Source organism: Streptomyces sp. NPDC001339 (assembly GCF_042895955.1).
Taxonomy (GTDB): Bacteria; Actinomycetota; Actinomycetes; order Streptomycetales; family Streptomycetaceae; genus Streptomyces.
Window position 1 is genome coordinate 676,092 of record NZ_JBIAWT010000003.1, and the last position, 46,867, is coordinate 722,958.

At 71.4% G+C, this 46,867-nt stretch carries 31 protein-coding genes and 1 pseudogene (1 of these 32 running past the window's edge); 22 read left to right on the forward strand and 10 right to left on the reverse strand.

Annotation, left to right across the window (positions count from 1 at the left end; genetic code table 11):
- The 4 genes in view from ACFY12_RS12055 to ACFY12_RS12070 are tightly spaced (at most 53 nt apart) and all read right to left on the reverse strand, a layout consistent with a single transcriptional unit that may run on beyond the window.
- Positions 1–444 carry the 5' portion of an esterase/lipase family protein gene (locus ACFY12_RS12055; protein WP_390715656.1) on the reverse strand. It extends 453 nt beyond the left edge of the window, so 444 of the gene's 897 nt are visible here — the first part of the coding sequence; it begins with the start codon at positions 442–444; its stop codon lies beyond the left edge, outside the window.
- Positions 445–497: 53 nt separating this feature from the next.
- The gene (locus ACFY12_RS12060) at positions 498–1,409 is read right to left on the reverse strand and encodes an esterase/lipase family protein (protein ID WP_390715657.1); all 912 of its coding nucleotides are present in this window, start codon (positions 1,407–1,409) and stop codon (positions 498–500) included.
- 45 nt (positions 1,410–1,454) lie between these two features.
- Positions 1,455–2,729 carry a hypothetical protein gene (locus ACFY12_RS12065; protein ID WP_390715714.1) on the reverse strand — a complete coding sequence of 425 codons (1,275 nt, stop codon included), beginning with the start codon at positions 2,727–2,729 and terminating at the stop codon, positions 1,455–1,457.
- Positions 2,729–3,868, reverse strand: a complete 1,140-nt coding sequence (locus ACFY12_RS12070) for an amidase domain-containing protein (RefSeq protein WP_390715658.1) — start codon at positions 3,866–3,868, stop codon at positions 2,729–2,731. Before ACFY12_RS12070 ends, ACFY12_RS12065 begins: the two co-directional genes overlap by 1 nt.
- Before the next feature lie 588 nt (positions 3,869–4,456).
- On the opposite strand from ACFY12_RS12070, the gene ACFY12_RS12075 reads away from it, so the two are divergent.
- The 10 genes from ACFY12_RS12075 (at position 4,457) to ACFY12_RS12120 (ending at position 22,898) form a co-directional block, all read left to right on the forward strand.
- The gene (locus tag ACFY12_RS12075) at positions 4,457–11,470 is read left to right on the forward strand and encodes an SDR family NAD(P)-dependent oxidoreductase (RefSeq protein WP_390715659.1); all 7,014 of its coding nucleotides are present in this window, start codon (positions 4,457–4,459) and stop codon (positions 11,468–11,470) included.
- A 1-nt stretch (position 11,471) separates the two neighbouring features.
- A complete protein-coding gene (locus ACFY12_RS12080) occupies positions 11,472–15,917 on the forward strand; it encodes a type I polyketide synthase (RefSeq protein WP_390715660.1) in 4,446 nt (1,481 codons plus the stop codon).
- A gap of 80 nt (positions 15,918–15,997) precedes the next feature.
- Positions 15,998–16,255 (forward strand): acyl carrier protein, encoded by a 258-nt coding sequence (locus ACFY12_RS12085; RefSeq protein WP_390715715.1) that lies wholly within the window; start codon positions 15,998–16,000, stop codon positions 16,253–16,255.
- 3 nt (positions 16,256–16,258) lie between these two features.
- On the forward strand, positions 16,259–17,080 hold the full coding sequence (locus tag ACFY12_RS12090) for an alpha/beta fold hydrolase (protein WP_390715661.1): 822 nt from the start codon (positions 16,259–16,261) through the stop codon (positions 17,078–17,080).
- Positions 17,077–18,246, forward strand: a complete 1,170-nt coding sequence (locus ACFY12_RS12095) for a glycosyltransferase (RefSeq protein ID WP_390715662.1) — start codon at positions 17,077–17,079, stop codon at positions 18,244–18,246. The genes ACFY12_RS12090 and ACFY12_RS12095 overlap by 4 nt, the downstream gene beginning before the upstream one ends.
- A gap of 126 nt (positions 18,247–18,372) precedes the next feature.
- Positions 18,373–19,899, forward strand: coding sequence for a hypothetical protein (locus tag ACFY12_RS12100; protein ID WP_390715663.1), 1,527 nt, complete (start codon positions 18,373–18,375; stop codon positions 19,897–19,899).
- 250 nt (positions 19,900–20,149) lie between these two features.
- Positions 20,150–20,278 carry a hypothetical protein gene (locus ACFY12_RS12105; RefSeq protein ID WP_390715664.1) on the forward strand — a complete coding sequence of 43 codons (129 nt, stop codon included), beginning with the start codon at positions 20,150–20,152 and terminating at the stop codon, positions 20,276–20,278.
- Between the two features lie 167 nt (positions 20,279–20,445).
- Positions 20,446–21,396 carry a hypothetical protein gene (locus ACFY12_RS12110; protein ID WP_390715665.1) on the forward strand — a complete coding sequence of 317 codons (951 nt, stop codon included), beginning with the start codon at positions 20,446–20,448 and terminating at the stop codon, positions 21,394–21,396.
- 19 nt (positions 21,397–21,415) lie between these two features.
- Positions 21,416–22,075, forward strand: a complete 660-nt coding sequence (locus ACFY12_RS12115) for a hypothetical protein (RefSeq protein ID WP_390715666.1) — start codon at positions 21,416–21,418, stop codon at positions 22,073–22,075.
- Complete coding sequence (locus tag ACFY12_RS12120; RefSeq protein WP_390715667.1) at positions 22,056–22,898, forward strand: inositol monophosphatase family protein; 843 nt, start codon at positions 22,056–22,058, stop codon at positions 22,896–22,898. Before ACFY12_RS12115 ends, ACFY12_RS12120 begins: the two co-directional genes overlap by 20 nt.
- A gap of 38 nt (positions 22,899–22,936) precedes the next feature.
- On the opposite strand, the gene ACFY12_RS12125 is transcribed toward ACFY12_RS12120, so the two are convergent.
- Positions 22,937–24,058, reverse strand: a complete 1,122-nt coding sequence (locus ACFY12_RS12125; protein ID WP_390715716.1) for an SLC13 family permease — start codon at positions 24,056–24,058, stop codon at positions 22,937–22,939.
- A gap of 306 nt (positions 24,059–24,364) precedes the next feature.
- Here ACFY12_RS12125 and ACFY12_RS12130 point away from each other — a divergent pair, with 306 nt between their 5' ends.
- Positions 24,365–30,184, forward strand: a complete 5,820-nt coding sequence (locus tag ACFY12_RS12130) for a TIR domain-containing protein (RefSeq protein WP_390715668.1) — start codon at positions 24,365–24,367, stop codon at positions 30,182–30,184.
- A gap of 153 nt (positions 30,185–30,337) precedes the next feature.
- On the opposite strand, the gene ACFY12_RS12135 is transcribed toward ACFY12_RS12130, so the two are convergent.
- Together ACFY12_RS12135 and ACFY12_RS12140 are read right to left on the reverse strand one after the other, a co-directional pair.
- On the reverse strand, positions 30,338–33,325 hold the full coding sequence (locus tag ACFY12_RS12135; RefSeq protein WP_390715669.1) for a M48 family metalloprotease: 2,988 nt from the start codon (positions 33,323–33,325) through the stop codon (positions 30,338–30,340).
- Positions 33,326–33,814, reverse strand: coding sequence for a hypothetical protein (locus ACFY12_RS12140; RefSeq protein WP_390715670.1), 489 nt, complete (start codon positions 33,812–33,814; stop codon positions 33,326–33,328). It abuts the gene before it with no gap.
- Between the two features lie 155 nt (positions 33,815–33,969).
- Between ACFY12_RS12140 and ACFY12_RS12145 the strand changes: the two genes are divergently transcribed.
- Entirely contained in the window at positions 33,970–34,200 is a 231-nt protein-coding gene (locus ACFY12_RS12145; RefSeq protein ID WP_390715671.1) for a hypothetical protein, read from the forward strand.
- Between the two features lie 23 nt (positions 34,201–34,223).
- Positions 34,224–34,851 (forward strand): annotated as a pseudogene (locus ACFY12_RS12150) (IS5 family transposase); the annotation flags it as partial.
- Positions 34,852–34,870: 19 nt separating this feature from the next.
- Here the strand turns inward: ACFY12_RS12150 and ACFY12_RS12155 are convergent.
- Both ACFY12_RS12155 and ACFY12_RS12160 read right to left on the reverse strand, forming a co-directional pair.
- Positions 34,871–35,611, reverse strand: coding sequence for a class I SAM-dependent DNA methyltransferase (locus ACFY12_RS12155; RefSeq protein WP_390715672.1), 741 nt, complete (start codon positions 35,609–35,611; stop codon positions 34,871–34,873).
- A 43-nt stretch (positions 35,612–35,654) separates the two neighbouring features.
- A complete protein-coding gene (locus ACFY12_RS12160) occupies positions 35,655–36,257 on the reverse strand; it encodes a DUF6545 domain-containing protein (protein ID WP_390715673.1) in 603 nt (200 codons plus the stop codon).
- A 633-nt stretch (positions 36,258–36,890) separates the two neighbouring features.
- On the opposite strand from ACFY12_RS12160, the gene ACFY12_RS12165 reads away from it, so the two are divergent.
- The 5 genes from ACFY12_RS12165 (at position 36,891) to ACFY12_RS12185 (ending at position 41,004) form a co-directional block, all read left to right on the forward strand.
- On the forward strand, positions 36,891–37,169 hold the full coding sequence (locus ACFY12_RS12165) for an Ada metal-binding domain-containing protein (RefSeq protein WP_390715717.1): 279 nt from the start codon (positions 36,891–36,893) through the stop codon (positions 37,167–37,169).
- Positions 37,154–37,927 carry an AlkA N-terminal domain-containing protein gene (locus tag ACFY12_RS12170; protein WP_390715674.1) on the forward strand — a complete coding sequence of 258 codons (774 nt, stop codon included), beginning with the start codon at positions 37,154–37,156 and terminating at the stop codon, positions 37,925–37,927. Before ACFY12_RS12165 ends, ACFY12_RS12170 begins: the two co-directional genes overlap by 16 nt.
- A gap of 595 nt (positions 37,928–38,522) precedes the next feature.
- Entirely contained in the window at positions 38,523–38,855 is a 333-nt protein-coding gene (locus tag ACFY12_RS12175) for a hypothetical protein (RefSeq protein ID WP_390715675.1), read from the forward strand.
- Between the two features lie 13 nt (positions 38,856–38,868).
- Positions 38,869–40,428: a multiprotein-bridging factor 1 family protein gene (locus ACFY12_RS12180; protein WP_390715676.1), complete on the forward strand. Its 1,560-nt coding sequence runs from the start codon at positions 38,869–38,871 to the stop codon at positions 40,426–40,428.
- Complete coding sequence (locus ACFY12_RS12185) at positions 40,429–41,004, forward strand: transcriptional regulator (protein WP_390715677.1); 576 nt, start codon at positions 40,429–40,431, stop codon at positions 41,002–41,004.
- Positions 41,005–41,435: 431 nt separating this feature from the next.
- Here the strand turns inward: ACFY12_RS12185 and ACFY12_RS12190 are convergent, their stop codons facing one another.
- Positions 41,436–41,705, reverse strand: a complete 270-nt coding sequence (locus ACFY12_RS12190) for a hypothetical protein (protein WP_390715678.1) — start codon at positions 41,703–41,705, stop codon at positions 41,436–41,438.
- Between ACFY12_RS12190 and ACFY12_RS12195 the strand changes: the two genes are divergently transcribed.
- From ACFY12_RS12195 to ACFY12_RS12210, 4 genes are all read left to right on the forward strand, one after another.
- Positions 41,691–42,089, forward strand: a complete 399-nt coding sequence (locus ACFY12_RS12195; protein WP_390715679.1) for a 3'-5' exonuclease — start codon at positions 41,691–41,693, stop codon at positions 42,087–42,089. The two genes, ACFY12_RS12190 and ACFY12_RS12195, sit on opposite strands and share 15 nt — an antisense overlap.
- Positions 42,090–42,550: 461 nt before the next feature.
- Positions 42,551–43,366, forward strand: coding sequence for an SDR family NAD(P)-dependent oxidoreductase (locus ACFY12_RS12200; RefSeq protein ID WP_390715680.1), 816 nt, complete (start codon positions 42,551–42,553; stop codon positions 43,364–43,366).
- A 179-nt stretch (positions 43,367–43,545) separates the two neighbouring features.
- The gene (locus tag ACFY12_RS12205) at positions 43,546–43,746 is read left to right on the forward strand and encodes a hypothetical protein (protein ID WP_390715681.1); all 201 of its coding nucleotides are present in this window, start codon (positions 43,546–43,548) and stop codon (positions 43,744–43,746) included.
- A gap of 293 nt (positions 43,747–44,039) precedes the next feature.
- A complete protein-coding gene (locus tag ACFY12_RS12210) occupies positions 44,040–46,511 on the forward strand; it encodes a Helicase associated domain protein (protein ID WP_390715682.1) in 2,472 nt (823 codons plus the stop codon).
- Positions 46,512–46,867: the final 356 nt, after the last annotated feature.

The following is a 46,867-nucleotide window of genomic DNA, read 5'->3' on the forward strand; positions in this document are numbered from 1 at the left end:
CGGTAGGGGGCCGCCGCCCTGGGAGTGGCCGACCAGGTCCACCTTCTCGGCACCGGTCGACTTCCGGACCTTGTCCACGAACGCGGACAACTGCTGGGCCGACTTCTCGATCGGTCCGATGCCGTTGAAGAGCGGCACCCCGGCCTTCTGCCCGTAGTCCAGCGAATAGACGCAGTAGCCTCGCTTGACCAGGTACGGCGCCAGCACGAGCCAGTTGTCCCAGGAGTTGCCGAAGGTGCCGTGCATCAGGACGACGGGCTGGGGATGGGCGGCGGACGGCTTGCAGGACCAGTTGTTCCAGCCGCTGGTGACGGTCTTCTCGGCCTTGCCCGTCTTCGCATCGGCCGGAGCCGCGGACGCGGAGGATGAGCCGAAGGACAGGGTCAGCGCCAGCGCCGAGACGGCACCGGCGAGGACTCGGAGCGTTCTTGTGTGTACAGACATGGAGCTTCCTTGCATGAGGGGGGAGGGAACCGACTTGGTGTCGGCCGACGAGGTCAGCTGACGGCGGAGGCGCAGGTGGTGGGGGTCGCGTGCGCCGGGTCGAGAGCGTTCTTCACCTCGTGGAAGGCGATGCGGTCGACCAGGCCCAGCGCGATGTGCTCGGAGACGTCGAGCTTGCACAGGTCCTGGACGACGACGTTGCGGACGTTCGGGCCCGAGAGCTGCTGCGATGTGTAGGGCGTGGCGATCTCGTCGTACTTGGTAGAGATGACGGTGTACGTCACTCCGGGCACGGTGTCCGGCTTGGAGTTCAGCTTCTTCAGGAACTCGGAGCCGACGATCTGGTCCTCCACGCCGGGGACGGCAAGGGACAGCACCTTGCTCACGCCGGGAACCTTGCGCGCGAGGGTGCCCAGCCCGGAGGCTGTCGAGCCGTGGTTGCTCGGGGCCAGGCCGATGAGCTTGTCGACCTTGGCGGCGCCGTTCATGAACTCCAAGTAGTAGCGGGGCAGGGGGCCGCCGCCCTGGGAGTGACCGACGATGTCCACCTTCTTCGTGTCAGTGGACTTGAGGACCTTGTCCACGAAGGCGGACACCTCTCCGGCCGACTTGACTATCGGCCCCTGGCCGTTGAACCCCGGCATGTAGGGCAACTTGCCGTAGTCGAGGGAGTAGACGCAGTAACCCTTGGCGGCCAGTTCGGGAGCCAGGAGGAACCAGGTGTCCAGCTGGTTGGCCCAGGTGCCGTGGAGGAGGACCACAGGGTTGGGATGGGCGGCGGACGGCTTGCAGGACCAGTTGTTCCAGCCGCTGGTGACGGTTTTGCCGGTCTTTCCGGTCTTTTCGGTCTTCGTGTCGGCCGGGGCCGCGGCTGCGGAGGCGGTGCCTGCCGTCACGGCCAGTGCCAGGGCCAGGGCCGAGGCGGTGCAGGCGAGGGTGCGGAACGATCTCTTGTGCGGGGGCATGGGGGTACCTCACAGGGTGGTGGGGGTTGGGCAGAGGGAGGGGAGTTACTTGACCAGGGACTTCCAGTCCGGGGATTGCGCCGGGTCCAACTGGCGCATCTTCTGGAGGACTTGGGGATCCTGGACGTCCAGCCAATCGGCGAGCTGCTTGAAGGTCACGCAGCGCACACCGTCGCGTTTGCACACCGACTTCACGACGTCCTCGACGGCCTTCATATAGATGCCGCCGTTCCAGTCCTCGAAGTGGTTGCCGATGAACAGTGGCGCGCGACTGCCGTGGTAGACGCGCTCGAAGCCGTTGAGATAGCTGTCCCTGGCCAGCTTGCGCCACTGCTCGTACTTGGCCGGATCGCCCTGGGTGCTGTCACCGGACTGGTTGTAGAGGAAGTTGAAGTCCATGGAGAGGACCTGTTGCTCGGTCCCGGGGTAAGGCACGAGCTGCAGTGGGAAGTTCCAGATGCCATCGACTTTGGACGGCCACATCTGGAAGTCGCCCGGCGAACTGGCGTCGTAGCGCCAGCCGAATGACGTGGCGGCCTTCAGCAGGTTCTTCTGGCCCTCCAGGCAGGGAGCCCGGCCGCCGGCCAGCTCCTTCCGGTAGTCGAAGGGCAGTGGGGGAAGGCCCTGGTATCCGGTATTGGTCTTCCAGTTCTCGACGAAGGAGTAGGACTGCTCGATCTCGCTCTTCCACTCGGCGACGCTCCAGTCGCCGCCGCCCTTGGCACCGCAGAAGTGCCCGTTGAAGTGCGTGCCTATCTCATTGCCCTCCAGCCAGGCGCCGCGCAGTTGTTCCAGGGTGTCCCTGATGTGCTGGTCGGTGGCGTACGAGATCGCCATGTCGCCGCGTTTGTGCTGAGGCGGCTGGTATTTCGGCGCTTTCGACTTGGGCAGCAGATAGGTCCCGGTGAGGAAGAACGTCATCTGCGCGTTGTTCTCCTTGGCGACCTCACGGAAGTGCGAGAACTGCTTGTCGTCGCCCTGGAGGGCACCGTCCCAGGAGAACACCACGAACTGCGGCGGTTCCTCGCCCGGTTCGAGCTTCACCGGCTTGGGCTGGTGCGGCTGCGGGCCGGTGTAGGACGTCGAACCGTCGCCCAGGATCCGTACCTTTCCGTCCCACTTCTCCTTCGGGTTCACCGTCTTCGACCCGGACGGGGTGGGGGTCGGTGAAACGGACGGAGGAGCGGACGGGGGAGGGGCGGAGGGAGAGGTTGCGGCCCTCTTCGCGGCCCCGTCCCCACCGGAACCGCAGCCCGACAGCAGCCCGAGCATGAGGGCGGTCCCGGTCACCAGCACCACCGCGCCGCGCGCCGTACGCATCAGGTGCGGTACGCGTACCACTTGGTGAACGGCAGCATCACCGAGAGGCTCAGCATCGACCGCCGATAGGTGTCGAAGGAGTGGTACGTCAGATACGGGGTGCCGAGACGGTCGCGGTAGGTCACCAGCATGGTGTGGTCCTTGGAACCGTCACGGTTGAAGTCCGCCTGGAGGACGTCCCCGACCTCCATCTGGTAGGCGTACTTCAGCGGCTTCACCCGATGCGAGTTCAGCGCGAACCAAGACCACTCGTTGACACCGGTCCAGGAGTCCGACTGGGTGTCGGACCCGTACCACCACTTGGTGTAGTCACCGGCTCTGCCGGGAGCGTGCTTCCAGCCGCCCGCCTTCAACGCCTGGCTGACGAAGTTCGTGCAGTCGCCGCCGGTCCCCAGCGGGTACGCCCGGTAGGCCGGGTTGTAGTTCTTCCAGTGCTTCTCGGCGTAGTCGGCCATCGCCTGGTAGTCGAGGCCGGTTTTCGTGTCCTTCGGCAGCCGCTTGGGGAACGGCCAGACACTCGCCTCGGGGGCGTTCGGCATGTCGCCCGTGCCCGCTGCCGCCTCCACCTTGGGCGCCGTCGGTGCGGGTGCGTTGATCTGTGGTACCTCGTCCAGATTCCTGATGCCGGTCAGCTCCCACGCCCCGTTGCCGGCGGCGGCGAAGCTCAGCTCGTGGTGGGCCTGGAAGCCGGTGGTGCCCGGCTCGTCACCGCGGATCTTCTGGTAGGTCAGCTGCGTGCTCTCGGTCACCCGCACCGTGGCCTTCGTGCCGTCGACGCTGGTCCGGTCCACCGCGACCCGGGTGTCGCCGGCGGAGTACGCCTCGCCCAGGGCCTTGAGCTGCGTCTTGCGCCGGCTCAGCGAGGCCACGACGGACTTCTCCGAACGCGCCATCGCGGACGAGAGGTGTGCCTTCTTCGTGGACGGTGCAGTGGCGTGCCCCTTCACCTTGCCGTCGACGATCGCCGCCGTCCGGTCGGTGATCACGACACCCGCGATACGGCCGAAGGATTCGGCCGTCGTCTTGTCCACGCCCCCGGGCCGGGCCTCCGCCCCCGCGGTGGACGCCGGCACCAGCGCGGCCGACACCGCCAGGGAGGCAACCGCCCCGGCAGCAGATCTGAGCGTCAATGATTTCACAGGGCTCCTTTCTCCACCCGGCCCTTTTCGAGCCGGACAGCAGGAATCCTCACACAAAGATCCGGAATGACAACCCCGGAGCGGGAAAAATTTCCGGACGGAATTCAACCAAGACCTAACGGTCTGTCAATTACTTAATACTTCCTGCCGTGTTGAGTCTGTCGTCGCAGCTGGTACGGACTAATTGTGCGGTAGTTCCGCACCCGCTGCGGGCTTACCGCAATTCCCTTGCGGGTTTCCCGCAACCGGTATTGATCACATTGCGAATGTGATGCAAGCCATTCGCGGAACAATGCTGAACGGGGTATTCCATTCGCACCCCGCCGTGTAATGATCCAGCCAGGTCCACCGGGGAAGTGGGCCGCGTTCTCTCCGTGTTCTCTCCGTGTTCTTTCCGTGTTCTTTCCGTGACGACTTCGACGGATCGGTCCCCTGCTCCAACGGGCACCTCCGCTGGGCTGTTGACCGCCGTGCACCTCTCGACTCATCTCACCGGCACCGATTGCGGCGTCCCTCCGGCGTGGGGCGTCCGACGCTCCCGCGCGTTCCCGGTGCTCCCGAACGACCCTCTTGCCTCCCGGAGTGCCCATGTCCACAGAAACAATCCTGGGCGTCAGCCCGTTCGGCGAACCCGATCCGCGCCTGGTGGCGGCGGTCTGCCGCGCCGGCGGTCTGGGCGTTCTCGACCTCGGAAGGGGCCGGCGCCGCGCGGCCCGCGAGGCCCTCCAGCTGGTGCGGCAATGGGTGCCGGGCCCCTTCGGGGTGCGTGTCGGGGCGGGATGCGCGCTCGGGCCGGACGATCTGGCGGCCGACGGGGGAGTGCACACCGTACTGCTCGGCGTGGACGCCGGGTTGACCCCGGGCGACCTCGCTGCCGGCCGGCACCGCGTCCTGGTCGAGGTCACCGACTATGAGGCGGCCCTGGCGGCCGCGCGCGCCGGGGCGCACGGTCTCGTAGCCCGGGGGAACGAGGCCGGCGGACGGGTCGGCGAGCTGAGCACCTTCGTCCTCCTCCAGCAGCTGGTGGCGGACCCGGAACTCGGCCTGCCGGTCTGGGCCTGCGGGGGCATCGGGCCGCACACCGCCGCGGCTGTCGTCGTCGGCGGTGCGGCAGGGGTCGTCCTGGACACCCAGCTGGCGCTGCTCGACGAATCCGGCGTCCCGGAGGAAGCGGCGGCTGCCGTCCGGACCATGGACGGCTCGGAGACCGTGGTGGCCGCCGGCCAGCGGGTGCTGCGCCGCCGGGGACCGGACGCACCGCCCCTGCCGGACGAACCGGACGAAGTCGCCCTGCTGCTGGGCGCGGACGATCCCCGGACCCGTCTGCTCCCCGTGGGCCAGGACGGCTTCCTGGCCTCCTCGTTCGCGCGGCGCTGGGGCGATGTGGGCACGGCCGTCCGCGGTGTCACCGCCGCCATCCGGGAGGCCGTGCGCGACGACGCCGCCGCGGACGCGCTGCTCCGCGGCTCCCCGATGAGCCGGGCGCTGGGCACTGTGCTGCCCGTCGCCCAGGGGCCCATGACCAGGGTCAGCGACCAGGCGGGGTTCGCGGCCACCGTCGCCGGCCACGGCGGGATGCCCTTCCTCGCGCTGGCCCTCGCCGGGCCGCTGGAGGCGCGGATCCTGCTTGAGCAGACCCGCGACGAACTGGGCGAACGCCCTTGGGGCGTGGGCATCCTCGGCTTCGCGCCCGCGCACATCAAGGCCGTGCAGCTGGACATCGTCAGGGAGATCCGGCCCTCCTGCGCCATCATCGCCGGCGGCCGGCCCTCGCAGGCGGCCGAGCTGGAGGCGGCAGGCATCGATGCCTTCCTGCACGTGCCCTCGCCCGGGCTGCTCCGGCAGTTCCTGGACATGGGCGCGCGCAAGTTCGTCTTCGAGGGCTCGGAGTGCGGCGGCCACGTCGGACCGCGGAGCAGCTTCGCACTGTGGGAGGCGCAGGCCGAGGTGCTGGAGGAGTTCCTGGACACGGTCGAGGGCGCGGACCCCGCGGAGCTGAGGGTGTTCTTCGCCGGCGGCGTGCACGACAAACGGTCGGCCGCGATGGTGGCCGCGCTCGCCGCGCCGCTGACCGCCCGCGGAGTGGCCGTCGGACTGCTCATGGGCACCGCGTATCTGTTCACCGAGGAGGCGGTGGACCGGGGTGCCGTGCGGCCGTCGTTCCAGCGGCAGGTCCTGGCGGCCCAGCGGACCGAGCTGCTGGAGACCGCGCCCGGGCACGCCACGCGCTGCGTGAGCAGCCCGTTCACGGACGAATTCCGCGGCACCAAGGAGGAGTTGCGGGAGCGGGGCGTCCCGGAGCGGCAGGCGTGGGAGCGGCTGGAACAGCTCAACGTCGGGCGGCTGAGGATCGCCAGCAAGGGCGTGGAGCGGACCGGTGAGTCGCTCACGGAGGTGGACGAGTCCCGGCAGCTGGCCGAGGGCATGTTCATGGCCGGCCAGGTGGCCGTGCTGCGGTCCGCGGTCACCACCGTCCCCGAACTGCACACCGCCGTCAGCGCGGAGGCCGCCGGTTTCTTCGCCGCGCGCGCCCGGCGGCTGCGCGAGGGGTTCCGGCCGGAAGCCCCGGAGCCCATCCCGGCACCGTTCGACATCGCCGTGGTCGGCATGGCCTGCATGTTCCCCGGCGCGCCGGACCTGGCTGCCTACTGGGCGAACGTGGTCGCGGGCACCGACGCGGTCGGCGAGGTACCACCGGAGCGCTGGGACCCGGAGCTGCACTACGCGCCCGATGCGGACGGCGCCCGCACGGAGTCGAAGTGGGGCGGCTTCCTGCCGGACATCCCCTTCGACCCGCTGCGCTACGGCATCCCGCCGTCCTCGCTCGGCAGCATCGAGCCGGTGCAGCTGCTCGCGCTGGAGGCCGCGCGGCGGGCGCTGTACGACGCCGGCTACGAGGAGCGCCCCTTCGACCGCTCCAGGGCCTCGGTCGTGTTCGGGGCCGAGGCGGGCAGCGACCTGTCGAACGCCACCACCGTGCGCACGGTGCTCCCCGCCTACGTAGGGGAACTGCCGCCCGGGCTCGACGAACAACTCCCGAACCTGACCGAGGACTCGTTCCCCGGCATGCTGGCCAACGTCATCGCCGGGCGGATCGCCAACCGGCTCGACCTCGGCGGCGCGAACTTCACCGTGGACGCGGCCTGCGCCTCCTCGCTGGCCGCGGTGGACGTGGCGTGCAAGGAACTGTCGGCCGGCACCAGCGACCTCGTCCTGTGCGGAGGCGCGGACCTGCACAACGGGATCAACGACTTTCTGCTGTTCTCCTCCGTGCACGCGCTGTCCCCGACCGGCCGCTCCCGCACCTTCGACAGCGCGGCGGACGGTATCGCGCTCGGCGAGGGCGTCGCCTGCGTCGTCCTCAAGCGGCTGGCGGACGCCGAGCGGGACGGCGACCGCGTCTACGCGGTCGTCAAGGGCGTCGGCAGTTCGAGCGACGGCAGGTCCCTGGGGCTGACGGCACCCCGCCCGGAGGGGCAGCGGGCGGCGCTGGAACGGGCCTACCGCCATGCCGGGATCTCGCCGGCCGAGGTGGGTCTGCTGGAGGCACACGGCACCGGGACGGTGGTCGGTGACCGCACCGAACTCACCACGCTCACCGAGGTGTTCACCGAGGCGGGGGCGGCGCCGGGCGGATGCGCGCTCGGCTCGGTGAAGTCCCAGATCGGGCACACCAAGTGCGCGGCCGGACTGGCCGGCCTGATCAAGACGGCCCTGGCGTTGCACACCGGGGTCAGGCCGCCCACGGCGCAGCTGACCCGGCCCAACCCGGCTTGGGAGGCGGAGAGCAGCCCGTTCGCCTTCCACACCGTCGCACGCCCATGGGCGGCCGCGCCCGCTGAACGGGTCGCCGGGGTCTCCGCGTTCGGCTTCGGCGGCACCAATTTCCACGTGGTGCTGCGCGGGCACGAGGCAGGGGCTCCGCCCCGGCACGGGCTCGACGCCTGGCCGGCGGAGCTGTTCGTCTTCCGCGGCGCCGACCGGGCGGAGGCCGCCCGGGAGATCGGCCGGCTGCTGGAGCTGGTCGCGGAGAACGACCGGCAGGGCCGTTCCTGGCGGCTGCGCGACCTGGCGCTGAGCGCCGCCCGGCGCGCCGACGCGTCCGGGAAACCGGCCTGGGCGGCGGTCGTGGCCCGTGACCTGGACGAGCTGCCCGGGTTGCTGGGACGGGCCCGGGAGGGCGAGCACGATCCCCGGACGGGGGTCTTCGGTGCGGGGCCGGATGGATCGGACTCACCGGATGGATCGGACTCACCGGACGGGGCGGACAGGACGGACGGGTCGTACGAGTCGGAAAGGTCGGACGGGCCGGACGGCGAGGTCGCGTTCCTCTTCCCCGGCCAGGGCAGCCAACGGCCGGACATGCTCGCCGAGTTGTTCATCGCCTTCCCCGAGGTCCAGCGGTATCTGCGGACCGGCGACGAGTGGGCGGACATCATCTTCCCGCCGACCGCCTTCGACCCCGCCGCCGAGGAGGCACGGCGCGCCCGGGTCACCGACACCAGGACCGCCCAGCCCGCGCTGGGCATCATGGGGCTGACCGTGTCCGAGCTGCTGGGCCGGGCCGGCGTCCGGCCCGCGGCGGTGGCCGGGCACAGTTACGGCGAACTGGTCGCGCTGTGCGCGGCCGGGGCGTTCGGCCCGGAGGCGCTGCTGGAGCTGAGCACGGCGCGCGCGGAGGCGATCCTGGCCGCCGCCGGCGAGGAGCCGGGGACCATGGCCGCCGTGGCGGCCGGGCACCAGGACGTGGCCGAGGAACTGCGGGCGGCCGGGCTGGCCGGCCGGGTGGTGGTCGCGAACCACAACGCACCGCGGCAGACCGTGATTTCCGGTCCCGTCGAGGAGGTGGGGGCGGCGGTGCGCCGGCTGCGCGAGCGGGGCCTGGGCGCCAAGACCGTGCCGGTGGCGTGCGCCTTCCACAGTCCCCTGGTGGCCCCGGCCGGCGAGCGGTTCGCCGAGGTTCTCGCCGCCCGGCACGTGGCCGCACCGGAGATACCGGTGTGGGCGAACCGGACGGCTGCCGTCCATTCCGGCCGACCAGACGCCATACGGGCCGAGTTGGCGGCCCAGATCGGTTCCCCCGTGCGCTTCGCGCAGCAGATCGAGCGGATGTACGAGGCCGGCGTCCGGGTTTTCGTGGAGGCCGGGCCGGGTTCGGTGCTGACGGGTTTGGTGGGCCGGATCCTCGGCGACCGTCCGCACACCGCGGTGGCGTGCGAGGGTCCCGAAGGCCCCGGACTGCGCGGATTCCTGGGCCTGCTCGCGCGGCTCGCCGTCGCCGGTGTCCCCGTCCGTACCGGCTGGACGCACCAGGGGCGCGGCAGCGTCGAAGCCGTCCCCGGGACCTGCCCCGCGGCACCGGGCTGGATCGTCAACGGGCAGCTGACACGCACCCGCGACGGTGCGCTGCTGCCCGGCTCGCTCGCACCCGCCCGACGCATTCCGATGGAGGAGATGACAGTGATCCGAGACCAGGATGGTGGCGCGGCGGACGACCGTGACCGGATGGTCCATGAATTCCTGCGCACCAGCAGGGAGCTGGTCGCGGCACAGCGCGACGTGCTGCTGACGTACCTCGGCGGGGCGGCGGACGTGCCGCCGGCCGCGCCGGCGCCGGTGCCGGCCGCGCTCCGGCCGGCCGCGCCCCGGCCGGGCGTGCTCCCACCGGCCGTGCCGGAGCCCGCTCCCGTCGCCGTCCCCGGTACCGCTCCCGGTGCCGTTTCCGCGGAGTCCCCGGCGGCGCCACCCGCGGCACCGGCGGACGTGCTGGCGACGGTCCTGGACATCATCAGCGAACGCACCGGCTATCCCCTCGACATGATCGAGCCCGGTCTCGACCTGGAGGCCGACCTGAGCATCGACTCGATCAAGCGGGTCGAGATCGTCGGCGAGCTGGCCGCACGGCTGGGCTTCGGCGCCGGCGGGACGGAGCTGCCCCGGCTCGACGACGCGGAGCTGGAGGCGGTCTCCAAGGCCCGCACCGCGTCCGGCATCGCCGAACTGCTCCAGGAGCGGCTGCCCGGCGGGGAAACGGCCTCCGCGCGGCCGGTTCCCGCCACGGCGGAGGACCCCGGTCCGGCCGTCACCGGCGAGGCGCCCGTCAGGCTCGTCCTGCGCAGCGTCCCTCTCCCGTCCCCCGACGGGGATGTCGCGGTACTGGAGGGGACCCGGTTCGCCCTGCTGGCCGGTGCCGGACCGGTGCCGGACGCGCTGGCCGCCCGGCTGGGCACCCACGGCGCGGAGGCGGTCATCCTGCCGCCGGACCATGTGCTCACGGACGAGGACGGCCCGCTGGACGGGGTGTTCCACCTGGAGGCGCTGTCGCAGGACGGCGGCGGGCCGCTCCTGCCCGCGTCCTTCCCGGTGTTCCGGGCCGCGCTGCGGCGCGGGCCGCGCTGGCTGCTCTCGGCCGCGCCCGCCGCGGGCGCGGACGTCCCCGCTGCGCTCGACGGACGGGCGGACGGGCTGCGGGGCATGTTCCGGACCATCGCGCGGGAGTATCCGGACACTCTCGCCCGGTTCGTCGAGCTGGCTCCGCGGCTGACCGCCGACGAGGTGGCGGACGCGCTGGTGGGCGAGTTGACGGCCCGGGATCCGGCCCCGGTGGTGCTGCGGTCGCCGGACGGCGTCCGGTCCGGCCTCGAAACCGCGGCCGCCGGCCTGGGCGCCCTGGGCGACCGCGGCGCGGGCCCGGCCGGGGACGGTACGGCCGAGGCGGCCGCCATCGGCCTGGACCGGGACGCGGTGGTGCTGCTGATCGGCGGGGCCCGGGGCATCTCCGCGCGGATCGCCGCGACGCTCGCGGCGGCCTCCCGCTGCCGGATCGAGCTGGCCGGCCGGACCACGCTGCCGGACGAGCCCGAGGACCTCGAAGACGCAGCCGTCCGGCAGGCGCCGGACCGGGCCGCGCTGCGAGCCGCCCTGGCCGACGGCGTCCGCTCGGAACAGGGAGAACGCTCCCCGGCCGGGATCGAACGGGCGGTCTCGGAGATCCTGGCCCGGCGGGAGGTCCGCCGCACCCTCGGCACGCTGAGGGACCTGGGCAGCCCGGTGCGCTACCACACGGTGGACGTCCGGGACCCCGAGGCGGTGCGACGCCTGGTGGCGGAGGTCCACGCCGAACACGGCCGGCTGGACGGCGTGCTGTACGCGGCCGGGATCATCGAGGACCGGGTCCTGGCCGAGAAGGACCCCGACTCCTTCCGCCGGGTCTACACCACCAAGGTCGACGGCGCGCACGCCCTGCTGGCGGCGCTGGACGGTCTGCCGCGGGCCCCCCGGTTCGCCGTGTTCTTCGGCAGCATCGCGGCCGTCCTCGGCAACCGCGGCCAGGCGGACTACGCGGCCGCCAACGACGCCCTGCAGTCCCTCGGCGGCCGGTGGGCGGAGACATCCAAGTGCCGCACGCTGACGGTGCATTGGGGGCCCTGGGCGCCGGACGGGGAGCATGCGGGCATGGTGACCCCCGAGCTCGCCCGGGAGTACGCGCGGCGCGGCATCGGACTCATCGACCCCGAGGAGGGGGCGCTGTGCCTGCTGCGCGAGCTCGCCTGGGGCGAGGAATCGGCCGACGCCGTGGTCTACACCGCATCGGGCTGGTGAGATGAGCACGAATCACACACCGGCCGGCCGGCCCCCCGTCGCCATCGTCGGCATGGCGGTCCTCTTCCCCGGCGCGCCGGACCTCGCGACGTACTGGCGCAACCTGACGGCGGGCCTCGACGCGATCACCGAGGTCCCGTCCGGGCGCTGGGACCCCTCCTTCTACGATCCGGCGGCCGCCGGCGGCCGCGCGGACCGGGTGTACTGCCGCCGCGGCGGATTCGTCGACGAACTGGCCGAGGTGGAGGCGACCCGGTTCGGGATCATGCCCCACTCGGTGCCGGGCACCGAACCGGAGCAGCTCATCGCGCTGCACGTGGCCGCCGAGGCGATCGCGGACGCGGGCGGCGAGGCACGGCTGCCGGACCGGGACCGGATCGGGGTGGTCCTGGGCCGGGGCGGCTATCTGTCCCCCGGGATGGCGCGGGGCACCCAGTCCGTCCAGACGTCCAACCAACTCGTGCGGACCCTCGCGCAGGTGCTGCCCGAGCTGGACGCCGGACTGCTGGAGCGGGTCCGGCGGGCGTACACGGAACAGCTGGGACCGGACGAGCCCGAGCAGGCGATCAACCTGGTGCCCAACCTGACCGCTTCCCGGGTGGCCAACCGGCTCGACCTGCGCGGCCCGGCGTACACGGTGGACGCCGCCTGCGCGTCCTCGCTGGTCGCGGTCGACCAGGCGGTCGGCGCACTGGCCGCGGGCCGCTGCGATCTGGTGCTGGCGGGTGGGGTCCACCACTGTCACGACATCACGCTGTGGTCCCTGTTCTCCCGGCTGCGCGCGATGTCGCCGAGCCAGCGGATCCGCCCGTTTCACCGGGACGCGGACGGGCTGCTGATCGGCGAGGGCACCGGTGTGGTGGCGCTCAAGCGCCTCGCCGACGCACAGCGCGACGGCGACCGGGTCTACGCCGTCGTCCGCGGCACCGGGGTGGCCAGTGACGGCCGCAGCGGCAGCCTGGTCAACCCCGACCCCTCGGGCCAGGTGAAGGCGGTACGGGCGGCCTGGCGCGAGGCGGGGCTGGACCCGGCCGCACCGGGATCGGTCGGGCTGCTGGAGGCGCACGGAACCGCCACCCCCTCGGGGGACGCGGCCGAACTGGCCACCCTGGCCGAGGTGTTCGGCCCGGGCGGCGAAGGGGAGCAGCCGGTGCTCGGATCCGTGAAATCGATGATCGGGCACACCATGCCGGCCGCAGGCGTGGCCGGTCTGGTCAAGGCGGCGCTCGCGGTGCACCACGGCGTACTGCCACCGACCCTGCACTGCGAGGAGCCCCACCCGGCCCTGGCCGGCACTCGCTTCCGGACGATCGCCGCGGCACGGGACTGGGAGACCGGCGACGGGCGGCCCCGGCGGGCGGGCGTCAACGCGTTCGGCTTCGGCGGCATCAACGCCCATGTGGTGCTGGAAGCCGCCCCCGGTCCGCAATGCCGCCCGGACCGGTCACCGGCAATGGTCCGGGAGCCGGAACAGGTGCTGCGGCTGGCCGCCGACACCCCCAAGGAGCTCGCCGCGCTCCTGGACGCCGAGGACGCCGTCGTCCGCGCACGACGGCCCGCGCACGACGGACGCACCCGGCTGGGCGTCGTCGCCCCGACCGCCGGGCGCCTCGCCCTGGCCCGCAAGGCGGTGGCCAAGGGCTCCCCCTGGCGCGGACGCGGCGACGTGTGGTTCTCCCCGGAGCCACTGCTCGGCGGACCCGCCGGCGGGCGGCTGGCCTTCGTCTTCCCCGGCCTGGAGGCCGAGTTCAGACCCCGGATCGGCGACGTCGTCGAACGGTTCGGCCTCCGGGCGCTGCTGCCCACCGGGTTCGGCGGGGCCGGGGCCGATGTGGCGGACGTCGGACGGCACGGGGCCGGAGTCATCGCCGTGGGGCGGGTGCTGGACGCCGCGCTGCGCCGGATGGGCATCGTGCCCGACGCCGTCGCGGGCCACAGCATCGGCGAGTGGACGGCCATGGCCACCGCCGGGCTGTACGCCGGGGACGCGGTCGACGAGTTCACCCGCTCCTTCGAGCCGGACCAGGTGCAGGTGGCCGGGCTGTCCTTCGCCGCGCTGGGCGCACCGGCCGAGAAGGTCACCGCCGGGCTCGCCGCCCATCCCGGGGTGGTGCTGTCGCACGACAACGCTCCGGAGCAGTCGATGGTCTGCGGCCCACCCGACCAAGTAGAGGGCCTGGTACGTCATTTCCGGGAACGCGGCGTCATCGGGCAGGTCCTGCCGTTCCGTTCGGGATTCCACACACCCATGCTGGCCCCCTACCTCGACCAGATCCGGCACTACGCGGGCCTGTTCGAGCTGCACCGGCCGACCGTGCCCGTCTGGTCGGCGACCACCGCCGCGGAGTACCCCGGCAGCGAGGCCGAGGTGCGGGAGCTCTTCGTACGCCACCTGCTGGAGCCCGTGCGCTTCCGCCCGCTGATCGAGGCCATGTACGCGGCCGGTTTCCGGGTCTTCGTCCAGGCCGGTACGGGCCAGGTGGGCTCGCTCGTCGAGAGCACCCTGCGCGGCCTCCCGCACCTGGTGGTGGCGGCCAACTCCCCGCACCGGGACGGGATGGCGCAGCTGCTCCGGGTCGCCACGGCGCTGTGGACGGCCGGCGGCGATCCGGACCTGGAGGGCCCGGCCGCTGCCGGTGCCCGCCGGATGCCGCCGGTGCGGCTGGACCTGGGCGGCAGACTGGTGTCCCTGGACCGGGAGACGGTGGCCGCGGTGCGCTCGGAGCTCGCCGTCCGGCAGGGAGCGGGCCCCGGTGCGGCGCTGCCCGCCCCGGACGGCTCCCCGCTGGACGCCGAGCTGCGGGCCCTGTTGAAGGACACCGCCGACACGGCCGTCGCGGTGGCCCGCGCCGCGGCGGCGCCCACGGTCCGCACCGTGCTGCGGGTGTCCACGGATGCTATGCCGTACCTGCGCGACCACTGCTTCTTCGCGCAGCGCCCCGGCTGGCCGGACGAGGCCGACCGGTGGCCGGTGGTCCCGGCCACGACGGTGGTGCACCACATGATGGAGCATGCCGGACGGGCCCGGCCCGGGACGACCGCGGTGGCGGTGCACGAGGTGCGGCTGAACCGCTGGGTGGCCGCGGCCCCCGCCGTCGACGTGCCCGTGACCGTCGAGGCGCGCGGGAGAGGCCGGGCCGGTGTGACGTTCGGCGGGTACGCGCACGGCGAGGTGGAACTCGCGGAACGGTACCCCGGCGGCGCGCCCCGGCCCTGGCGGTGGGCGCCCGAGGAGGAACGGGCCCCCGGGATCACGGCCGGGCAACTGTACCGGGATCGCTGGATGTTCCACGGCCCGGCGTTCCAGGGCGTCACCGAGCTGACGGCGGTCGGGGACGGGCATGTGCGCGGCGTACTCACCGCCCCGTCCGCGCCGGGTGCCCTGCTCGACAACGTGGGGCAGCTGCTCGGCTACTGGATCCTCACCACCCTGACCGAGCGGACCCTGGTGTTCCCCGTCCGCGTGCGGCACATCCGGTTCTTCGGCCCGCACCCGCCGCCCGGCACCCGGGTCGAGTGCCTCATCAGGATCGTCTCGGTCACCGACGCCGCGGTGGAGGCGGACGTGCAGCTGCTCGTGGACGGCCGCGTCTGGGCGGAGATCCGGGGCTGGCAGGACCACCGGTTCGACAGCCGCACGGACACCAAGGCGCAGGAACGGTTCCCCGGGCAGCACACTCTCTCCGCGGTCCAACCGGGCGGCTGGGTGCTCCTGTTCGACGGGTGCCACGACCTCGCGTCCCGCGACCTCGTGATGCGGCGGCACCTCGGCACCGCCGAGCGCGAGGAGTACGAGCGGCGTTCGCCGTCCGGCCGCCGGCAGTGGCTGCTCGGCCGCATCGCGGCCAAGGACGCGGTCCGCCGGTGGCTGTGGGAGCACGGCGAAGGGCCGGTCTTCCCCGCCGAGATCCGGGTGGACAACGGAGCGTCCGGCCGGCCGCGGGTGACCGGTGCGCACGGCCGGGTCCTGCCCGCCCTCGACGTCTCGCTGGCGCACCGGGCCGAGGCCGCGGTCGCCCTGGTCCGGCCGCGCGGCACGGACGGGCGCCCGGCGCCGGTCGGCATCGACGTCGAGGAGGTCACCCACCGGCCGCCGGGGTCCTTGGACGCCGCCCTCGGTCCCGCCGAGCGCGAACTCCTCGTCGCGCTGTGCTTCCGGACCGGTGAACCACAGCCGCTGTGGTTCACCCGGTTCTGGGCGGCGAAGGAGGCGGTGGCCAAGGCCGAGGGCACCGGGCTGCGGGGACGTCCGAAGGACTTCGCCGTCCTCGAGGCCCGGACGGACGAGGTGGTGGTGGCCGTGGACGGCCGCCGGTACCCGGTGCGCTGCCGCACCGTCACCAACCCGCGGGGCCTGCCCGGGCGGGAGTACGTGGTCGCCTGGACCACCGGGCCGGCCACCGGGGGAGCCCACCCGCACGACGAACGACAGGAGAAGCAGCAGTGAAGCGCAGTCAGGCCGCAGCACCGGATGCCCGGGCTCAGCAGACCGTGTTCGAGGAGGCTGTGTTCGAGGAGGTGGGCGGCATGCTCCACGCCGTCCTCGGCGAGTACGGGGGAGTGGACGACGCCGGGATCACCATGGACACCCGCTTCCACGACGACCTGGACCTGGAGAGCATCGACCTGGTCACCCTCGGCGGCCACCTCCAGGGGCGGTACGGGGAGCGGGTGAACTTCGCCGAGTACCTGGCCGGGCTCGGGCTGGAGGAGATCATCGGCCTGACGGTCGGACAGCTCGTCGAGCACATCGCCGACTGCCTGCGGGCCGAAGGGGAGCGGTGACCCATGGCCATGATCGACGCAGGCGGCCTTACGGTGCACGTGGAACGGATGCCCGCGCGGACGACGACCGGCACGGCCCCGCCGCCCACCGTGGTGCTCATCCACGGGATGCTCATCGACAGCCTCATCAGCTACTACTTCACCCTGGCGCCCAGGTTTGCCGCCGCCGGGCTCGACGTGATCATGTACGACCTGCGGGGGCAGGGCCTCAGTGAGCAGCCGCCGGCCGGCTACCGGCTGGAGGACCACCTCGACGACCTTCAGGCCCTGCTCGACCGGCTGGACCCGGCGGGCCCCGTGCACCTGGTGGGCAACTCCTACGGCGGCACCATCGCGTTCGGCCACGCGGCGCGGCACCCCGGCCGGGTGGCCAGCGTCTCGATGATCGAGTCGGAGCCGGCCACCGGCGCCTGGTCCCGCAAGATGGCGGCCAACCTCGCGCGCGGGGCGGAGGAACTCGCCCGTGACGGCCTCTTCGAGGAACTCACCGAGAAGCACGGCAAGCACGTGACCAAACGCATCCGGTCGGCCGCCCGGCTCCTGCACTCCACCACCACGGCGCGGGACGTCCCCGCCAGCCGGGTCCTCGACGAGGACGCCGTCCGCGCGGTGCACTGCCCGGTGCTGGCCCTGTACGGGGCCGAGTCCGAACTCGCCGCACAGGCGGACTGGTTGCGGTCACTGCTGCCGCAGTGCCGCACCGTAGTGGTGCCGGACCAGGAGCACTGGCTCCTGGTCGGAGCCACGGAGCTGACCGGCGACCTGATCCTGGAGTGGATCCGCGCGCACACGCCCGTACCGGCGGCCGGGGACGTGACACGGTGAGCCGCTTCCTCTTCGTGGTGCCACCCCTGGCCGGGCACGTGAACCCCACGGTCGGTGTCGCCGCCGAACTGGCCCGGCGCGGACATCAGGTGGCCTGGGCGGGTCTGCCGGAGGTCGTGGGACCGCTGGTGGGCGACGGCGCGACCGTGTTCCGGTGCTCCTCCCCGGACCTGGCCGACCCCGCCCTGCTGCGGCCGCCCTCGCTCCGCGGTCCGGCGGCGCTGAAGTTCCTGTGGGAGCGGTTCCTGGGGCCGCTCGCCGAGCACATGGCGCCCGGAGTACGGGCGGCCGTAGGCGAGTTCCGGCCGGACGTCCTGGTGGCCGACCAGCAGGCCGTCGCCGGCGGCCTCGTGGCCGAGCGGCTGGGGCTGGTGTGGGCCACCTCGGCCACCACCACGGCGGGCTTCACCTCGCTGTCCGGCCTGCCGAAGGTCGACTCCTGGATCGCCGGGCTGATCGGGGAGCTACGGCGCCGGATCGGCGACCCCTGGAGCACTGTGGACCCTCGGCTGTCCGATCGCCTGGTGCTGGCCTTCAGCACCGAGGCCCTGGCCGGGCCGGTCCCGTCCGCCGGCGAACAGGTCCGGTTCGTCGGACCGTCGCTCGCCGCCCGGCCGGCCGCGGACGACTTCCCCTGGCACCGGCTCGACCCCCGGACACCCACCGTGCTGATCACCCTCGGCACGGCCAACGCCGAGGTGGCGCCCCGCTTCCTCGCCGCGTGCGCCGAGGCGGTGCGCGAACGGCCGGACCGGGCGCAGGCGGTGATCGTCGACCCGACGGGCACGGTGCCGGAGTTCGCCGACCGGGTGCTGGTCCGGCCGCGCGCTCCCCAACTGGCCTTGCTGGAACGGTGCGACGCGGTGATCTGCCACGGCGGGCACAACACCGTGTGCGAGGCGCTGTGGAACGGCCTCCCGCTGGTTGTCGCGCCCATCCGGGACGACCAGCCTGCCGTTGCCGCCCAGGTGACGGACGCCGGGGCGGGCGTACGGGTCCGGTTCAACCGGGCGACCGCCGAGGTGCTGGGCGCGGCGCTGGACACCGTCCTCCACGAGCCCGACTGCCGCGAGGCGGCCGGGAGGGTGCGCGCGTCGTTCCGTGCCGCGGGGGGCGCCGCGGCCGCGGCCGTGCATCTCGAAGCCCTGGCGGCGGGGGCGAAGTGACCCGCCGGCCCACAGGTCCTGCCGAACGAGAGGTTCCGCCCATGCCCTGACATGCCCGCGCCATTCCCCTCGCAGGCATCAGACCCCTCACACCCATCCACCATCCACCATCCACGAGGATCCCCCATGCGCAACCTCCGCAGAAGAGCGGCACTGGCGCCAGTGCTGCTCACCTCCCTCTCCCTCGCCCTGGCCAGCTGCTCGTCATCGGGAAGCGGCCCCACCAACGCCTCGGACGAGGCGGCGAACACCAGAGAAACCTTCACTCCCCCCAACGTCGGCTTCAACCTCGACGAACCCTCTCCCGGGGGAGCCGAGCCCAGCGCGGTGGCCATCCCGGCGGGCGGCGGCATCAAGACGCAGAAGTCGGCGGTGAAGGTCGACTCCATCGACCGCAACAGCGGGCGCGCCGTCATCTCCCACACCGTCGCGCAGGCCACCCCGAGCGCGTCCGGTACGCCGGGGCCGTCGGCGACGCCTGCGGCGAAGAAGCCCGTCGCCGTGGGCGACATCGTCGCCAGCAAGCCCGTGCCCGGCGCGCCCCAGGGCGTCCTGGCCAAGGTGACGAAGGTGGAGAAGAAGACCTCCAAGGGAACCGAGGTCCGTACCGCCCCGGTCGATCTCTCCACGGTGCTGGGCGGCGCCGAGGTCAAGAACAAGCTGCCCGTCGACCCGTCCGGCTTCAAGGTCGATTCGCTCGTCCCGGGGGTGAAGTTCTCCTGGGCCAAGCGCGGCAACGTCCACGCCGGACCCGAGGGCCTCAAACTTCCCTTCGGCAGCCTGCGCGTCGATGTCGACACCTCGATCGACACGGAGAAGGACGCGAAGGGGGAAGGGGTGGAAAGCCCCACCAAGACGTCGCTCAAGGGCTTCGTCCAGCTCGCGCCCGAGGTCGACTTCACCTACTACGGCCGCGGTTCCGGCGACGGCCCGTCGGGGGCCGGCCTGCGGCTGAGCGGTGACTGGTCCTCGGGGTTCCACTTCAAGGGGCGGACGGCCCCCACGACCAACGGCAAGCCGGTGCGGGTGCCGTTCGCCGTCCTGCACGCCAACCCGACCTTCTACATCGGTGAACTTCCGGTCACCGTCAACATCGACCTCACCTGCTACGTCCTGATCGATGCCGACGGCAAGGCGAGCCTGGACGTCCAACAGGACCCGGTGAAGGGGGACTTCGCCCTCGGCTCCGCGTTCGGTCTGCGCGAGGGCTGGCAGCCGGAGGCCAAGGTGGGATTCACCCCCGCGACGCTGAAGGCGAGCGCCTCGGCCGCGGTCAACGCGAAGGTCCGGTTCGGCGCCGAGGCGAACCTCGGTCTCTACGGCAGCGTGGGCGTGAAGGGCGACGTCGCCGCGCCGTACGTGCGCACCGAGGTCAAGGGCGGGGCCGGCGGTTCGACCCAGGGCAAGGCCGCGGCCGACGCCGACTGGAAGCTGTTCGCGGGAGTCGACCTGGAGGGATGGGCCATGCCCTATCTGAAGATCGGCGGAGTACAGGCGCTCGCGGTGCGCCTGCCGATGCCCAAGGTGCAGCGCGAGGTGCAACTCGCACACGGCAAGGGGGCGATACAGATCCCCCGGCCGCGCACTCCGCAGGACGACACACCGCCGAATGGCAGGGACCAGTCCGGCGGCAGCAAGCCCCAGCGCCGCTGAAAAAAGCCGGTCTGGCCGCCGTCCCGGTACTCCACGTCGCTGCCGGTCGGTCGCCCGGAGGCGCGACCCTCCGGGCGACCCGGTCATCACCCGTCCGGCCCAACGTACCGCGCCAGGCACTGCGCACGGGTGACACGGTGGTGGTGTTCGCGCAGACGACCGAGCCGAGGAGGAGTGATGGGCCGCAGAGACCGGTCCTAAGACCTCTCTGCCCGACAAGGGCAGGAAGCTCATACGGATCGACGTCCAGGTGTCCGACCACATCGACCTCACCTTCACGGTCGCCCTGCGTCTCTCCCGCAGGGCCACCATCTGGCTCGGCACTCTTGTCGCGAGTGTCGGCGGCAGCGGGGTGGGGTGGCTGATCCTGCACCGCTGAGGCTGAGCCCCGCCGGCAGCCCCTGGCATGCGCCAGGGGCTGCTTCGCGGCCGGCGTGCTCCACCGGCCAACTTCCCTTCCACGATAGAGCCTTGTGATCGTCGGCAGCTCTGGCCAGAGCCGTCCCGTTGCTCCTACGATGCCAGGGAACGGGGAGGGGACTCGACGTGGTGCAGCGTGTGGGGCGGGTGGAGTTCGTCGTCGCCTGGGCGATCAGGAACCTGGACGGGCTCGTCGCCGTGGGGCTCGGCCTGACCATCGGCCTGATGGACGTCTTCGGCGATGTCGTCAGCGACAAGGTGTCGTCCGGCGCGACGCTGCTGGTGCTCGGCGCGGTCGCGGTCGGGACGATGACGGAGCGGCTGCGCCGCAAGTCCGACATCCAGGAGGCGTCCGCGAAAACCCGCCGCGCCCTGGAGGACCTCGCCATGGTCCGTTCCCTCTCGGGGGATCAGGTCGGCGACGCGTTGGAACAGGCCCGCGCACAGACCAACCGCTGGTACTTCAAGGGCGGCACCGGCACCTACCTGCGCGCCGTCACGCTGCCCCGGTGCGTCGAGACCGCCACCCGCCAGCGATCCCAGCTCAGCATCAAGATCGACATCATCAACCCGGCGGAGGAGCAGACCTGCGCCGCCTACGCCCGCTTCCGCCAGACCTTCGCCCGCCGCCGCAACGACGACGCGGCGCACGCCTGGACCGCCGACCGTACCCGCAAGGAGGCGTACGCCACGGTCCTGGCCGCCTGCTGGTTCCGCCAGCGGCTCGACACCCTGGAGATCAGCGTCCACCTCTCCTCGGGTGTCCCCACTCTCCGCTTCGACCTCTCCGAGTCCTGCCTGATCATCACCCAGGACGACCCGAACCGCGTCAACCTCCTGGTCGCCCGCGACCAGCCGCTCTACGACTACTACGTCACCGAGCTGCACCAGAGTCGCGAACAAGCCGTCCGCCTCGACCTGCGGGGCATCGCCCCCCTGGGTGACGAGCCGACCGTCGACGAGGTCCGCGCGGTCTTCGACGACGTCAGCCTCCCCCTTCCCTCGGTGTTCAGCGACGCCGACGTCGCGGAGATCATCGAGAAAGCCCTGCACGCTGAGGACCCCTACCGGAGGTGAGACGCCTCGGGCGCGGCTCATGGACTACGACACGCTCGACCGGCTGCTCCGGCCCGGCACCCCGCGGGAGGCACCCCGCGCCGGCGTCACCGACGTTCTGGAGGAGATCGCCCGCGGCAAAAGGGAGTTACGCGTGGTCCGCCACCCGCTCGGCTTCCTGTGCCTGCCGCTCGTCCGCGACGGCGCCCGCGGCGTCTGCGTCCACCTCTTCGGCACCGGCACCCCCGCAGACCCCACCGCCGCCCCCATGCACGCCCACAGCTGGGAGCTGCGCAGCTACGTCCTGTACGGCCGGGTCGGCAACCTCCCGGTCACCGTCAGGGACGAGGCGCGCACCCCCACGCATCGGATCTTCGAGGTCTTCAGCGCCCCCTCGGGCGTCGACGAACTGCGGCCCACCTCCCGCCTGGTGCACTGCGAACCGGGCCCCACCGTCTCCAGCGGCAGCGGCGAGACGTACAGCCTGCCGGCCGGCGAGTTCCACGCCACCGTCGTCACGCGCGGACAGCCCGCCGCCACCTTGGTGCTCGGCCGGTCGCTGCCCGGCCACACCGACCTCTCCCTGGGCCCCCTGCACGGCCGCGGCCACCGTACGGTGCGCCGGCTGTGCGGCGCGGAGCAGACCGAACGGACCGTCCGCACAGCACTCAGGAGGATCCATGCCGAGCAGCACGAGTGACCGGGACGTCGCACCGTACGCGAGCGAGGCGCGGGTGGCCGTCGCCGCGGCCGAGGAGGCGGGGGTCCTGCTGCGCGGCCGCTTCGGCGTGGCGCGCGCGGTGGGTGTCAAGGACGCCGGGGGCGATGTCGTCACCGACCTCGACCTGGCCGCGGAGAAACTCATCCTCGCCCGCCTCCAGAAGCACTTCCCGCACGACCGGATCCTGTCCGAGGAGGCGGGCCTCCTCGACGCCGTCGGCCGTCGCACCTGGCTGGTGGATCCGCTCGACGGCAGCAACAACGTCGCGATCGGCCTGACCGCCTACGCCGTCGGCATCGGGCTGTGCGTGGACGGCGCGCCGGTCGTCGGCGTGGTGCACGAACCGGTCACCGGCTCCACCTGGCGGGCCGTCCGTGGTCAGGGCGCGTCCTGCGGCCTCGGCCGGCTGCCGGGGCCGTCCGGCGCGGTGCCGCGCAGCGGGCCGGTGGTGGCCTGGACCCAGGGCCACGCCGTGGACCGGGCCGACCCGGTGGCCGCGGGGCTGCGGGGCCAACTGGAGCGCCGCACCCGGCGGATGCTCCAGCTGTGGGCGCCGCTGCTGGGCTGGAGCATGCTGGCACGCGGCGCGATCGACGGCTTCGTCGGCTACCGCGCGGAGGGCATCGACTTCCCCGCGGGTGCCCTGCTGGCCGCCGAGGCGGGCGTGGAGTTCCGCACCCTGACCGGTGGCCCCTTCACGGTGGGCTCCGCCGGCCCGGACACCGACCGCAGCTTCGTCGCCGCCCGCGACGACACCCTGACGTACCTCCTGGACGTGGTCGCAGGCGCGCGGGCGGCCTGAGCGGGGCCCGGGGCCTTCCGGCGCCCGGTCCCCGGCCTTCAGCCCGCCACCAGTGCCACCGTCGCCGCCAGGGTCGCCGTCACCGCCAGGACGAACCCCGTCCCCATGAAGCGCCGCAACGGGATGACCGTGCCCTGTCCGCGGCACCGTTCGAACCACAGCAGCGACGCCAGCGACGCCCACGGCGTGATCAGCGGGCCGACGTTGGTGCCGATGAGCAGCGCCAGCAACTGGTGGTGGTTGCCGACCGGCACCGCCGCCTCGCCCGCCATGTAGACCGGCAGGTTGTTGAGGACATTGGACAGGCCCGCGCCCACGCCCGCCGCACGGAGCATGCCGCCGAGGCCACCGTCCGGCCCGACCGCCGCCGTCAGCAGCGTGTCCAGCCCGTGCGCGTTCACCGTCTCGACGACCAGGAACATCCCCGGCACCAGCACCAGCAGCCGCCACGGCACCAGCGACAACCGCAGCTCGGCGGGGCGCCGCACCGCGAACGCGACGACCACGATCAGCATCGTGGTCAGCGACGCCGACCACAGCGGCACGTCCGCGACGAGGATCGCCAGCAGGAATCCGGCACAGGCCAGCGCACACACCCGGAACAGCACCGGATCGGCCGGCGCCCGCCGCTCGGGCGGTACGTACCCTTCGGAGCCCCGCCGTCCGCGCCGCCAGTAGAAGCCCCACAGGCACGCCATCGTCACGGCGACGGCGGCCAGTTGGGGCAGGCCCATCGTGGCGGCCATCTCGGTGGGGGAGAGCCCGACCCGGTTCGCCGCCAGCAGGTTCGTCAGGTTCGACACCGGCAGCAGCAGGCTCGCGGTGTTGGCGAGCCAGACCGTCGTCATCGCCAGCGGCACCGGCGCGATGCCCACCCGCCCGGCCAGCGCCAGCATCACCGGCGTCAGCAGCACCGCCGTGGTGTCCAGATTCAGCACGATGGTGGTGACCGACGCGAAGAGCACACACAGCCCGAACAACCGCGGGTAGCTGCCCTGCCCGGTCCGCGCCACCCAGGACGCCACCGCGTCGAACACCTCCGCCCGGCCGGTCAGTTCGGCCATCACGATGACCGTCGCCAGGAAGGCCAGCAGCGGCCCGATACGCGTCATCGCGTCCTCGGCGGGCGCGGGTGGCAGGAGTCCCGTGGCCACACACATCAGGCCGCAGGCGAACAGCCCGGCGGCGAGCCAGTCCAGGGGATGCAGACGCTTGAGGAATCGCACGCCCGACAGCGTCGCACACGCGGCCGGACGCGGCGGGGGAGAAGGGGAGACCGGGACCGGCGGCGGACGGTTCCGGCGGCCGACGCCCGCCGTCCGTGAAGACCGAACCCGTCCATGTGGTCCCCCAATCCGTCCATGTGGTCCCCAAACCGCATGGCTCCCACACCGGTTGACCGAAACCCCTCGAGTGATCCCTTCAACCGCCTGCCCCGCCACCTCCCGACCTCCTACGATGGGGACATGGTGACTGACGGGGAACTGCTCGGCCGGACACGTGACGTGGACTTCTTCATCAGCTACTCGCCCGCCGACGAACAATGGGCGTCCTGGATCGCGTGGACCCTGGAGGAGGCCGGGTACCGCACCGTCATCCAGGCGTGGGACTTCGTCGCCGGCACCAACTTCATCGACTTCATGGACCGCGGTGTCAGCGAATCCGTCGCCGTCATAGCCGTCCTCTCCGGCCACTACGGCCGCTCCACCTACGGCCGCATGGAATGGCAGGCCGCGCTCCGCGCCGAACCGGAGGAGCCCGAGCGCAAGCTGCTCACCGTCCGCGTCGAGGACATCCCCATCGAGGGGCTCCTCGCCACCATCACCTACGTCGACCTCGTCGGCGTCGCAGACGCCGCGACCGCCCGCAGCATGCTGCTCACCCGTGTCGGCCAGGCCGTCGAGGGCCACGCCCGCCCCGGCCGCCGTCCCGGCTACCCCGGCTCCGTCACCGCCGACGGCTCCGTCCAACTGCCCGGCCCCGCCACCGCCGCCGACGACCGGCAGCGTCCGCTCGGCCGCACCGGATGGTCCGGCCGCCGCCGCCCCGCCCGCGCGCCGCAGTATCCGCAGGCCCCCGGCGCGGCCCGTGATCAGAGTGCCCTGACGGTCCTGCACCTCGCCGGCCCGGACTTCGGCCGCGGCCGCGAACCGGACGCGCTGCGCCGGGAGATCCGCGGCGACCTCGTCGAGCTGAAGGACGCCGGCGCCCCCGCGCCCGACCTCCTCGTCGTCACCGGAGACCTCACCGCCTCCGGCAGCCCCCGCGAATGCGACCAGGCCCTCAGCTTCCTCACCGGGCTGCGCTCCCAACTCGACCTGCCGCCGCAGCGCGTCATCGTCGTCCCCGGCAACCAGGACGTCAGCCAGGCCGCCTGCCGCGGCTACTTCCACACCTGCGAGGCCGACGAGATCCCGCCGCAGCCCCCGTACTGGCCCAAGTGGCGCCACTACACCCGCCTCTTCCGCGGCCTCTACGAGGGCCTCGACACCGTCTTCGACAGCGGCCAGCCCTGGACCCTCTTCCCGGTGCCCGAACTCCACACCGTCGTCGCCGGGTTCAACTCCTCCATCGCCGCCAGCCACCGCCCCGACGACCAGTACGGCTTCCTCGGCCGTGACCAGGCCGCCTGGTTCGCCGAGGCACTGCGCGGCTACGAGGAGGAGGGCTGGCTGCGCATCGGCGCGCTCCGCCACCCGCTCACCGGCCGCCGCCGCCCCCAGGACGCCCCCGGCGGCCCCGGCACGCTCCGCGACGTCGACACCTTCATCCGTCTCGCCGCGCCCCGCCTCCACTTCGTCCTGCACGGCCCCAGCGGCGGCCCCCGCACCACCGGCGGCGAGCCGTCCCACGACCACCTCCCGCTCCAGAACAGCAGCCTGCCGCTGTACGGTTCGGCCGCCCCCGCCGGATTCGAGCTGCTGCGCGTCACCGCCGACGGTGTCACGCGCTGGACCGGCGACGGGGGCACCGAACCGGCTGTCTTCCCCGTCACCTGGCACGGCGCCGGACGGATCTTCACCCCGCCCGGTGAGCCCGCGGCCCCGCCCGCCACCGTCCCGCCCGCCGACAACCGCGCCGTCGACGAGCCCGCCGACTCCCTCGCCGAACGCGTCAAGGAAGTCTGCCGCGCCCGCCAGGAAGGCGTCCGCCTCCGCGACGTCCCCCGCGCGGCCCCCGACGACCTCGCCCAGATCATGGTCACCTGGAGCGACGAGGGCGTCGTCCGCCAGCAGCGCATCGCCGTCCACCCCGGCACCCCCACCGACGCCGACCTCGACCGCTTCCTCGCCCAGGCCCACGCCACCGACACCGGTTCCGAGGCCGAGCTGGTCCACGACGGCCCGCCCCCCGAGCAGTCCCTGCGCGAACGGGCCGGGCGCCGCGGCGTCCGCGTCCGCAGCTTCCTGGAGTTCCAGGGCCTCCTCGACCTGCGCGCCTACGTCACCGCCCAGACCACCCGGCTGAGCAACGACGACCGCTACGCCCCCGACCTCTACCTCCCGCAGCGCTACCGCGACGCCGAACGCCCCGACACCGACGAGCGCGAGCACCTCGTCGAGGCCATGCTCCAGCTCCTGGAGACCGACCACGGCCGCTTCATGCTGCTCCTCGGCGACTTCGGACACGGCAAGACCTTCGCCCTGCGCGAGCTGGCCCGCCGCATACCCGAACACCTCCCGCACCTCACCCCGCTGCTCATCCCGCTGCACACCCTCGACCGCGCCCACAGCCTCGAAGGGCTCGTCGCCGCCCACCTCGCCGGCCACGACGTCGACACCATCGACCTGCGGGCCCTGCGCTACATGCTCGGCCAGGGCCGCGTCGTCCTCCTCTTCGACGGCTTCGACGAACTCGTCAACCGCGTCAGCTACGACCGTGCCGCCGACCACCTCCAGGTCCTCCTCAACGCCGCCGTCGACAACGCCAAGATCGTGGTCAGCAGCCGCACCCAGCACTTCAAGTCGCAGGACCAGATCCTCACCGCCCTCGGCGAACGCGTCGGCCTGCTCCCGCAGCGCCGCATCCTCGCCGTCGAGGGCTTCGTCCCCGAACAGATCCGCGCCTACCTCGTCAACCGCTACGGCGACGAGGAGACCGCCGACCGCCGCTTCGAACTCCTCGGCAACATCCCCGACCTGCTCGCCCTGTGCGCCAACCCCCGGCTGCTCAGCTTCGTCGCCGACCTCGACCCCGACCAGCTGCGCGCCGTCGCGGGCGCCGGGCGCGCCCTGAGCCCCGCCCGGCTCTACGAGGACGTGTTCACCGCCTGGCTCGCCCACGAGGAACGCCGCGGTCAGGGCGGCCCCGGCGCCGCCCCCGGCCTCACCCTCGACCATCTCTGGGCCGCCGTCACCGCCCTCGCCCGCCGCCTGTGGGAGACCGGCCGCAACGCCCTGCACCTCGACGAACTGACCGACACCGTCGCCGCCGCTCTCGCAGGGCTCGCCGGCACCACCCTCACCACCCAGGAGAGTGCCCAGGCCGTCGGAGCCGGAAGTCTGCTGATCCGCACCGACGACGGCATGTTCCAGTTCATCCACGGCTCCGTCGTCGAATGGCTCATCGCCCGCGAGGCCGCCGACCGTCTCGCCGACGGGGACAGCACCCTGCTCGCCGCCCGGCCGCTGAGCGCCCTCGCCGTCGAGTTCTTCTGCGACCTCGCCCACCACGACCTGAGCACCACCTGGGTCCGCACCGTCCTCAACGCCCCCGGGCCCGGCGTCAGTGACGCGGCCCGCGCCAACGCCGTCCGCGTCATCGACCGGCTCCGCGTTCCCGCCGGCGCCGACCTGCGCGCCGCCCGCCTCTCCGGCGAGGACCTCTCCGGCCGCGACTTCTCCGGCGTCGACCTCACCGGCGCCGACCTCTCCGACACCCGGCTCATCGGCGCCAACCTCTCCGGCGCCGTGCTGCGCGACGCCCGCCTCAGCGGCGCCCGCCTCGACCACGCCGACCTCTCCGGCGCCGACCTCTCCGGCGCCGACCTGCGCGGCGCTCGCCTGACCCGCGCCGACCTGCGTGGTGCCCGCCTGGCCCGCAGCCGCTGGCACCGTGCCGCGCTCATCGACCCGCTCACCGATCCGCAGGTCCGCGCCGCCCCCGAACTGCGTACCGCCGCCCTCGCCCCCGGCATGCCCGTCGAGGTCGGCTTCCGCCCCGCCGCCGTCGGCGTCCCGTACGGCTTCGACATGCGCACCAGCCGGCTGCCCGAACCTCTCTCGTACAGCCCCGCGGGCGAACTCCTCGCCGTGGGCAGCGAGGACGGCGGCGTGCTCGTCTGCGCCGCCGACACCGGTCGCGCGATGCGCACCCTGCACGGCCACGAGGGCCGCGTCTACGCGGTGAAGTTCCGCTCCCGGGTCCTGGCCACCGGCAGCTCCGACGGCACCGTACGCCTGTGGGACCCGGTCTCCGGACGCCGGCTGCACCGCCTGGACGTCCACCCCGGTGGCGTCTGGCCGGTCTCCCTCGACGACGCCGGGACCGTCGTCGCCACCGGCGACGCCGACGGCCTGGTCACCCTCTGGGACACCGCCACCGGCGAACCGCTGCACCGGCTCCCCGGCCACACCGCCCCCGTCTACACCGCGGTGTTCAGCGCCGACGGGCGCACCCTCGTCACCGGTGACGCCGCCGCCAACCTCCGTATCTGGGACACCCGTACGGGAGAGTGCACCGGCAGTCTCGACGGCCACGAAGGCGCCGTGTTCCGCGCCCGGTTCAGCCCCGACGGCACCCTCCTGGCCACCGGCGACCACGGCGCCGACGGCCATGGCACGGTCCGCGTATGGCATCTCGCCGAGCGCCGCCTGCTGCACGCCTTCACCGGCCACACCGGCCGTGTCTACACCCTCGACTTCCACCCCGAGGGAACTCTCCTCGTCAGCGGCGACACCGACGGCCAGGTCCGGCTGTGGGACCCGGTCGTCGGCGCCCCCGCGGGAGTCCTGGAGCGGTGCACCGGCGCTGTCTACCAGGTGATGTTCGGCAACGGCGGGCGGCTCCTCGCTGCCTGCGACAGCGACGGCACCGTCCGCCTGTGGCGCGTTGCACTCTCCGGCGGTCACCGCGCCGTCAGCCTGCTGCGTCAGCAGCCCGTCGAGCACCGCGGCTCGGCCTGGGCCTGCCGCTTCCGTCCGCAGGACAGTCAGCTCGTCACCGTCGGCAACGACGGGGGCGCCCAGATCTGGAACGCCGACACCGGCCAGGGCCAGCGCATCCTGCGCGGCCACGGCCGCCGGGTCAACACCGTCGCCTTCAGTGCCGACGGCGCCCGCCTCGCCACCAGCGGCAACGACGGCATCGTCCGCCTCTGGGACGCCCGCACCGGCCGCCGTACCACTGAACTCACCGGCCGCGGTGACCGGTTGGTCTCCGCGGTCTTCAGCCCGGTCGGTCCGATCCTCGGGACCGCCAGCAACGACGGCGACGTCTACCTGTGGAACGCCGCGACCGGCGAGTACCTCCGCGAGGTCGACGTGGAGACCGACCACACGTGGGCGGAGGCGTTCAGCGCCGACGGCACGCTGCTCGCCACCGCCAACGACGACGACTCCGTCCGCCTGTGGTGGCGCTCCACCGGCGCCCGTGTCGCCACCCTCGCCGACCACCGGGGCCGGGTGCGGTCCATCGCCTTCCGCGGCGACGGCACCGCCCTCGCCACCGGCTGCGACGACGGCCGGGTCCGCCTCTGGCACCAGGAGAGCGGCCGCCTGGAGGGTGAACTCGACGGCCACAGCGACCGCGTCTACGCCGTCGCCTTCGGCTCCGGCGGCGACTGGCTGGCCAGCGCCTCGTGGGACGGCACCGCCATCGTCTGGCGTGACGGCGCCCCCCGCCACGTCCTGACCGGACACCACGGACGGCTCTGGGCGGCTGTCGCCCACCCCCGGCTGCCGTTGCTCGCCACTGCCGGTGACGACCGCGTCATCTGCCTCTGGGACGTCCGTACCGGCATCCGCACCGCCCGCCTCACGGGCCACACCGGGCGTATCTTCTCCCTCGCCTTCAGTCCGGACGGCACCCTCCTGGCCAGCGGTGGCGAGGACGGCACGGTCCGCCTGTGGCGCATCCCCGCGCCCGACGGTGCGCCCACCCCGCACGCCACGCTCATCGGCGTCCCCGGCGGCTGGGCGGCGCTGACCCCCGAGGGCGGCTACAAGTACGAGGGCGAGGTGGTCGGCGAGTTCTGGCACGTCGTCGGCATGGCCCGCTTCACCCCCGGCGAACTGGACGAGTACCTTCCGGGCGTCCACCGCCTCCCGCTCGACGCGGAGTTGTGACACCGCGGGGCGGGGCGTGCCGGTGTGGTAGGACGGGCCCATCAGACGGCGCAAACTACCCGGTCCGCGCCGAACGGCGCCGTGTCCGCCGCAGACTCGACCTCAATCCGCCCTGACCATCCCCCCAACACACAACCCTGGAAGCTCAGCCAGTCAGGGCTTCACAGGCGTGAACTTCGGGGGCTGCTGACCGCCGGGATGCTGCAACCTCATCGGGGCGTGCCGCGCTTCGTACGTCTGCATCAGCGTCGTCAATTGCCGCTGCGCCGACTGCGCCGCTGCGAAGTGCCGGTTGGCTCCGAAGAATCCGCTGTCCTCGTCTCCCTTGCCGGATTTCAGACACATCGTGCTGCCTTTGCGCGTCTCGTCGAGCATCAGCGACCACAGTCGTCGTCCGTCGGGCAAGGGGTAGGGGTGGGCTCTGGCACCGGATTCCGCGTCGCCCGCCAGTTTCCGGCATCCGGTCTTCAGGCCGACCGCGATGGATCTGTGGCTGCCGCTGTGCTCGGCCGCCGCCCATGCCTTGTGGTAGGCCGCGGTGTGGAGGGCAATCCTGGAAAGGACGGGGCGCCCGTCCCAGCGTTTGAGCCGCAGGCTGGTCACGTTCGAGGTGATGCTGTGCAGCGCCGGCCCGGCCAGTCGTGCGAGGTGCGGGCCGCGCAGGAGTCCGGACCACGGTCCGCTCGCGGCTGTGTGCTGTGACAAGAGCGCCAGCCCTACCGCGGCACCGCACACCACTGTCACGGTGACACGTCGTCGTACCGGATGACCGCCTTCCGTCGACGGCAGTGAGACCGCGCGGACAGGTACGCCCGCGCGCTGCCGCCGGAAGGGAATTCTTCCCGCCAGTTCGGCTGCTGCGACGGCGATCAGCGCGCCGGCACCTGCCAGATACACACCGGCACCCAGCATCAACGGGGACCACAGTTCGACGAGCACCCATGCCCGGTGTGTGCTCCACTGACACGACTGCGCCATCACGGCTGTCGGCGCCAGGCACCCGTCGGCGGATACCAGCAGGAACTGGCCGGCCACCGCCGGCAGCAATGCGGTCCCTGCTCCGGACAGGGCGGCAAGCAGGCGGAAGTGGTGCTGCTGCGCTGCTGCGACCACTGCCGCGACGATCATTCCAGTGGCCAGCGCGAGCGCCCACAAGAACACATAACTGAGCGCATACGTACCGCCCCGCTCCGCTGCAGGGGGGCGTGAACCGTGCAGACAGCCCATGGCCGCCAGCAGCGCGGCGCAACTCGTCAGCGTGCCCAGCAACGCCGCCCGGCCGATGGTGCGCAGCGCAGGAGGCATCTGTGCGTCCGGAGCGCGCGGGTGCATATCGGCCGGCAGCGCGGCCTGCATCCATCTGGGTGCACCGGGCCGGTGCCGGCGAGTCCAGGCGATCAGAGGGAGGAGCCACATCGCTGTGCCCATGGCCACGAGGGTGGTGTGGGTGCGCAGCGCGTCGATCAACGGGTATCCCGCGGCGAGCGCGCCGGCCAGGCCGGTGTGGTCGGCCAAGGGGCCGTCCGGTACCTGCCGCAGCAAATCGGCTTTCAGCCACTCCAGCGGGTAGAGGGGCAGGTTGGCGGCGAAGAAGTGCCCGTTGGTGTTCCACCACACCAACCACACGGCGAACGCGCACCAGGTCACCGGCAGGCCGCAGAGCAGAGCACTCCTTGCGGTGCGGCCGCGCCATGCTGTCAGCAGGAGCAGCGCCCCCTGTGCCGTCCAGCACGTCGTCACCGCTGCGCCGAATGCGAGCACCAGCAGAAGTTCGGGGTAGGGAGCCACCCAGTGATGGACGCCGGTGCGGTACAGCATGACCTCGCCCACGACCATGCCGAGTCCGAGCCAGGAGCCGGCGCGCAGTCCAGAGGGGGCACGACGGCCGGTGGCCACGGCATGTACGGCACCCCGCCACAGCGCGATACCGGTGACCGCTGTCACCAGAGCCGCGGTCAGCCACCCGGCGGCCGCGTCCGCGGTACGTCCGTGGAGCCCGAACATGCCCATCGGCAGCAGATCCGCCAGGACCATGGCGGCCGCTCCGACCAGAAACATCTGAAGCGCGCTGAAGGTGAAGAGTGCTGAGGGGTCATCCAGCGCCCGGCGCCTTTCCGCCCAGCCGGGGTGGGTGTGCCAGAGCTTGGTGAACGCTCTTGTCATGACCGTGAGCCGGCCACCCGTGCCGGGCGTCCTTCCTTCCTCTCTCCAAATCGCCGGTGACGCGCCCCACCCCACCGCATCCAGGTCGGCGTACAGCTCTCGGCTCCGCAGGATGTCCGCGCGCGCGAGATGGACCAGCGCCACGAGAAACGCAGACAGCAGCACGTTCCGGGCGATTGCCGGTGCGGCTTGGAGGACGAAAGGCGAGCCGCTGCCGGCCAGTTGGACCGTGCCGAAGACCAGGCATTGCTGGATGGCGTAGGGCAGCAGGACCGCGAGGAGAAAGACCCGCCACAGCGCGACTGTGCCGTAGGTGACATCCACGTCGCGGTTGCGGATATGAGCCAGCTCGTGCAGGACCACCGCGGTGAACATCTGCGGCTCGGTGATTCGGCGCGCGATCAGACCGGCGTGCAGGCAGACGACGTAGGAGCCGCGCCGTCCGAACACCACGGCACTGGCGCTCAGCGCCCGTCGGTTCACCATGAATTGCGGTGCGCGGGACAGCCCAGCTCGTTGAGTCAACGCCGCCAGTGACTCGGCGAGTTCACCGCTGGGGTCGGCGCTTGCGACCGGTACCAGGCGGGCTTGGCGGGCTTTCCAGGCGGGCAGCCACCAGTAGAGCGCGAAGGCAGCGACAAGGACGAGGACGGTCCCGCCGGCCGCCAGCCAGAAGCGTGCCGTATCCACGCTGGAGGGGCACTGCGCCAGGGGGTTCGGGGCGTTGCCCATCATGCGCATGAGGACGCGGGGAACGTGGGCCCCGCTGGGGTCCGTGGAGACGTTGACCAAGCATGCTGTTGTGGCCTCTGTCGGCCCCTCGACCAAGGCACCCGGGGAGAGAAACTGGCGCAGCATCCACAAGCAGGCCACCGGCAGCATCGCCAGCAGCAGCACGAACCGTATCGTCGTGCCCGCGGCCAGGACCCGCTGGTCGACCCTGGGCAGTGCAGTCAGCGTTCCTCCTTCCCCGGGCATTCAGGCGGTTGCCTCTCCCGACCGGTGCAGCTCGGGTGCCTCAGGTGCGTCGGATGCCGACTCGCGGGCCAGGCGGGAGACGACCGCATCGGCCAGGGCCGCGGCGGCAGCCCGTTCGATGCCTGCTTCTCCGGCCCGCTCCCGTACCTTGCGGTGTACGGTCTCCAGCTGTCCGGACGTCAGCGACGGCACCGTGCGCGCAGACCTGGGCGGGCGGCGCAGCAATCCCCTGACCGCCCTGCGAATCCTGCGGGCGGCCGTATCGACGGTGGCGCGCACAGCCTGGCGGGCCACCTCGTCCACGACCGGCCACACCACGGGAGCGGCCAGTCCGGCCACTTCGGCAGGCCCGGACCCGAGCGGTTCCTTTAGGCCTCTGCGACGGCCGAGCAGTCGGCCCAGGCTCTCGTCATCAAGGGAGGCCAGGCCGTCGAGCAGCGGTACTTCGCTCGGAGCCGCCACGGCCACCACCTCGCGCACTGTGGGCACTGCCGGCCCTCCCTTCGGCTGGTGATTCCACAACCCATCATTGAATACCCAACGAGCCACTAAAGGCATACAAGTTGGAGTGACTATTCAGCTGCTGCCCCAGACGTTCGCGGACGCTGTGGGAATACCGGTGTCCTGAGCTGGGATTTGCGCGTGTGCGGCTCTGGGGGGGCGGCACTGTCGCAGCGGTCGCCGACCACGGCGAGACCTCGCCACTCGTCCGACACCTCGACTCCACCACGCAGGTCCCTGCCTCCGCGCTACCCAACGAAGTCCGGGCTGTCGCCCACCCCTGCACCGTCCAGGAGCTGGTCGAGCAGGCGGCTCCCCGCCGGGAGGTGCCACTGCACATGCGGGTCGGTCGGGAGACCGGCCTCGGCGGATAACGCCGCCGCCGAGGCGTTCGATGCGTCCCTTGGCCGGGTGGACCGAGGCTGGAGTCTGGCCCCGGCTGCACGGACTCCTCCTGGCCAGGCTTCGCAGGGCGGACGCCCTGGGCTTCTCCCGGGCGGTCGTCGACGGCTCCCGCATACGGGCGTTGAAGGGGGATCCAAGGCGGGGCGACGCCCCGTTGGCCGGGGCAGGACGGGCAGCAAGCACCACCTGATCACCGATGTCACCGGTATCCCGCTCGCCGCCACCTTGACCGGCGGCAACCGCAAGCGCCGTCACCCAGCTGGTCCCGCTGTTTCAGGCGGTACCGCCGGTGCGGGGCAAGCGAGGCCGGCCCCGGCGCCGCCCGGACGTGGTGTTGGGTGACCGCGGCTACGATCATGACAAGTGCCGCCGCCTCGTCTGGGATCTCGGCGTGAAGCCGCTTATCGCCCGCCGGGGCACCGAGCATGGCTCCGGACTCGGCGCCAACGCTGGGTTGTTGAGCGAGCATTCGCCCACCTGCACTGGTTCCGCCGCCTGCGGATCCGCTGGGAGATACGCGACGACATCCACGAAGCCTTCTCACCCTCGGATGCGCACTGGTCTGCTGGCGACGCTTGAACTCCCGAGTGGAGTTTCAAGACAGGCACGGCTTACGTTGACGGCCCGCGGTGGCCGACCTCAGGTTGGCTTGCGCCACACGGAGATGTGCTTCGCGGAGTCCTGGGTGAACGGCGCCCCGTCCCAGTCCGCGACGCGACGTTCCAGTTCGAGCCCAGCGATTCGTGCCATCAGGTCGAGTTCTGCCGGCCAGGCGTACCGGTGCCGGGAGTTGTCGCGGCGGTAGCGGCCGTCTTCGCTGTCACGGGTGAAGTGGTGCGAGACGAGAATCTGCTCGACCAGGTCGAAGGTGTCGAAGCCGAGATGCCGCTCGGAGACGTCGAACGGCACCGCGACCTGGCCGGGCGGCAGGAACCTCAGCGGTGGCACGCCCAGCTCGATGACGAATCGGCCGCCGGGCTCAAGATGACGTGCGGCGTTGCGGAAGCACTCGACCTGCTCGTCCTGCGTGAGCAGGTTCGTGATGGTGTTGTAGACGAGATAGACCAGGGTGAACTCGCCGGGGACGACGGTGGTGGCCATGTCCCCGATGGCTACCGGGAGTGTGTCCTCGTCGGTCTTGCGCCGCAGCACCGCTGCCATGTGCTCGGACAGTTCGACGCCCACTACCGGCACGCCGCGTTCCCGGAGCGGGACGCCCACCCGTCCGGTTCCGATGGCGAACTCCAGTGCCCGGCCGTCTCCGGCGAGCTCGGCGAGGAAGGTGAGAGTCGGTCCGAGAACGGCGGCCGAGGACATCTCGGTCTCCTCGGCGTCGTAGCGGTCGGCGGTCGCACGTGTCCATAGCTCACTGCTCGTCACGGACGGCTACTTTGCCGGGTGCCGCGGGCGCTGTCGAACGGATTTACCTTCCACGTGATCCAACCATCTTGAAGATTATTTCGTTGGGAGTCCCGCTAAAAGCCTCACCTTGCACCCTTGGATGCCTCAACCCTGCGAATGGCTGGACCAGACCGATGACCAGCGTAAGGACCACTGATGGCATCGCCTTGACTCGTCTAGTGGTTTGGGTTGGTGAGCGGGTTTTGGTGGTGGTGGACCATTGTTGGCTGGTGGCTGGTGGGTGGTGGTGATCCTGGGTAGGTAGTCGGTCTTGTCGGTGAGGTTGTGTGTGCTGTCTCTGGTGAGGTTTAGTGACTGGGTTTTGGGGGCTGGCTGGTGTGCTGGGTGTGTAGGGCTGTGGTGTGCCGGCAGGTGGTGATGTGTGCGTCTGTGAGGTGTTGGGGGCGGCGTGGTTGGTGATGTGCTGGTGGGCCTGTTCGGTGGTGGCTTCCGGGATGTAGCTGCGCAGTGCGATCATGGTGTCTCTGATTTTGATCACCTGTCGGTACAGGCGCAGTTGGATCGGGACCGCTGCGGCACGCAGGCGCCACGCTGGGCAGGTCGTCTGCGCCGGGGTGGAGGCAGTGTGTGCCCGGGCACGTATAGAAGGCGTGACCGAGGGCACTCTGGTGCTCCTGGCTCGGCTGACTGCCGAGACTGCTGTGAACGACTACCGTCGTTCGGCACTTGTGAACGACTGCCGTTGCTCGGGACTGTCGATGCTCGCCTGGAGTGATGAGGCCGAGGCCGTGTTGGTGTACGGGGCGAGAGTCTGCTCATGGTGTCGGTATGTCATCCGGTCTGGAGTCTGCTCATGGTGTTGGCATGTCACTGGTCCGGTGTTCGCGTGGCTGTGGATGCTGGTGCTGAGCAGTTCCGGCGGTGCGTCGTGCAGTACCTGTTCGAGACTGGTCTTGCCGTGTGGCGTCAAGGCTGTTTCGGGCCTGTGAAGGGCGGTGGTACGTATGCGGGTCGGACAGCGTGTCCTGCGGTGGCTTCTGCCGGGGAAAGGTATCCCGCTGCTTCGCCGGGGGTGGCATCCGGCCCTGGCTTTGCCCGTGTTCTTCGGCAGGTACGGCTTCAGCTGGGTGTATGGGACGACCACGGCTGCGGCTGCGGTAGGCAGAGCCTGCATGTCCGATGGCCGCCAGTGCCCTGCTCTCTCTGCTGGAAAGGTTGAAACGTGTTTGACTTCGAACGTTGCTGGCGGGCCACACTGAGTCGGGACACTCGTTTTGACGGGCTGTTTTATTCCGCGGTGGTGACCACTGGCATCTACTGCTGTCCAAGCTGTCCTGGCTGTCCCAGGCGCAAGAATGTCCGCTTTTATCGGAGCGCGGCGGCGCAGGAGGCCGGCTTTCGTGCGTGCAAGCGGTGCAACCCCGATGCCAGTCCTGGGTCACCGGAGTGGAATCTGCGGGCCGACGTCGTGGGGCGAGCCATGCGCCTTATCGCCGATGGCGTCTGTGACCGTGACGGCGTCGCGGGTCTGGCCATGCAACTGGGCTATACCACAGTCACTTGCACCGTCTGCTGACCGCCGAGGTCGGTGTCGGCCCGCAGGCTTTGGCTCGTGCCCAGCGGGCTCAGACCGCTCGTATCCTGCTGGAGACGACCGGCCTGCGGATCACCGAAGTGGCCATGGCTGCAGGCTTCTCCAGCGTCCGCCAGTTCAACGACACGATGGCGGCCGTCTTCGACCGCACCCCTACTGCCCTGCGGGAGGCGGCGGCCTCGCCTGCCGACCAGGCTGCCGGTACCTTCACGGTACGCCTGTCGGTCCGTGAACCCTTCGACGGACCGGCCCTGCTGCGGTTCTTCGGTGCCCGTGCGGTGGTGGGCGTCGAGGAGGTCGACAGCGGCACGTACCGCAGGAGCCTGCGGCTGCCTCACGGAGCCGGCGCGGTCGGTCTGACTCCGCACTCCGGCCATGTCGAAGCACAGTTCCGTCTGGAAGACATAAGAGATCTGGCCACTGCCATCCACCGCTGTCGGCGCCTGCTGGACCTGGATGCTGATCCGCTGGCTGTCACAGATCTCCTCACCGGCGAACCCTTGATGGCTTCTCTGGTCACCGCCCGGCCGGGTCTGCGTGTGCCCGGCGCGGCCGATCCCGAGGAACTGCTGCTGTGCACCGTCCTTCGCCAGGTGCTGCCCGGGGCTGGGGGCCTGACGGCTGCAGCCGCACTGACGCGTCGCTTCGGCGACCTCCTGCCGTCCCCGAGCGGAGCGGTCACCCATCTGTTTCCCAGGGCCCGGACCCTGGCCGAGGCCCCGCTGGCCGACCTCTGCTAAATCTGGGTGTGATCGCTGGGTGTGTGAGCTTTTGGGTGGGGGGTGTAGTGATCGTTTCGGATTGCAGTGATCGGCGCGGGATTTGGTTTTGTCTGTGCCGGGGGCTTGTGTCTCTTGTGGCGGGCGAGGTGGAGCGCCCGTTCGCGAGCCCGCGGGCGGTTCAGTTCCGGCGTGTGGCCGAGCCGCGCTGAACGGTGTGAGAACCCGCTGGCCTGTGCCTGGGTGCGGGTCGGCGGGCGGGTGTGTCAGTCGGCTCCGGGGTGGGTGACCTCGCTCGGGCGGGCGACGACCAGTTTCTCGAGGGTGCTTTGGGTGCTGCACTCGGCACAGCGGCGTATGTCGGTGTCGCTGTGGAACCGGGTGTGGACGAGTTCCGTGCCGGTCGTCCCGCATGCGGGGCACGTGCCGTTGCGTGTGCCGCGCAGCGGCTCGCCGTACTCCTTGGCCGTGTGTGTCCTCCGTATTTACGTGGGCTGGCATGTGAACTCGCCCGGGCCCTGGGCGGGTTTGGCACTGTCTGACTTGTTGATGAGTTAAGCCTGGGGATGGTAACTTTGCAACAAGTTGAAGAGTTTTTCGTCGGAGGGGTGGCCGGATGCTGCAGATCCAGATCGGTGCCGAGCGTGCCGCGGACCCGGACGACCGCCTGGGCCGCACCACCCTCGGCTGGCGCCCCGGCATGAGCGAGGACGATGCCTGGGTGGCCGGCCGCGGCATCTGGAAGTTCAAAGCCGACCGCGCCCTGGCCCAGGACGAGGTGCAGATCATCAACACCGAAGGCACGGTCCTCGCAGTCGCGAAGATCACCGGGATCTCCAAGCACGGCGACCGCTACGCCCTCGAAGGCGAACTCCTGCGCGGCGACCCCCGCATCGGCCACCCCACCTCGAGCCCGCACCTGTCCCGCAACCCAGTGACCTACATCTGAAGGAGGCGGCCTTGTGAGCGACTTCGACGCGATCGACTCGCTGCTCTCCTCCGTCACCCCCGAGGCGCCGCTGCCCGTTCCTGACGTGCGGCGCGAGCTGCGGGAGCAGGCCCGGCTGTCCAAGGCGCAGGTGGCGCGTGCCCTGCGGGTGAGCCCGTCCACGCTGGCCGCGTGGGAGGCCGGGCGGAACCCGGTGGGGGAGGTCAGGGAGAAGTACGCGTACTTCCTGGACGGCCTGGCCGCCAAGCTGGCTCCCCAGGAGCCCGCCGCCATGGACGAGCCCGCTGCCACGGACGAGCCCGGCTCCCCGGAAGTGCCGGGCGAACCGGCCACCGACCCCGCCGCTTTCTCCGACACCGACGACGACGTCGAAGCTCTCACATCACCCGAGCCGTGCGTCCTGTGCGGCGGCCCGGCCGGGCAGCGGGTCGCCGGATTCCCGCAGCACCTGGACCCCGCCGACTGCCGGTCGGCGACAGCCCCCGCCCCGCCCCGCCCCGACCCCGCCGCACCCCCGCGCACCGAAAACTCACGCCCGCGCGGTGACCGCGCCAGGCCCGCCATGCCCCCCACCCGCCGCGCCTTCCAGCCCGCCTCCGGCCCCGCCGACCTCATCGGCCAGGCCGTCCGGTCCGCGCTCGCTGCCCACGAGGGAGACGCCGAAGCGGCCACGGCTGCCCTCGTGCGCAAGGCGATCCCGGACGCGATGGCGCTGCTCGACGAGACCCGCAAGGGCGGCCGCTACGACGTCATCGCGCACCCGCGGATGCCGGACATCTTCCACAAGCAGTCCGCACGCGGCGCCGACCAGATCTGGGAGGCCCGCCCCAAGTGGACCAGGCACGAACTCCCGCTCGGCGAACACGAGGTGACGGCGCTTGACATCAACGGCGCGTACCTCTCGGCGCTCAAGACCCACCTGCCCATCGGCCAGTTGGAGCACACGACAGGCAGCGGCTTCGACCACGACCGGCGCCGCGCCGGCGTCCACCTGATCACCCCGCCGCACTGGGACCACACGGGCGTCCTGCCCAACCCGATCGGGCAGCGCGACGAACCGGGCCCGCTGTGGGTCACCGAACCGACCCTGCGCCTGCTCCTGCGCCTGTCGGGCCCCAAGTACGGCCTGTGCGAGCCGCCCGAGATCCACGAGTCGTACACCTCGGGCGCCACGGAAGGCCTCCTGGAGAAATTCCGCGTCGCCCTCAAGAACGCCCGCGACACGGCGCTCGCCGCCGACGACGAGGTGACGCTCGAGTACGTGAAGGCGATGTACTCCAAGTTCGTCTCGACGATGGGGGAGTCCAACTACAACCGGGAGCTGTACCGCCCCGACTGGATGCACCTCATCCGCTCCCAGGCCTTCGCCAACCTCTGGATGAAGGCCCTCAAGGCCCACGAGGAAGGCCTCACGGTCGTGCGCGCGATGGGCACCGACGAGCTCCACCTCATCGGCGACTGGCGCCGCGTCTTCCCCGAAGGGCGCGGCATGAGCGAGGTCAAGGTGAAGGACGTCTACGCTGCCGGGAGCACGGTCGACGAGGGGCCTGCGGAACCAGAGGAGGGCGAGTAAGTGGCAGAGCGGAACAAAGAGTTCGGAATGTACGGCGCCCAGGGCGTCAAGGGCCACGAGGCCGTCGCCCGGCAGCTGGACCGGCTCGCCGGCTTCATCGCCACCCCCGTCACCCAGCGGCGCGGCCTGATGGCGCGCCTGCACTACCTCACCCGCACCGAGCACGCGAAGGCGGCAGCACGCCAGGCAGGCCTGACCGTCACTGACCGCACCCTGAAGGCCTGGCTGGAAGGCAGACGCTCGCCGACGAAGAAGAACCTGCAACACATCGATACCGCGTACCGCACGGTCCGCCGCGCCAACGTCGCCCGACACCTCCTCGCCCGCCTCAACCGCCAGGGCCGCGGCACCAGGGTCGAGTTCCACCCACTCAACCAGTCCCAGGTGCCACGCCCCCGCCAGCGCGTCATTGACTACCGCACCCTCAACGTCCGCCACTGGGACCGCATCATCGAGGCGTGGGCGGCCGCCGACGACCGGGCCCTGGACGACGCCTGGGTCAACGACGCGGTCGTCGACCTCGGCTCCCAGTGGGGCGAGTACGAGTACGTGACCAACATCGGCTTCGCCGCCTGACGCCCTGCAGGGTCTTCAGATTTCACTGCACAGCCTCACGCTCCGCCTCATACCGGCTGCACTTATGAAGCGGCCGTGAGGCACCGCAGGTCAGCGGCCTGCCGACCGGACGTCATCTCAGCTCACCGCGAGGAAGTACAGCCGGAGTCGAGACAGATTTCGGCGAAGCGCCCTGAGACAGCCGGAGAATCAACAGGTCACAGCGGAGCCGTACGAAGCGAAACACGAGATTTTACACAAGGATGCGGAATACCAAGAGGCCGTCGGCTCCTCCCGCCCGCGAGGTCAGCCCCGCCCCACACCATCGATGCCCCAGACGGCCCCGTGTGTCAGACGCCGCAAAAACCGCAGGCACGTCCGCGTCGTAGGGCATGAGCCCCGGAATTCTGCAACCGCGCGAGTGCCCCGGTGCCAGAGGCCTGCCATGTGTTTCAGCTGCTGAGGTCGGCTGTTGCGGCGTCGATCTCTTTGAGGGTGATGTTTCCGCTGCCGGTTCGGATCACGATGACGGCGGCGGTGGAGACGACGTAGGCGAGGGCCTTGAAGCAGCAGCCGGTGCGCCGGTGCAGTCCGACGGCGTGTTTGCTCAGCGCGTGTTCCTCCAGCCGGTACAAGCTCAGATCCGCCTCGAAGCCCATCAGCACCTCCCGGAAGGCCTTTGGGCCCTCGACGTTCAGCGGCAGGGGATGCAGCCAGATCACCGGCAGCAGCGCGCTGGGCGAGGGCCTCCCGGGCGCGGCCGGCTGCGGACCTCGTCGACACACGGCACCGACGCCACCCTCGCCGCGGTCAACCACCTCACCCACGAAGATCAAGCCCAGGTCACCGTCTCCACCGCACACAAGGCCAAAGGACGCGAATGGCCCAGTGCGCGGATCGCAAGCGGCTTCCCACCACCCCGAGACAGCGACCAACAGGACGACTCCGGACAGCCCATTCCCGGCCCGATCGACGACGCCGAAGCCCGGCTCGCCTACGTCGCCGTCACCCGGACCCGCAACCGCCTCGACATCGGCGGCCTCGCCTGGATCGACCAACACCCCGACGGAACCCTTGCGGCCAACCCACCTGCCCCGAACCTTTGACGCCCGGTGCCGGCGTACAACAGCCGTCCACCCGAAGACCATGCGCTTCCCGTCGAACTTCGCACCGGCCGCATAGATCGACGACGAGCGTCTTCCTCGTACAAGTGAACGGGGATGGGTGAAGAAGCACCAGAAGCAGCACGAGCTGAGCTGGAGTGGTCGGCACGGACTGGTCGGCCTGCCGCTCACCAGTGCTGCTGAGTGCCAGGTTCAGGAGCAGGACCGTCCCGATGCGGCGTGCTTCTGCCGCAAGCCTCCGCCGTCACACCGTCACACCGTCGCACCGTTCCACCGATTACTCACCGCTTTGAACGCCGCTGCCCTTCGCCGCAGCCGTTCCTCGCCCCGCACCCAGCCGCGGTGCCGACGGCAGCGGCACCCGCTCGGCCCGGCGATGCCGGCGCTTCATATGCTCGCAGTGCGGGGAACCGGAAGCCGACCACCTTCGGAGGCAAACGACCATGTCGGAACAGCGTGTTGTCCTGGTGACGGGCGGGGGAACGGGAATCGGGGCCGCCACCGCCCGGCTGCTGCGCACCGCCGGGCACCAGGTGGTGATCTCCGGGCGGCGGCCCGAGCCACTGCGCCGGGTGGCCGAGGAGACCGGAGCGCTGGCCCACCCTTCTGACGCCGCCGACCCCGAGGCCGTGCGCGAGCTCGTCGAGACGACGGTGACGACCTACGGGAGACTCGACGGTGTGGTGCTCAACGCCGGAATCGGGCGGGCCGGCGCGGTCGGCGACACCACGGTCGAGGACTGGGAAGAGCTGATACGAACCAACCTCACCGGCCCGTTCCTGCTGCTGCGTGCAGCGCTGCCGCATCTGCTGGCGGCCCACGGGGCGGTGGTCGCGGTCGCCTCGGTCGCCGCGCTCCGCAACAGCGTCGGCAACGCCGCCTATGCGACGTCCAAGGCGGGTCTGCTCCACCTCTGCCGCTCCCTCGCCGTCGACTACGGGCCGCAGGGGCTGCGGGCGAACACGGTATGCCCGGGTTGGGTGCGTACGGAGATGGCCGACCGGCGGATGGCGCGGTTCGCGGCGGAGGCGGGGCTGGCGGGCGGCGCCGAGGCGGCATACGAGGAGGCGAACCGGCTGTCTCCCGCCCGGCGGCCGGGTGATCCGGAGGAGGTCGCCGAGGCGATCGACTGGCTGCTGTCGCCCGCCGCGTCCTACGTCAACGGGGCCGTCCTCACCGTCGACGGCGGGGTGACCACAGCCAGCGTCAGCGGTGCCGCCTTCGACTACCGGATCGAGGCGCGCACCCCGCGCCTGTAACGGACTACCGGACAAGCCCGTAACACAGGGCTGGCGGGCCCTGGCCCCAGAGCGGGGCCAAGGCCCCACAAAGAGGCTGGGCCAGGACGGACCCCAGCGGCAGCCGTGCTCGTCGCCGGGGATTTCGATGCCCGCGGCGTGGCCCCCATTGGGCCGCGGGCCTGCCGGAGAACGGCCGCATGGCACAGCACAGCCCTGAGCGGACCACCACTGCGACCGAGGAAGCGTTCCACCTGCGCTTCCTCATCCAAAGCGTCGCGCCCGACGCGCAGACGACAGAAGCCGGGGAGGCGGTGCACCCGGTCGACGTCCACACCGGCTCCGCCGCCCCCCTCACCCCCGAAAAGGACGACTGGGCCATGCGCGAGGCGGGCCGGTGAACCTGCGGGAGCAGATCGAGCGCGCCCTGGACGCCTACGACACGGCCGGCGCCCCAAGGCCGGAGACACTCACGCTGCACGCACGCGTACGACGGCGGACAGCACCTACGACACCCGCAGATCCCCGACCTGCCACTGCCCACGCCCTGACCACACCCGGCATGCGGACGGCGAGAGCAGCGCCCCCACCCACCCAACCCGCCAGATCCGATTCAACCCGCACGGCCGGGCCCAGCTGCGGGAGGATGAAGGACCTTGTAGTCCGTACCGCTCGACAAGGAACCTCTGCTGCGATGCCCACCCCCACCCCGTCCACCAGTACGACAACCACCCCCGCTCGCCGTGTGCCGCGCCCGGATCAGAACGCGGCCATCGACAAGGCAGTCCGGCACCTGAAGCACACCCGCTCACGCGGCCACATCGTCTCCGCGTGCGGGACAGGCAAGACGCTGATCGCGCTCAGAACCGCCGAGGCACTCGACACCCACCACCTGCTGATCGCGGTGCCGAGCTGGGACCTGATCGCCCAGTGGGCCCAGGCCGCCCGCAACGACGGCCGCCGCGAGGCACTGATCGCCGTGTCCTCACTCGACGCCGGCAAACATCCGCTGCTCGCCGACGCGGGCGCGGTGAGCACCAACTCGGGGGAGTACCTGGCGTACTGGCTGGCCCAGCGCAGGAAACGGGGCGAGCGGGCGACCGTGTTCGTCACGCTCGATTCCCTGGCCAGGATCGAGGAGACCCAACACACGATCTTCCCGGTCCCCGTCTTCGACCTGCTGGTGGTGGACGAGGCGCACCGCACGGCGGGCAGCTGGGACAAGCAGTGGACGATGATCCACAACAACACGCGCATCCGCGCCGACAGGCGTCTCTACCTGACCGCGACGCCATACGAGTGGGAAGCCCCGCGTCTGGCCGAGGTCCCAGATACGCGCCCGCTACCCAAGCGCACCGCAGCCACGGCCCCCGCCTGGGAAGCCCCGTCCCTGATCGCATCGATGGACGACCCCAAGGTGTTCGGCCCCCGCCTGCACACGTACTCCCACGCGGACGCGATTGCCGACGGTGTCCTGGCCGACTACCAGCTCCTCGTCCCCACGATCACCGACACCGACCTGCGCAGCACCCTGACCGACACCGACACGCACACTGGCCTCGGCCCAACGGCCCGCCGGACGACTGCGCTGCACCTAGCCGTCCTCAAGGCTATGCGCGAGCACGACCTCCACCACGTGATCGTGTACTTCCAACAGGTCGCGGACGCCGCCGACTTCGCCCGCCAGTTCCCCCACACCCTGCGCACCCTCCCTGCAGACCAACACCCCTCCTGGGCCGCCGAATTGAGCGTGCAGTCGATCAACGGCAACCACACCCCCGACCAGCGCCACAAGATCCAAAACCGCTTCATCACCGCCAGCCGCGCCATCCTGACCAACGCGCAGGTCCTAGGTGAGGGCGTAGATCTGCCGGCCGTGGACGCGGTCGTATTCGCGGACCGCACCGCGAGCGTGCGCCGCATCGTCCAGGCCCTCGGCCGCGCCCTACGCAAACCCCCCACCACCAACCAGAAAACCGCGAGCCTGGTCATCCCCGCCTACACCCCGCCAGGCGCCGACCCCACCGACCTCCTCGACACCCCCTACGAGGCCCTCTGGCTCGTCACCACCGCGCTGCGCCACCACGACCAGTCCATCGCCGCCCGCGCCCCACGCAAGAACACCAAGCACCGCCTGGACCGGGACACCCACCAACTACTCGCGCGCCGCTTCCGCTTCGACTTCACCCTCAACCCGAACCACATCGCCCGCGCGATGGACCTGATCGCCTGGCCCTCAGTAGGCGCGATCCTCTCCAAACCGCGCCGCGCAGGACTCGCGGCCGCTGTCCGCTACCACGCCGAACACGGCCACCTGCGCATCCCCATCGACTACACCGACGCCTACGGCTACCGACTCGGCCAGTTCATCGACAGCCAGCGCACCGCCTACCACCAGAACGCCCTCACCGAAGACTGGACCACCGAACTCGAAGACCTCGGCATGATCTGGGACGCCCACGAGGCCGCCTGGCAAAGCCACATGGCCACCATCGAGGCCTTCCACACCACCCACGGCCACCTCGCCATCCCCACCACCACCCCCGGCGGCCCCTTCCTCGCCAACCAACGCGCCCTCGCCCGCAAAAACCTCCTCCACCCCGACCGCGAAGCCCAGCTCACCACCCTCGACCCCACCTGGCAGCTCCCCTACGGCCCCGACTGGCACCGCAAATACCACCTGCTGCGCCACCACGTCGAACTCGGCCACGACCCCACCACGCTGCGCCGGGACACAGTGATCGACGGCGTGAAGGCCGGCGCCTGGTTGCACCGTCAGTTCACCACCTGGGACCAGCTCGAGGACGGCCAGCGCACCCTCCTCGCATGCCTCGGCCTGACCCCCGATCAAGCCCCACTCCCCGCACGGACAACACCCACTATCCCCGCCGGTCCCAGGCGCCGCCGCTCTTTCGAACACAACGCCACACTGCTGCGCGCCTTCGTGGAACGTCATGACCGTCCGCCCGGCGCCCGGGAGTGGATCGAGGCCGACGGCGAGCGCGTCATGATCGGCCCGTGGCTGTGTAAGGCGCGTACGCGGCACAAGTCCGGTCAACTCCCGCAAGCACAAGGGAAACTGATGCAGGAGATCCTCCGGGAAGACTGGCCGGAACCTCACCGCACTCCGGAAGAGGAGCCCGGTGAGCCCCCGGAAACTCTATAGTTTTTCTGCTTCCAAACGGGGCCGCGAAGGACTCCAACCGTTAAGCTGGCGACACAGCGGGACCAACCCACCCGCCGAGAAGACGGCCCGCCACAAGACAAGCTCACCAGCAACAGAACCGGAAGCCAGCCCCCGCAAACGGTTCAGTGAGAACTGACACAACGTCAACCCTCGGCCTGCAGCCGCGTCTTTAGGGTCCGCGGAGCGGACCCCGTCAGGCCGGATCGCGGAGCGATCCGAGCCGCGGCCAACGGAGTTGGCCGCGCCGGTCACGGAGTGACCGGCTAGTCGCGCGGAGCGCGACGCTCTTCCGTCGCGTAGCGACGGCGCGTCGTGTCTGCGGAGCAGACCGCGCG

Bases quoted from the DNA above. Each gene is read 5' to 3' on its own strand.
- ACFY12_RS12060 (WP_390715657.1), bottom strand. From the start codon at position 1,409: ATGCCCCCGCACAAGAGATCGTTCCGCACCCTCGCCTGCACCGCCTCG.
- ACFY12_RS12065 (WP_390715714.1), bottom strand. From the start codon at position 2,729: ATGCGTACGGCGCGCGGCGCGGTGGTGCTGGTGACCGGGACCGCCCTC.
- ACFY12_RS12075 (WP_390715659.1), top strand. From the start codon at position 4,457: ATGTCCACAGAAACAATCCTGGGCGTCAGCCCGTTCGGCGAACCCGAT.
- ACFY12_RS12080 (WP_390715660.1), top strand. From the start codon at position 11,472: ATGAGCACGAATCACACACCGGCCGGCCGGCCCCCCGTCGCCATCGTC.
- ACFY12_RS12085 (WP_390715715.1), top strand. From the start codon at position 15,998: ATGCTCCACGCCGTCCTCGGCGAGTACGGGGGAGTGGACGACGCCGGG.
- ACFY12_RS12090 (WP_390715661.1), top strand. From the start codon at position 16,259: ATGGCCATGATCGACGCAGGCGGCCTTACGGTGCACGTGGAACGGATG.
- ACFY12_RS12100 (WP_390715663.1), top strand. From the start codon at position 18,373: ATGCGCAACCTCCGCAGAAGAGCGGCACTGGCGCCAGTGCTGCTCACC.
- ACFY12_RS12115 (WP_390715666.1), top strand. From the start codon at position 21,416: ATGGACTACGACACGCTCGACCGGCTGCTCCGGCCCGGCACCCCGCGG.
- ACFY12_RS12120 (WP_390715667.1), top strand. From the start codon at position 22,056: ATGCCGAGCAGCACGAGTGACCGGGACGTCGCACCGTACGCGAGCGAG.
- ACFY12_RS12125 (WP_390715716.1), bottom strand. From the start codon at position 24,058: ATGTGTGTGGCCACGGGACTCCTGCCACCCGCGCCCGCCGAGGACGCG.
- ACFY12_RS12130 (WP_390715668.1), top strand. From the start codon at position 24,365: ATGGTGACTGACGGGGAACTGCTCGGCCGGACACGTGACGTGGACTTC.
- ACFY12_RS12135 (WP_390715669.1), bottom strand. From the start codon at position 33,325: ATGCCCGGGGAAGGAGGAACGCTGACTGCACTGCCCAGGGTCGACCAG.
- ACFY12_RS12175 (WP_390715675.1), top strand. From the start codon at position 38,523: ATGCTGCAGATCCAGATCGGTGCCGAGCGTGCCGCGGACCCGGACGAC.
- ACFY12_RS12195 (WP_390715679.1), top strand. From the start codon at position 41,691: ATGCAGCCAGATCACCGGCAGCAGCGCGCTGGGCGAGGGCCTCCCGGG.
- ACFY12_RS12200 (WP_390715680.1), top strand. From the start codon at position 42,551: ATGTCGGAACAGCGTGTTGTCCTGGTGACGGGCGGGGGAACGGGAATC.
- ACFY12_RS12205 (WP_390715681.1), top strand. From the start codon at position 43,546: ATGGCACAGCACAGCCCTGAGCGGACCACCACTGCGACCGAGGAAGCG.
- ACFY12_RS12210 (WP_390715682.1), top strand. From the start codon at position 44,040: ATGCCCACCCCCACCCCGTCCACCAGTACGACAACCACCCCCGCTCGC.